49 protein-coding genes and 1 tRNA gene (1 of these 50 cut by a window edge) are annotated in these 57,201 nt (G+C 74.9%); 26 read left to right on the forward strand and 24 right to left on the reverse strand.

The genetic code is table 11. The features are described 5' to 3' along the window. The 5 genes in view from IEW03_RS11405 to IEW03_RS11425 are tightly spaced (at most 37 nt apart) and all read right to left on the reverse strand, a layout consistent with a single transcriptional unit that may run on beyond the window. Positions 1-1,318: the 5' portion of a DUF58 domain-containing protein gene (locus IEW03_RS11405; RefSeq protein ID WP_188523815.1), read on the reverse strand. It extends 89 nt beyond the left edge of the window; the window shows 1,318 of its 1,407 coding nt (coding positions 1-1,318); the start codon lies at positions 1,316-1,318; its stop codon lies off the left edge, out of view. Between the two features lie 37 nt (positions 1,319-1,355). After that, positions 1,356-2,447 carry an AAA family ATPase gene (locus tag IEW03_RS11410; protein WP_188523816.1) on the reverse strand — a complete coding sequence of 364 codons (1,092 nt, stop codon included), beginning with the start codon at positions 2,445-2,447 and terminating at the stop codon, positions 1,356-1,358. Beyond that, positions 2,444-3,694 carry a DUF4350 domain-containing protein gene (locus tag IEW03_RS11415; protein ID WP_229737931.1) on the reverse strand — a complete coding sequence of 417 codons (1,251 nt, stop codon included), beginning with the start codon at positions 3,692-3,694 and terminating at the stop codon, positions 2,444-2,446. The genes IEW03_RS11410 and IEW03_RS11415 overlap by 4 nt, the downstream gene beginning before the upstream one ends. Continuing rightward, the gene (locus IEW03_RS11420) at positions 3,691-4,443 is read right to left on the reverse strand and encodes a DUF4129 domain-containing protein (RefSeq protein ID WP_229737932.1); all 753 of its coding nucleotides are present in this window, start codon (positions 4,441-4,443) and stop codon (positions 3,691-3,693) included. The genes IEW03_RS11415 and IEW03_RS11420 overlap by 4 nt, the downstream gene beginning before the upstream one ends. Then, on the reverse strand, positions 4,440-5,660 hold the full coding sequence (locus IEW03_RS11425) for a DUF7847 domain-containing protein (RefSeq protein WP_188523817.1): 1,221 nt from the start codon (positions 5,658-5,660) through the stop codon (positions 4,440-4,442). Before IEW03_RS11425 ends, IEW03_RS11420 begins: the two co-directional genes overlap by 4 nt. Positions 5,661-5,829: 169 nt before the next feature. On the opposite strand from IEW03_RS11425, the gene mtrA reads away from it, so the two are divergent. From mtrA to secA, 8 genes are all read left to right on the forward strand, one after another. Then, positions 5,830-6,510, forward strand: coding sequence for an MtrAB system response regulator MtrA (gene mtrA / locus IEW03_RS11430; protein WP_188523818.1), 681 nt, complete (start codon positions 5,830-5,832; stop codon positions 6,508-6,510). Next, entirely contained in the window at positions 6,497-8,320 is a 1,824-nt protein-coding gene (gene mtrB, locus IEW03_RS11435; RefSeq protein ID WP_188523819.1) for an MtrAB system histidine kinase MtrB, read from the forward strand. The genes mtrA and mtrB overlap by 14 nt, the downstream gene beginning before the upstream one ends. Beyond that, positions 8,317-10,041 (forward strand): LpqB family beta-propeller domain-containing protein, encoded by a 1,725-nt coding sequence (locus IEW03_RS11440; RefSeq protein WP_188523820.1) that lies wholly within the window; start codon positions 8,317-8,319, stop codon positions 10,039-10,041. The genes mtrB and IEW03_RS11440 overlap by 4 nt, the downstream gene beginning before the upstream one ends. A 138-nt stretch (positions 10,042-10,179) precedes the next feature. After that, positions 10,180-11,007, forward strand: coding sequence for a ComF family protein (locus IEW03_RS11445; RefSeq protein WP_188523821.1), 828 nt, complete (start codon positions 10,180-10,182; stop codon positions 11,005-11,007). 176 nt (positions 11,008-11,183) lie between these two features. Then, positions 11,184-11,840: a ribosome hibernation-promoting factor, HPF/YfiA family gene (gene hpf, locus IEW03_RS11450; RefSeq protein ID WP_188523822.1), complete on the forward strand. Its 657-nt coding sequence runs from the start codon at positions 11,184-11,186 to the stop codon at positions 11,838-11,840. A 252-nt stretch (positions 11,841-12,092) separates the two neighbouring features. Continuing rightward, positions 12,093-13,325 carry a winged helix-turn-helix domain-containing protein gene (locus tag IEW03_RS11455; protein ID WP_188523823.1) on the forward strand — a complete coding sequence of 411 codons (1,233 nt, stop codon included), beginning with the start codon at positions 12,093-12,095 and terminating at the stop codon, positions 13,323-13,325. Positions 13,326-13,384: 59 nt separating this feature from the next. Continuing rightward, positions 13,385-14,968 carry a cation:proton antiporter domain-containing protein gene (locus tag IEW03_RS11460; RefSeq protein WP_188523824.1) on the forward strand — a complete coding sequence of 528 codons (1,584 nt, stop codon included), beginning with the start codon at positions 13,385-13,387 and terminating at the stop codon, positions 14,966-14,968. A gap of 187 nt (positions 14,969-15,155) precedes the next feature. After that, positions 15,156-18,182 (forward strand): preprotein translocase subunit SecA, encoded by a 3,027-nt coding sequence (gene secA / locus IEW03_RS11465; RefSeq protein WP_188523825.1) that lies wholly within the window; start codon positions 15,156-15,158, stop codon positions 18,180-18,182. 33 nt (positions 18,183-18,215) lie between these two features. Here the strand turns inward: secA and IEW03_RS20420 are convergent, their stop codons facing one another. Together IEW03_RS20420 and IEW03_RS11475 are read right to left on the reverse strand one after the other, a co-directional pair. Next, on the reverse strand, positions 18,216-18,923 hold the full coding sequence (locus IEW03_RS20420; RefSeq protein WP_229737933.1) for an Rv3235 family protein: 708 nt from the start codon (positions 18,921-18,923) through the stop codon (positions 18,216-18,218). Positions 18,924-18,999: 76 nt separating this feature from the next. Next, entirely contained in the window at positions 19,000-19,848 is an 849-nt protein-coding gene (locus IEW03_RS11475; protein WP_188523826.1) for a LysM peptidoglycan-binding domain-containing protein, read from the reverse strand. Between the two features lie 170 nt (positions 19,849-20,018). Between IEW03_RS11475 and IEW03_RS11480 the strand changes: the two genes are divergently transcribed. Next, positions 20,019-20,564: a hypothetical protein gene (locus tag IEW03_RS11480; protein WP_188523827.1), complete on the forward strand. Its 546-nt coding sequence runs from the start codon at positions 20,019-20,021 to the stop codon at positions 20,562-20,564. A gap of 6 nt (positions 20,565-20,570) precedes the next feature. Here the strand turns inward: IEW03_RS11480 and IEW03_RS11485 are convergent, their stop codons facing one another. Next, positions 20,571-20,780, reverse strand: a complete 210-nt coding sequence (locus tag IEW03_RS11485) for a helix-turn-helix domain-containing protein (protein WP_188523828.1) — start codon at positions 20,778-20,780, stop codon at positions 20,571-20,573. Positions 20,781-20,919: 139 nt separating this feature from the next. Here IEW03_RS11485 and IEW03_RS11490 point away from each other — a divergent pair, with 139 nt between their 5' ends. The 3 genes from IEW03_RS11490 to IEW03_RS11500 are packed head-to-tail and all read left to right on the forward strand — an operon-like array spanning position 20,920 to position 23,602. Further along, the gene (locus tag IEW03_RS11490; protein ID WP_188523829.1) at positions 20,920-21,573 is read left to right on the forward strand and encodes a CpaB family protein; all 654 of its coding nucleotides are present in this window, start codon (positions 20,920-20,922) and stop codon (positions 21,571-21,573) included. Further along, on the forward strand, positions 21,573-23,036 hold the full coding sequence (locus IEW03_RS11495; RefSeq protein ID WP_188523830.1) for a CpaE/TadZ family protein: 1,464 nt from the start codon (positions 21,573-21,575) through the stop codon (positions 23,034-23,036). The genes IEW03_RS11490 and IEW03_RS11495 overlap by 1 nt, the downstream gene beginning before the upstream one ends. A gap of 50 nt (positions 23,037-23,086) precedes the next feature. After that, positions 23,087-23,602, forward strand: a complete 516-nt coding sequence (locus IEW03_RS11500; RefSeq protein ID WP_188523831.1) for a DUF6912 family protein — start codon at positions 23,087-23,089, stop codon at positions 23,600-23,602. Between the two features lie 4 nt (positions 23,603-23,606). Here IEW03_RS11500 and hisN read toward each other — a convergent pair whose 3' ends face one another. The 5 genes from hisN to IEW03_RS11525 form a co-directional block, all read right to left on the reverse strand. Continuing rightward, on the reverse strand, positions 23,607-24,428 hold the full coding sequence (gene hisN / locus IEW03_RS11505) for a histidinol-phosphatase (RefSeq protein ID WP_188523832.1): 822 nt from the start codon (positions 24,426-24,428) through the stop codon (positions 23,607-23,609). A 52-nt stretch (positions 24,429-24,480) separates the two neighbouring features. After that, complete coding sequence (gene rsgA, locus IEW03_RS11510; protein ID WP_188523833.1) at positions 24,481-25,527, reverse strand: ribosome small subunit-dependent GTPase A; 1,047 nt, start codon at positions 25,525-25,527, stop codon at positions 24,481-24,483. Beyond that, positions 25,527-26,906 carry a 3-phosphoshikimate 1-carboxyvinyltransferase gene (aroA, locus tag IEW03_RS11515; RefSeq protein WP_188523834.1) on the reverse strand — a complete coding sequence of 460 codons (1,380 nt, stop codon included), beginning with the start codon at positions 26,904-26,906 and terminating at the stop codon, positions 25,527-25,529. The genes rsgA and aroA overlap by 1 nt, the downstream gene beginning before the upstream one ends. 74 nt (positions 26,907-26,980) lie before the next feature. After that, a complete protein-coding gene (locus IEW03_RS11520; protein WP_188523835.1) occupies positions 26,981-27,550 on the reverse strand; it encodes a DoxX family membrane protein in 570 nt (189 codons plus the stop codon). Positions 27,551-27,659: 109 nt separating this feature from the next. Next, positions 27,660-27,785 (reverse strand): type II secretion system protein, encoded by a 126-nt coding sequence (locus tag IEW03_RS11525; protein ID WP_188523836.1) that lies wholly within the window; start codon positions 27,783-27,785, stop codon positions 27,660-27,662. Positions 27,786-27,878: 93 nt separating this feature from the next. Here IEW03_RS11525 and IEW03_RS11530 point away from each other — a divergent pair, with 93 nt between their 5' ends. From IEW03_RS11530 to rsrA, 3 genes are all read left to right on the forward strand, one after another. Beyond that, a complete protein-coding gene (locus IEW03_RS11530; RefSeq protein WP_188523837.1) occupies positions 27,879-28,841 on the forward strand; it encodes a helix-turn-helix domain-containing protein in 963 nt (320 codons plus the stop codon). A gap of 308 nt (positions 28,842-29,149) precedes the next feature. Continuing rightward, on the forward strand, positions 29,150-29,857 hold the full coding sequence (locus tag IEW03_RS11535; RefSeq protein WP_308808210.1) for a sigma-70 family RNA polymerase sigma factor: 708 nt from the start codon (positions 29,150-29,152) through the stop codon (positions 29,855-29,857). Then, positions 29,854-30,129 (forward strand): mycothiol system anti-sigma-R factor, encoded by a 276-nt coding sequence (gene rsrA / locus IEW03_RS11540; RefSeq protein WP_188523838.1) that lies wholly within the window; start codon positions 29,854-29,856, stop codon positions 30,127-30,129. Before IEW03_RS11535 ends, rsrA begins: the two co-directional genes overlap by 4 nt. A 99-nt stretch (positions 30,130-30,228) precedes the next feature. Here rsrA and IEW03_RS20655 read toward each other — a convergent pair whose 3' ends face one another. Next, entirely contained in the window at positions 30,229-30,303 is a 75-nt protein-coding gene (locus tag IEW03_RS20655) for a 50S ribosomal protein bL37 (protein WP_099052597.1), read from the reverse strand. Positions 30,304-30,504: 201 nt separating this feature from the next. On the opposite strand from IEW03_RS20655, the gene IEW03_RS11545 reads away from it, so the two are divergent. Both IEW03_RS11545 and IEW03_RS11550 read left to right on the forward strand, forming a co-directional pair. Then, positions 30,505-31,305, forward strand: coding sequence for a DUF4097 family beta strand repeat-containing protein (locus IEW03_RS11545; RefSeq protein WP_188523839.1), 801 nt, complete (start codon positions 30,505-30,507; stop codon positions 31,303-31,305). A gap of 15 nt (positions 31,306-31,320) precedes the next feature. After that, a complete protein-coding gene (locus IEW03_RS11550; protein ID WP_229737934.1) occupies positions 31,321-31,854 on the forward strand; it encodes a mycothiol transferase in 534 nt (177 codons plus the stop codon). 4 nt (positions 31,855-31,858) lie between these two features. On the opposite strand, the gene IEW03_RS11555 is transcribed toward IEW03_RS11550, so the two are convergent. Both IEW03_RS11555 and IEW03_RS11560 read right to left on the reverse strand, forming a co-directional pair. Further along, positions 31,859-32,461 carry a GDSL-type esterase/lipase family protein gene (locus IEW03_RS11555; protein ID WP_188523840.1) on the reverse strand — a complete coding sequence of 201 codons (603 nt, stop codon included), beginning with the start codon at positions 32,459-32,461 and terminating at the stop codon, positions 31,859-31,861. A gap of 149 nt (positions 32,462-32,610) precedes the next feature. Next, on the reverse strand, positions 32,611-33,576 hold the full coding sequence (locus IEW03_RS11560) for an aldose 1-epimerase family protein (RefSeq protein ID WP_229737935.1): 966 nt from the start codon (positions 33,574-33,576) through the stop codon (positions 32,611-32,613). A 126-nt stretch (positions 33,577-33,702) separates the two neighbouring features. On the opposite strand from IEW03_RS11560, the gene IEW03_RS11565 reads away from it, so the two are divergent. Then, positions 33,703-34,698, forward strand: coding sequence for an aldo/keto reductase (locus tag IEW03_RS11565; RefSeq protein WP_188523980.1), 996 nt, complete (start codon positions 33,703-33,705; stop codon positions 34,696-34,698). A 91-nt stretch (positions 34,699-34,789) separates the two neighbouring features. Here the strand turns inward: IEW03_RS11565 and IEW03_RS11570 are convergent, their stop codons facing one another. The 3 genes from IEW03_RS11570 to IEW03_RS11580 all read right to left on the reverse strand — a co-directional run bounded on the left by IEW03_RS11570 (position 34,790) and on the right by IEW03_RS11580 (position 40,817). Further along, a complete protein-coding gene (locus tag IEW03_RS11570; protein WP_188523842.1) occupies positions 34,790-38,650 on the reverse strand; it encodes a multifunctional oxoglutarate decarboxylase/oxoglutarate dehydrogenase thiamine pyrophosphate-binding subunit/dihydrolipoyllysine-residue succinyltransferase subunit in 3,861 nt (1,286 codons plus the stop codon). A 306-nt stretch (positions 38,651-38,956) separates the two neighbouring features. Next, positions 38,957-40,051 (reverse strand): HAMP domain-containing sensor histidine kinase, encoded by a 1,095-nt coding sequence (locus IEW03_RS11575; RefSeq protein ID WP_188523843.1) that lies wholly within the window; start codon positions 40,049-40,051, stop codon positions 38,957-38,959. Between the two features lies 1 nt (position 40,052). Beyond that, the gene (locus tag IEW03_RS11580) at positions 40,053-40,817 is read right to left on the reverse strand and encodes a response regulator transcription factor (RefSeq protein ID WP_229737936.1); all 765 of its coding nucleotides are present in this window, start codon (positions 40,815-40,817) and stop codon (positions 40,053-40,055) included. A gap of 170 nt (positions 40,818-40,987) precedes the next feature. Here IEW03_RS11580 and IEW03_RS11585 point away from each other — a divergent pair, with 170 nt between their 5' ends. The 3 genes from IEW03_RS11585 to IEW03_RS11595 all read left to right on the forward strand — a co-directional run bounded on the left by IEW03_RS11585 (position 40,988) and on the right by IEW03_RS11595 (position 44,545). Continuing rightward, positions 40,988-42,340, forward strand: coding sequence for a hemolysin family protein (locus tag IEW03_RS11585; RefSeq protein WP_188523844.1), 1,353 nt, complete (start codon positions 40,988-40,990; stop codon positions 42,338-42,340). Next, on the forward strand, positions 42,337-43,401 hold the full coding sequence (locus IEW03_RS11590; protein ID WP_188523845.1) for a hemolysin family protein: 1,065 nt from the start codon (positions 42,337-42,339) through the stop codon (positions 43,399-43,401). The genes IEW03_RS11585 and IEW03_RS11590 overlap by 4 nt, the downstream gene beginning before the upstream one ends. Positions 43,402-43,651: 250 nt before the next feature. Further along, positions 43,652-44,545 carry a M15 family metallopeptidase gene (locus IEW03_RS11595; protein ID WP_188523846.1) on the forward strand — a complete coding sequence of 298 codons (894 nt, stop codon included), beginning with the start codon at positions 43,652-43,654 and terminating at the stop codon, positions 44,543-44,545. Between the two features lie 220 nt (positions 44,546-44,765). On the opposite strand, the gene IEW03_RS11600 is transcribed toward IEW03_RS11595, so the two are convergent. From IEW03_RS11600 to IEW03_RS11615, 4 genes are all read right to left on the reverse strand, one after another. Further along, positions 44,766-45,407 carry a CYTH domain-containing protein gene (locus tag IEW03_RS11600; RefSeq protein ID WP_188523847.1) on the reverse strand — a complete coding sequence of 214 codons (642 nt, stop codon included), beginning with the start codon at positions 45,405-45,407 and terminating at the stop codon, positions 44,766-44,768. Positions 45,408-45,474: 67 nt separating this feature from the next. Continuing rightward, the gene (locus tag IEW03_RS11605; RefSeq protein WP_188523982.1) at positions 45,475-46,638 is read right to left on the reverse strand and encodes a bifunctional 2-methylcitrate synthase/citrate synthase; all 1,164 of its coding nucleotides are present in this window, start codon (positions 46,636-46,638) and stop codon (positions 45,475-45,477) included. 62 nt (positions 46,639-46,700) lie between these two features. Beyond that, positions 46,701-47,612, reverse strand: a complete 912-nt coding sequence (gene prpB / locus IEW03_RS11610) for a methylisocitrate lyase (protein WP_188523848.1) — start codon at positions 47,610-47,612, stop codon at positions 46,701-46,703. Between the two features lie 8 nt (positions 47,613-47,620). Then, on the reverse strand, positions 47,621-49,138 hold the full coding sequence (locus IEW03_RS11615; protein ID WP_188523849.1) for an MmgE/PrpD family protein: 1,518 nt from the start codon (positions 49,136-49,138) through the stop codon (positions 47,621-47,623). Positions 49,139-49,517: 379 nt separating this feature from the next. Here IEW03_RS11615 and IEW03_RS11620 point away from each other — a divergent pair, with 379 nt between their 5' ends. Beyond that, positions 49,518-51,059, forward strand: coding sequence for an MFS transporter (locus tag IEW03_RS11620; protein ID WP_188523850.1), 1,542 nt, complete (start codon positions 49,518-49,520; stop codon positions 51,057-51,059). 153 nt (positions 51,060-51,212) lie between these two features. Here the strand turns inward: IEW03_RS11620 and IEW03_RS11625 are convergent. Continuing rightward, a tRNA-Arg gene (locus IEW03_RS11625) sits at positions 51,213-51,285 on the reverse strand. A 165-nt stretch (positions 51,286-51,450) separates the two neighbouring features. On the opposite strand from IEW03_RS11625, the gene argS reads away from it, so the two are divergent. The 4 genes from argS to thrC all read left to right on the forward strand — a co-directional run bounded on the left by argS (position 51,451) and on the right by thrC (position 57,180). Beyond that, positions 51,451-53,118 carry an arginine--tRNA ligase gene (gene argS / locus IEW03_RS11630; protein WP_188523851.1) on the forward strand — a complete coding sequence of 556 codons (1,668 nt, stop codon included), beginning with the start codon at positions 51,451-51,453 and terminating at the stop codon, positions 53,116-53,118. Then, positions 53,115-54,476, forward strand: coding sequence for a diaminopimelate decarboxylase (lysA, locus tag IEW03_RS11635; RefSeq protein WP_188523852.1), 1,362 nt, complete (start codon positions 53,115-53,117; stop codon positions 54,474-54,476). The genes argS and lysA overlap by 4 nt, the downstream gene beginning before the upstream one ends. A 200-nt stretch (positions 54,477-54,676) precedes the next feature. Next, positions 54,677-56,059, forward strand: a complete 1,383-nt coding sequence (locus IEW03_RS11640) for a homoserine dehydrogenase (RefSeq protein ID WP_371870621.1) — start codon at positions 54,677-54,679, stop codon at positions 56,057-56,059. 2 nt (positions 56,060-56,061) lie between these two features. Further along, positions 56,062-57,180 (forward strand): threonine synthase, encoded by a 1,119-nt coding sequence (gene thrC, locus IEW03_RS11645; RefSeq protein WP_188523853.1) that lies wholly within the window; start codon positions 56,062-56,064, stop codon positions 57,178-57,180. Positions 57,181-57,201: the final 21 nt, after the last annotated feature.

Consider the following 57,201-nt stretch of genomic DNA (forward strand, 5'->3'; position numbering starts at 1 on the left):
CGTGCTGGCGCAGCACCGCCGAGACGGCCGAGCGCTCGAGGTCGCCGCGGGCGGCCGCGGCGGCGTCGTAGACGGCGGCCGACGACGACCGGTCGGCCCGCAGCCGGGCGACCTCCGCGTCGGCCACCGACGCGACGACGACCTGGTGGGTTCCCGTGAGCTGCCCGACCACCGGCAGCAGGCCGGTCTCGACCGCGGCGGGGTCGAGCGTCGTGAGCAGCACGACCAGGGACCGTTGCGAGACCCGGGAGCGCACCTGCCCCACCAGCCCGGTCCAGTCGGTCTCGAGGAGCGCGGGCTCCACGACGGCCAGGCCGTCGGCGAGCGCGGGCAGCAGCCGTGGCCCCGACGCCCCCGCCACCCGGGTGCGCAGCGCGCGGTCGTAGGCGAGCACCTGGACGCGGTCGCCGGCCCGGTCGGCGAGCGCGGACAGCAGCAGCGCCGCCTCGACGCTCGCCTCCAGCCGCGTGCCGCCGAGCGTCGGCTCGGTCGTGTCGTCCGGCTCGGCCGCCTCCGTCGGGGCGTCCGGCGCGGGCTCGGGCCCGGTGCCGCCGATGCGGGCGGCGGAGGTGCGGCCGGTGTCCAGCACGACCACGACGCGGCGGTCGCGCTCCGGCCGCCAGGTGCGCACCACGACCTCGCTGCGTCGCGCGGTCGCCCGCCAGTCGATGGAGCGCACGTCGTCGCCCACCACGTACTCGCGCAGCGAGTCGAACTCGGTGCCCTCGCCGCGCACCTGCACGGCGGCGCGGCCGTCCATCTCCCGCAGCCGGGCGAGCCGGGAGGGCAGGTGGCGGCGGCTGGAGAACTCGGGCAGCACGCGGATCGTGCCCGGCACGGGCAGGGAGGCCTGGCGCCCCGCGAGGCCGAGGGGTCCGAGCGACCGGACCGTCACGGGCCCGGCGGTCCGGTCGCCCCGGCGGGTGGGCCGCAGCGGGGTGCGCACGCGCGCCGACTCGCCGGCGGCCAGCCGGACGTCGTGCCGCGCGGAGCGGGCCAGCACGGGGCCGCCCGCGGTGCGCGCCGGCGCGTCGGTCACGAGGGACGGCGGCCACGCGTCGCGCACGACGGCGCGCAGCCGGCGCCGGGACGTGTTGGTCAGCACCAGCTCCGAGCGGGTGAGCACGCCGAGCCGCACCGCGCGCGGCACCCGTCGCTGCAGCGCGACGTCGCGGGGGGACGCCGCCCACACGACGTCGACCACGCACGCCGCGGCGACGACGAGCGCCCACACGAGGACCGTCCCCGGCACGGGGAACAGCACGACGGGCACGACGCCGAGGGCCGCCAGGGCCACGGCCCGCCAGGTCAGCGCCATCGCACCGACCTCGCGGGCGATCCGGGTCCGGGCGCGGTCATCGGGGGACCGGCACCGAGGCGAGCACGGACGACAGCACGCTCTCGGCGGTGACGCCCTCCAGCTCCGCCTCGGGCCGCAGCTGCACGCGGTGGCGCAGGGTCGGGTGGGCGAGCGCCTTGACGTCGTCGGGCGTGACGTACGAGCGCCCGGACAGCCACGCCCACGCCCGGGACGTCGCGAGCAGGGCGGTGGCGCCGCGCGGCGACACCCCGAGCGACAGCGACGGCGACTGCCGGGTCGCGCGGCACACGTCGACGGCGTACCCGAGCACCTCGGGCGCGACCTGTACCTCCCGGACCTCGGCCCGGGCCCGGCCCAGCACCTCGGCGCCGGCGACGGCGCGCACGCCCGCGGCCGCGAGGTCGCGCGGGTCGAAGCCGGCGGCGTGACGGGCGAGCACCTCGATCTCGTGGTCCCGGTCCGGCACCGGCAGCACGACCTTGAGCAGGAACCGGTCGAGCTGGGCCTCCGGCAGCGGGTACGTGCCCTCGTGCTCCACCGGGTTCTGGGTCGCGATCACGACGAACGGGTCCGGCAGCGGGCGCGGGACGCCGTCGACGGACACCTGCCGCTCCTCCATCGCCTCCAGCAGGGAGGCCTGCGTCTTCGGCGGCGTCCGGTTGATCTCGTCGGCGAGCAGCAGGTTCGTGAAGACCGGGCCCTCGCGGAACGAGAACTCCGCGGTGCGGGCGTCGTAGACGAGCGAGCCCGTGACGTCGCCCGGCATGAGGTCGGGCGTGAACTGCACCCGCTTGGTGGACAGGTCCAGCGACGCGCCCAGGGCCCGCACCAGCAGCGTCTTGGCCACGCCGGGCACGCCCTCGAGCAGCACGTGCCCGGAGCACAGCAGCGCGATGAGCAGGCTCGTCACGGCGGAGTCCTGGCCGACCACCGCCTTGCCCACCTCCTGGCGCACGCCCGCGAGCGCGGTGCGCAGCTCGCGCGACGGCGACGCGGCGGCCGGCGCGCCGGCAGCGGCCTGCTCGGTCGGCGGCTCGCTGGGCTGCTCGCTGGGCTGCTCGCTGGGCTGCTCGCTCGCCGGTGCGGCCTCGGCGGCGGGCGTCGGGGTGTCGTCGGGGGTCGTCACGATCGGTGGACCTCGCTCTCCAGGATGTCGAGCCGGCGGGCGAGCGCGGTGAGCGCCTCGTCGTCGGCCGGTGGGGGACCGTACAGCAGGTCGACGACCTCCTGCGGCGGGCGGCCGGTGGCGCGCCCGACGGCGTCGGTGAGTGCGGTGGCGTCGGCGGACCGGGGCACGCCCAGGCGCCGCGCGACGCGCTCGGCGGCCGCGGCCCGCAGGCCGGCCGCCGCGTGCCCGCGGGACCGGGCGCGCCGGTACAGGCGCCCGCGCCCGCGGGTCGTCTCGGAGGCGCGCACGACGACGGGCAGCGTCTCGGGCACGACGGCGCCGAGCCGGCGGCCGCGCCACACGGCCGCGACGAGCGCGACCAGGAGCGCCCACAGCCCGACCGTGCCGGCCCAGGGCGGCAGCAGCGAGCCCGTCGGGGCCGAGGGGTCGTCGTCCTCGCGCGTGGTCGTGATGTCGAGCGGGTCCTGCACGAGCCACACCAGCCGCTCGTGGCCGCCCAGCAGGCCCAGGGCGAGGGCGGCGTTCCCGTCGTCCAGCACGGCGTCGTTGCGCAGGAACGACGGGTCGTCGACGAGCGTCACCGGGCGGACGTCGCCGGGCACGCCGCCGCCGTCGAGGGCGGGGCGTACCGCGACCTGGGCGAGCCCCGCGCCGTCGTCCCCGGGCCAGCAGAGCGTGACGTCCGAGGACGCGCCGGTCGCGGCGCGCAGCCCGCTCGCGAGGGTCAGGTCACCGGCGGCGCGCGCCACCGGCAGGTCGCACCGTGGGGCGACGGGGCCGACCGGGTCGCCGACGGGCGTGCGCGAGACGGCGCCCTCGGAGACGGTGCGCACCAGGTCGTCGCCGGCGCCCGCGAGGACCAGGTCGGCGCCGGCGGTGGCCAGGGCGTCGGCCTGCTCGGGCAGCATGTAGGGCGACGGGGTGACCAGCAGGGTCGTGCCCGGGCCGGCGGCGGCGACCGCGTCAGCCACGCGGGTGACGTGCTCGATCTCGACGCCCTGGTGCTCGAGCACCTGGGCGGTCGCCCGCGCGCCCGTGGGCTGGGCGTTGTCGGGGGCGTAGGCGGTCGTCGACGACGGGGGCCGCGAGATCGCGAGGACGGTGACGACCAGGGCGAGCACGGCGAGCACGAGCACCGCCCAGCGGGCCCGGTGCCAGCGGCGGGCGGTGCGGCTGCCCGCGGTGGTCCCGTCCCCGGTGACGACGGGCGCGACGACGGTGTCGTCCATGACGGGTGCGGTCACGGCGCCGACCCGCCCTCCGCGTCGCCGGTGCCACCGCCGGCCGCCGCACCGACGACGGGCCGCGGCGGACGCTGGGCGGAGACCTGCGCGTCGAGCTCGCGCATCGCGGCGTCGTCGCCCGGACCGGCGGGCAGCGTGCCGTAGCAGATGTCGTCGAACCGGCGGGCGCCGTCGTGCAGGCCCGCCGCCACCGACGGCAGCCGCGCGCCGGCCGCGGACGCCGCCTCCTGGGCCGTACGGCCGGGGCGCTCGTCCAGCACGACCCGCTCCTCGAGACCGCGCACGACGGCGCGGAACCGGTCGAGCACCGCGGCGGCCCAGTCGCCGCGGGCGGCCGCGGCGTCGGCGGCGGACCGCAGCTCGGCGGAGGTGCGCGAGTCGTCGTCGAGCACGGTGACCGAGCGGCGCGGGCGGCGCGAGAGCCGCACCGGACCCGCCACGCGCCAGGCCACCAGCGCGACCACCACGACGGCGAGCACCAGCAGGATCGCCAGCGGGAGCCGCCCGCCGTCGAACGCGGGCAACCCGTCGAACAGGTCACCGAACCAGGTCAGCAGGCGCTCCAGCAGCGACGGGGACTGCGCGTACTCCGGCCGCGACAGCTCCTCAAGCAGCCACTGGTGGGCGGTCTCGCGGTCCGGGTCCACCGGGACGTCGGTGAGCACGGCGCGGGCCACCTCGGGCAGGTACGAGGTCGCGGCCGAGAACAGGGCCGCGAGCGCGGGCCCGACCGCCGCCGGGGTGGTCACCGGGTGGTGCCCGACGGGCCGCCGGCCTGGGGCTGGGCCGCGGCCGTGGCGAGCTGGACGTCGAGACCCTCGCGGCGCATGCGCACGTCGATGTACAGGATGGCGACCACCGAGGACAGGAAGATCGTCGTGATGGCCGTCGAGATCACGGTCGCGAGCACCAGCGTCAGGACGGTGCCGAGCGTGGCAGCGCCCGTCCCGGACGTGCTGAGGAAGCCGGAACCGAGCTGGATCGGGTACGTGATGATGCTGGAGGCGACGTTGACGATGATCGACGCCAGCAGGTAGATGCCGAACAGGCGCCAGAACGAGCCGCGGGTGAGCCGCCAGGCCCGGGCGAGCGTCGTGCCGAGCCCTCGGCCCTCGAGCGCGAGCGCCGGGGCGACGAGGCCGAGGCGGACGCCGAACCACACGGCGCCGGCGATCAGGACCAGGATCATGAGCACCGTCAGCGCGACCGCCGCGCCGGTCGCCTGCTCGCCGAGGCCGACGATGACCAGGACGAGGACGAGCGTCCACACGGCCATCAGGACGATGACGCCCAGCGTGCGCAGCAGCGCCCAGCCGATGAGGACGCCGACGCGCGGGCGGACGCGGGACCAGACCTCGCGCACCGTGAGCTTGCGCCCGATGACCGACTGGCTGACCGACACCGTGAGGATGCCCTCGACGACCGGCGCGGCCAGCAGCACGGTCACCAGGGAGCCGAGAGACGTGGCGACGACCTGGGCGTACATCGTGTCGAAGCCGGCGAGCTCGGGCTCCTCCGCCGTCACCGAACCGAAGGTCGCCGCCAGGCTCGGCACCACCAGCTGCCCGACGAGCACCCCCAGCACCGTCGCGACCAGCAGGACGAGCGTGGCGACACCGAGCATCACGCCGGGGTTGTGCCGGATCGCGGAGAACGCGCCGTCGTAGATCTCGCCGAGCGTGAGCGGACGCAGCGGCACGATGCCGGGCTTGGCCGCCTGCGGGCCGTAGGGGGAGCCGTACGGGTTCGGGGCACCCGGCCCCGGCTGCCCGCCGCCGTACTGGCCCTGCCCGTGCTGGCCCCCGTGCTGGCCCTGGCCGTACTGGCCGCCGCCGTACTGACCCTGCCCGTGCTGGCCCGGCGGCGGGCCGGGAGGCGCGGCGTCCGGTCCGGGCTGGCCGTACCGGGGCGGCTGCGGTGCGTCGCCCCAGCCGGACGGCGGGGCGGGCTGGTCGGGGGTGGACATCGCGGCCTCCCGGGCTGCAGGGCGGTCGGTGGGCCCGGACACGGGACGTGGGCCGGGCGGCGGGGGCGGGACGCTGCGCGTCCGCCGGTGAGCACGACCCTAGTACGCGCGAACCCGCGGCGGCGCGACGTTTCCACCGGTGAGGGCTGCCGCCTGGCATCATGACCCCATGAAGTCCCGAATCCTCGTGGTCGACGACGACATCGCCCTGTCCGAGATGATCGGCATCGTCCTGCGTTCCGAGGGCTTCGAGCCGACGTTCTGCGCGAGCGGCGACGGCGCGCTCACGGCCTTCCACGACGAGCAGCCCGACCTCGTCCTGCTCGACCTCATGCTGCCGGGCAAGGACGGCATCGAGGTCGCCCGCGAGATCCGCGCCGAGTCGGGCGTCCCCATCATCATGCTCACCGCGAAGACGGACACGGTCGACGTCGTCCTCGGCCTGGAGTCCGGCGCCGACGACTACGTGACCAAGCCGTTCAAGCCCAAGGAGCTCGTGGCCCGCCTCCGGGCGCGCCTGCGCCGCACCGACGAGCCGGGCCCCGAGCGGCTGCGCGTCGGCGACGTCGAGATCGACGTCACGGGCCACAGCGTGGTCCGCGACGGCCACCGCATCAGCCTCACGCCGCTGGAGTTCGACCTGCTCGTCGCGCTCGCCCGCAAGCCCTGGCAGGTCTTCACCCGCGAGGTGCTGCTGGAGAAGGTGTGGGGCTACCGGCACAGCGCCGACACGCGGCTGGTCAACGTGCACGTGCAGCGGCTGCGGTCCAAGGTCGAGCGCGACCCCGAGAACCCGTCGGTCGTCCTGACGGTCCGGGGCGTGGGTTACAAGGCCGGTGCCCCCCGCTGACTCCGCCGTGCGCAGCGTCCGCCGGGCGTTGCGGCGGTGGCGGGACGCGCTCTCCACGACCGCGCGCTCGCTGGCACGGCGGTGGCGGTCCTCCCTCCAGCTACGGGTGGTGACGTCGGCGCTCGCGCTCGGCGTGGTGGCCCTGGCCCTCCTCGGCGTGTACCTGTCGTTCTCGATCCGCGACGGCCTGTTCGAGCAGCGGGTGGACCGCATCGAGCAGGAGAACGTCGCGATGACCGAGCAGGTGCGCACGACGTTCCAGTCCTCCCCGGCCACGACGACGGCGGACCTGCAGACGCTGCTCAGCACCATGATCCAGACGCTGTCCGCGGGTGCGTCGAGCGCCCAGGACTTCCTGCTGCTGAGCGCGCCGGACCTGCCCGTCCGCTCGCTCGACGTCGCGACCGAGCCCGGGCTGAACGACGTGGTCAGCCCGCAGCTGCGGGCGGCCACCGTGTCGTCCAGCGGGCAGGTGCTGCAGTCGGTCCGGCTCCCGGCCGAGTACACGGGCTCGGGGGTGGCGGAGCCCGGCGTGGTCGTCGGGTCCACGGTCGAGGTCCCGACCATCGGCACCTACGAGCTGTACGCGATCTACTCGCTGCAGGCCGAGCAGGAGACGCTGGCGTTCGTGCAGCGCACCCTGGCGGTGGGCGCCGTCGCCATCCTCGCCCTCGTCGGCGTCCTCACCTGGGTCGTGACGCTGCAGACGGTCGCGCCGGTGCGCCGGGCGGCGACGGTCGCGGCCCGGCTGGCCGACGGGCACCTGGACGAGCGGATGGCCGGCAGCCGGGGCCACGACGAGATGGCGACGCTCGCGCGCACGTTCAACGAGATGGCGGCGAACCTCGAGGACCAGATCGCGCGGATGGAGGAGCTCTCGGCCGCCCAGCGCCGGTTCGTCTCCGACGTCTCGCACGAGCTGCGCACCCCGCTGACGACGATCCGCATGGCGGGCGACGTCATCCACGCCTCCCGCGAGGACCTCGACCCCGCGGCGGAGCGGTCGGCGGAGCTGCTCGTCACGCAGCTCGACCGCTTCGAGTCGCTGCTGACCGACCTGCTGGAGATCAGCCGGTTCGACGCGGGCGCGGCCGTGCTCGACGTCGAGCCGCGCGACCTGCGCGACCTCGTGTCCGTCGTGGTCGAGACGGCGGCGCCGCTCGCGGCGTCCAAGGGCGTGTTCCTGTCGGTGTCCCTGCCCGAGGAGCCGGCCACCGCCGACGTCGACCCGCGCCGCGTGGAGCGGGTCGTGCGCAACCTCGTCGTCAACGCGCTGGAGCACGCCGAGGGCAAGCCGGTGGAGGTGACGGTCGCCACCGACCCGAAGGCGGTGGCGGTCGTGGTGCGCGACCACGGCATCGGGCTCACGCCCCAGCAGCTGCAGCGGGTCTTCGACCGGTTCTGGCGGGCGGACCCCGCGCGCACGCGCACCACCGGCGGGACCGGCCTGGGGCTGGCCATCTCGGTCGAGGACGCGCACCTGCACGCCGGCTGGCTCGAGGCGTGGGGCAAGCCCGGCGAGGGGGCGAGCTTCCGGCTCACGCTGCCGCGCCGCGCCGGGATCCGGCTCGAGCGGTCGCCGGTCCCGCTGACCGGGCCCTCGCGCGGCGTCACGTCGCTGCCCACCGGCCAGATCCCGGTGGTGAACCCGCCCACGGGACCGACGCCCACGGCGATCCCGGAGCTGGCGGCGGGCGACGCCGCCGACACCCCGGGCACGCCGGGCGACGCGGGTACGGTGGAGGCCGACGGCCCCGCGGACGCCGTGGACCCCGTGGACGGTGCCGTGCACGAGGAGGGGACCCGATGAGCTCCGGACGACGCGACCGGCGTGGTGGCACGACGGCCGCCGCCGCGCTGCTGGTGCTCCTCCTCGGCGTGGTGGCGTCCTGCGCCCGCATCCCCACCGACGGCGCGGTGCGGGACGGGACCGCCGAGCTCGAGCAGGCGAGCGAGATCGGGTACATCCCGGCGGGGCCCACGCCCGGGGCCGAGCCCGACGTGATCGTCCAGGGCTTCCTCAACAACGCGCAGGCGGGGCCGACGTCCGTCGCGTCGTTCGCCGCCGCCCAGGAGTACCTCACGCGCTCGGCCTGGACCGGCTGGGACCGGTACACGCGCGTCCTCGTGCTGGACGGGAGCCCGCAGCTCATCCCCGCCGACGTGGCCGACGACGCCACCACCACGACGGTCAGGGCGTCCGCCGTCGTGGTCGCGACCCTCGACGAGAACGGCGTGTACGCGGAGGAGCCCGAACCGCGCTCCATCGAGCTGCCGTTCACGCTGACCAGGCGCGCGGACGGCGAGTGGCGCATCTCCCAGCTCGACGACGGGCTGATGCTCTCCACCGCGTTCTTCAGCCAGGCCTTCCACCTCACCAGCCTGTACTTCCCGACGCCCGACCTCGCCTGGTGGGTCCCGGACGTGCGCTGGTTCCCCCGCCAGACCTGGCGCACGGACGCGACGAGCGCCATCCTCGCGGGCCCGCCCGAGTGGCTCGCGGACTCCACCACGACGGTCGTGCCCGAGGGCACGTCCCTCGCGATCGACGCCGTGACCGTGGGCGACGACGGCACGATCGACGTCAGCCTGACCTCCCCGATCACCCAGGCCACGACCGAGCAGCGCGCGCTCACGCTCGCGCAGCTCGAGGCCACGCTCGTCGAGGGCGGGGAGGCGCGGGACGTGCAGCTCTCCGCCCGCACCTCCCCGCTGGCGGTGCCCGAGGAGGTGGAGATCTCCACGCCGCAGACCGTCGGCGACGCCCTCGCCGTCACCGACGGCAAGGTGCAGCGGTTCGAGGGGGAGTCCCTCGGCGACCTCGACGACGCGCCGTCGCTCGCGGGCCTCGACCCGACGGCGCTCGCGGTGGGACCGGGCTCCGAGCCCGTCGTGGTGCGCGACGGCGACGACCGGATCGTGCGCCTGTCGGCGGCCGGCCCCGAGGCGGTGATGTCGGGCAAGGACCTCGTCGCGCCGTCGGTGGACCGGTACGCGGCCGTCTGGAGCGCGCGGGGCAACCGGATCTCCGTGGCGACCGCGTCCGGCGCGGTGCAGGAGATCGACGTCGACTGGCTGGACTCGCGGTCGGTGCGGTCGGTGCGGGTGTCGCCGGAGGGCGCGCGCGTCGCGGTCGTCAGCGCGGGCCCGAGCGGCCGGCTGGTGCACGTGGCCGGCATCCAGCGGGACGCGGACGGCGTCCCGACGGGGCTGTCCGCGCCCGTGCAGGTGGGCGCGTCCGTCGGGCAGGTGGACCTCGCGGTGTGGCAGGAGGAGGCGGTCCTCGCGCTGCTCGGCGCCGAGGAGGACGGCGACCGGGCGGTCTTCCTCGCCGGCGTCGGCGGGCAGCCCGGGACCGGCGGCCTCTCGCGGGCGCTGACCGGCATCGCGGGCCCGCAGTGGGTCACGGCGTCGGTCGGCTCGGGAGCCCTGCTGGTGCTCGACGGCGACGGCAGCCTGTTCTCGCGGCAGACGTCGTCGCTGTGGCCCCTCGTGACCGAGGACGTCGACCTCGTCGCCTACCCGGGCTGACCACCGCCGGCGCCGGCCGGCACCGGGCCGGCCGCGGGCGGGCCCCCGAGTCTGTCCGCAGGCGCCGTACGGGCGCCGTCGTCCCCAGGTGGCCCGCGGGCCAGGGGAAGGGGCCCGTGCGGCCGGCAGGCTCGGCACGTGCCTGCACCCTCCGAGCCGACCGCCCGCGGTCCCGCGCCCGCGCCACCGGTCCTCTGGGCGCGCGAGCTCGCGCGTCTCGTGGTGCCGGTGTCGTGCCCCGGGTGCGGCCGGCCGGACCTGCCGTGCTGCCCGGCGTGCGCCGCGCTGCTGCACGGGCCGCTGCTGCGCGCCGAGGCCACGGCGCCGCGCCTCGACCGGCTGGACGGCGTCGCGCCGCTGCCGGTCTGGGCGCTCGCCCGGTACGCGGACGAGGTGCGAGGGCTCGTCGTCGCCTGGAAGGACCACGGCCGCGTCGACCTGGACCGGGTGCTCGCGCCGGCCCTGGAACGCGCGGGCGGCCAGGTCGCGGGGGCCGTGGCCGACGCGGCCGCCGGACGCACCGTCCTCGTCGTGCCCGCGCCGTCGACCGCGTCCTCGCGCCGCGCCCGCGGCCGGGACCACCTCGCACCGCCCGCCCGGGCCGTGGTCCGCGGGCTGCGTGGCGCCGGGGTGGCGGCCCGTGCCGTGCCCGCGCTCCGGCGGCTGCGGGGCCCGGACCAGGTGGGCCTCGGGGCGCGTGCGCGGGGGCGCAACCTCGCGAACGCGGTCGTCGTGCGGGGGCGGGCACTGCCGACGGGCGGCGGCCCGCCGGCCTGCCTGCTGCTGGACGACGTCGTCACGACAGGTGCGACGCTGGCCGCCGGCGAGCGCGCGCTGGAGGCTGCCGGGGCGGACGTCGTAGCCGCCCTGGTCGTCGCGGCGACGCCGCCGCCGGGCCGGCGCCGCACCGGCACAGACCCTCCACCGCCAGCGGTGTACCGGGCGAGCGCGGACGGGTTAGCCTAGGGATCCGACGGCGGGTGGGGTGCCACCGGCGCACCGCTCGTCGGACCCCACGAGCGGGCCGGGCCCAGCGTCCGGCGACCGGGAGGTGGTGCCGAGACCGGCACCCCCAGAGGTGCCCAGACAGCACATCCGGGCCGCTCGGGTCGGGCGGCCTCACGACGAAGTGGAGCAACACGATGGAGATCGTCGTCGTCGGCAGGCACACGGAGGTGGCGGACAGGTTCCGCCGTCACGTGGAGGACAAGCTCACCAAGGTCACCCAGCTCGCGCCCCACGCTCGCCGCGTGGACGTGGAGGTCACCCGCGAGAACAACCCGCGGCTGTCCGAGGTGCGCGAGAAGGTGGAGCTCACCGTCCGGGACAAGGGCCCCGTCATCCGCGCCGAGGCGGCTGCGGACGACCGGTTCGGTGCCCTCGACATGGCGCTCGACAAGCTCTCCGAACGACTGCGGCGATCGCGCGACCGGCGCAAGGACCACCGCCGCCGCGCGAACGACGTCATGGCCGCCGTCGATGTCCGCCCCTACGAGGAGGTCGCGGCCGAGACCGCCGCGGCAGCCGAGCCCGCCGTCCTGACGGAGCCCGGCGACGCCGTCGAGCACCAGCTCGGGGACTCTCCGGTGGTGATCCGCCAGAAGCTCCACCGGGCCGAGCCGATGACGATCGACGACGCGGTCTACCAGATGGAGATGGTGGGCCACGACTTCTTCCTCTTCATCGACAAGGAGTCGGCCCGTCCGGCCGCCGTCTACCGGCGCAAGGGCTGGACGTACGGCGTGATCGAGCTGGACTCGCAGGTCGACGGGGTCGAGCCCGTCACCGAGCTCGTCTGACCCTCACAGGCCGCGCCGGCTCGTGTCGGCTCGCGGTCCGAGCTGGTCGGGACCTTCGTCGCGGGGACGCGTTCACGGGCGCCAGGGCGCCCTCCACTTCGGGAGGGATACGTCCCCGCGACGCAGGTCCCGACCAGCTCGTCTGCTGTCGGTCACCCGCGGTGCCGTGGACTTCTCGTCGCGGAGAATCGCTGATCGGCTCGTTCGCCGCGGCTCGTCCTGGCTGTCGGTGGGGGCGGGCAGGATGGCCGCGTGGACTCGATCTCGCTCGCCCAGGCCCGCCGGATCGCGCTGGCGGCACAAGGCCTCGACCGCCCACGCCCGGCCGCGGCGGGGCCGGTCACGATGCGCCGGCTGACGGCCGAGGTGAGCCGGCTCAACCTGCTGCAGATCGACTCGGTGAACGTGCTCGCCCGTGCGCACCTCGTCCCGCTGTACTCGCGGCTGGGGCCGTACGACGTCGGCCTGCTCGACCGGGCGTCGGGCAGCGCGCCGCGCAAGCTCGTCGAGACCTGGGCGCACGTGGCGTCGTTCGTGCCGGTCACCACCTACCCGCTGCTCGAGTGGCGCCGGCGCCGCTACCAGGACGAGGCGTGGGGCGCGATCGCGGGTGCGCCCCTGGCGCACGCCGCCGAGGTCGACCTGGTGCGCGGGATGGTCGCCGAGCGGGGGCCGGTGACCGCCCGCGAGATCCACGACGAGCTCGAGGCCGCCGGCCGCACCGCGCCCCGCTCGCGGGAGGAGTGGGGGTGGAACTGGACGGTCGCGAAGCGCTGCCTCGAGTTCCTCTTCTTCACCGGCGAGGTGATGTCGGCGCGGCGCAACTCCGCGTTCGAGCGCTGCTACGACCTGCCGGAGCGGGTGCTGCCGCCCGCCGTCCGCGCCGCCGGCCCCGTGCCCGACGACGAGGCGGTGCGGCGCCTGCTCGAGCTCGGCGCGCGGGCGCACGGCGTCGGCACGGCCCGCTGCTTCGCCGACTACTTCCGCCTGCGCGGGCCGGCCGTCAAGCGCGCGCTCGCCGAACTCGTGGAGGAGGGCACCCTGGAGCCGGTGGAGGTCGAGGGCTGGGCCGAGCGCACGTACCGGCACCGGGCCGCGCGGCTGCCGCGCCGGGCCACGGCGCGCACGCTGCTCAGCCCGTTCGACCCGCTGGTGTGGGAGCGTCGCCGCCTCGAGGCGCTGTTCGACGTCTACTACCGCATCGAGATCTACGTGCCCGCGCCCCAGCGCACCCTCGGGTACTACGTCCTGCCGTTCCTCGAGGGCGATGCCGTCACCGCGATGGTCGACCTCAAGGCCGACCGGCAGGCGGGTGTGCTGCGGGTGCAGGCGGCGCACGCCACCGCGCACGCGACCGCCGACACCGCGGCCGCGCTCGGCGCCGAGCTCGACGTGCTCGGCGGCTGGCTGGGCCTGGGCACCACCTCGGTCGCGCCGGCGGGCGACCTGGCGGCCGACCTCGCCGGAGCCGTGCGCGCCGCCTGACCTGCCGGGCGCGCCCGGGACTCGTAGGATCAGCGCGTCCCCGAGGGTCAGGAGCGACCATGGCCACGGCCGTGCTGTACCTCGCCGCCGCGCTGGTCGGGGGCTTCGCGGCGACGCTCGTCCGGCTGCCGCCGCTCGTGGGCTTCCTCGCCGCCGGGTTCGCCCTCGGCGCGGCCGGCGCGCCGGAGCTGCCGGAGCTGGAGCTGGTCGCCCAGCTCGGTGTCGCGCTGCTGTTGTTCGCCATCGGGCTCAAGCTCGACGTCCGCTCCCTGGTGCGGCCGGAGATCTGGCTGACCACGCTCGTGCACCTGGTGGTGAGCGTGGCGGTCGCCGTGGGCTTCCTCGGGCTGCTCGCCGTCGTCGGGATCGGGCTGCTCGCGGACGAGTCCGTGGGGTCGCTGGCCCTCGTCGGCCTCGCCCTGTCGTTCTCCTCGACGGTGTTCGTCGTGAAGGTGCTCGAGGACCGCTCGGACGCGACGGCGCTGTACGGGCGCATCGCCGTCGGCGTGCTGGTGGTGCAGGACGTCGTCGCGGTGGCGTTCCTCGCCGTCTCGACCGGGGAGCCGCCGAGCCCGTGGGCGTTCGCGCTGGTCGCGCTGGTCCCCGGCGCGTGGGTCCTGCGGCGGGTGTGGGACCGCGCGGGCCACGGCGAGCTGCAGGCCCTGTTCGGCGCGTTCGTGGCGCTGGTGCCCGGGTTCTGGCTCTTCGAGGTCGCCGGGCTGTCGGGCGACCTGGGCGCGCTGGTCATGGGCGCGCTGCTCGCCGGGCACCCGCACGCCACCGAGCTGTCGCGCTCGCTGCTGACGGTCAAGGACCTCGCGCTCGTCGCGTTCTTCCTGCAGATCGGCCTGCACGGCGTCCCGGCCGCCGTCGACGTCGTCCTCGCCGTGCTGCTCCTGCTGATGCTGCCGCTGCAGGTCGGGCTCTACGCCGGGCTGCTGTGGCTGATGCGCCTGCGCCGCCGCACGTCGTTCCTCGCGGGCCTCGCGCTCGGCAACTACTCGGAGTTCGGCATCATCGTGGTCGCCTTCGGCGTGACCGGCGGGCTGCTCGACGAGGAGTGGACGGTGATCGTCTCGCTCGCGGTCGCGGCGAGCTTCGTCGTGTCGGCCGTGGTCAACCGCCGCGGCGTCGAGATCGCCGGGTGGCTCACGCGGCTGCTGCCGGCCCGCGACGCCGCACGGCTGCACCCCGACGACCGGCCGGTCGACATCGGCGACGTGGACGCCGTCGTCCTCGGCCTGGGCCGGGTCGGCTCGGCCACCTACCGCCAGCTGCGCGACGCCCACGGCCTGGACGTGATGGGCGTCGAGCACGACCAGACGCGCGTGGCCACCCTGCGGGAGGACGGCATCGCGGTGGTCCGGGCCGACGCGACCGACTGGGAGTTCTGGGCGCGGGTCAAGCGGGCCGGGCACGTGCGGCTGGCGGTGCTCGCCATGCCGTTCCACAAGGCGAACCTCATCGCCCTCGCCCGGCTGCGCGCGGCCGGGTTCGACGGCCGGGTGGCCGCGATCGCGCGCTACGACGAGGACGCCGACGAGCTGCGCCGCCACGGGGCCCACGCGGTCTTCCACCTGTACGGTGCGGCCGGGGCGGAGCTCGCGGACCGGGCCGTGACGGAGCTGGCCGAGGGCCGCTGACCTGCGCGTCCCGCGCGGTCGGGGGCCCCCGGGTCGTTCGTCGGGCGCGAACCTGAGCACCGCGTCCAGGTGAGCGGCCTAGGATGTGCGGGTGTGACCCACGGTGCGGTCGTCAGACCGCCCGCCGCCAGATCCGCCACCGTCCGGTCCCGGTACCACCGGGGCGTCACCGACCCAGGAGTACTGCGTGCCTGCGATCCTCGAGAAGGTCCTGCGAATCGGCGAGGGCCGGATCCTCAAGAAGCTCACGAACCTGGCCCAGCAGGTGAACCGGCTCGAGGAGAGCTTCGCCGACCTCAGCGACACCGAGCTGCACGAGGAGACGGACCGCTTCAAGGAGCGGCTGGCCCACGGCACCAGCCTCGACGAGCTGCTCCCGGAGGCGTTCGCCGCCGTCCGCGAGGCCGCGCGGCGCACGCTCGGCCAGCGGCACTTCGACGTCCAGCTCATGGGCGGCGCGGCGCTGCACCTCGGCAACATCGCCGAGATGAAGACCGGTGAGGGCAAGACCCTGGTGGCCACCACGGCGGCGTACCTCAACGCCCTCGAGGGCAAGGGCGTGCACGTCATCACGACCAACGACTTCCTCGCGAAGTACCAGGGCGACCTCATGGGCCGCGTCTACCGGTTCCTCGGCATGACCACCGGCGTCATCGTCTCCGGCCAGGCCCCCGACGAGCGTCGCAGGCAGTACGCGGCCGACATCACGTACGGCACCAACAACGAGTTCGGCTTCGACTACCTGCGCGACAACATGGCGTGGTCGCCCGACGACCTCGTGCAGCGCGGCCACCACTTCGCCATCGTCGACGAGGTGGACTCGATCCTCATCGACGAGGCCCGCACGCCGCTCATCATCTCCGGCCCCTCGTCGGGCGACGCGAACCGCTGGTACACGGAGTTCGCGAAGGTGGTGCGGCGTCTCGAGGTCGAGCGGGACTACGAGGTCGACGAGAAGAAGAAGACGGTCGGCGTGCTCGAGCCCGGCATCGAGAAGGTCGAGGACTACCTCGGCATCGACAACCTCTACGAGTCGCTCAACACCCCGCTCATCGGCTTCCTCAACAACGCCATCAAGGCGAAGGAGCTGTTCAAGCGGGACAAGGACTACGTCGTCCTCAACGGCGAGGTCATGATCGTCGACGAGCACACCGGCCGTATCCTCGCCGGTCGCCGCTACAACGAGGGCATGCACCAGGCCATCGAGGCCAAGGAGGGCGTGCAGATCAAGGCCGAGAACCAGACGCTCGCCACGATCACGCTGCAGAACTACTTCCGCCTGTACGACAAGCTCGCCGGCATGACCGGTACGGCCGAGACCGAGGCAGCCGAGTTCCAGGGCACCTACAAGCTGGGCGTCGTCCCGATCCCGACGAACAAGCCGATGATCCGCATGGACCAGGCCGACCTCGTGTACAAGAACGAGGACGGCAAGTTCGGCGCGGTCGTCGACGACATCGTGGAGCGGCACGCGAAGGGCCAGCCGGTCCTCGTCGGCACCACGAGCGTCGAGAAGTCCGAGCTGCTCTCGGGGCTCCTGAAGAAGGCCGGCGTGCCGCACAGCGTGCTCAACGCCAAGGAGCACGAGAAGGAGGCGGCGGTCGTGGCCCAGGCGGGGCGCAAGGGCGCCGTCACCGTCGCGACCAACATGGCCGGCCGCGGTACCGACATCATGCTGGGCGGCAACGCCGAGTTCACCGCCGTGGCCGCGATGGCCGAGCGCGGGCTCGACGCCGCCGAGGACCCGGAGGCCTACGAGGCCGCCTGGCCCGAGGTGCTGGCCAAGGCCGAGGAGTCGGTCGCCGCCGAGCACGCGGAGGTCGTCGACCTCGGCGGGCTGTACGTGCTGGGCACGGAGCGTCACGAGTCGCGCCGCATCGACAACCAGCTCCGCGGCCGCTCCGGCCGTCAGGGCGACCCGGGCGAGTCCCGCTTCTACCTGTCCATGCAGGACGACCTGATGCGCCTGTTCAACTCGGGCATGGCGTCGTCGATGATGGACCGCGCCGGCTTCCCGGACGACATGCCGCTCGAGTCGAAGATGGTGACGCGCGGCATCCAGAGCGCGCAGTCGCAGGTCGAGGCGCGCAACTTCGAGATCCGCAAGAACGTGCTCAAGTACGACGACGTGCTGGCCCGCCAGCGCTCCGTCATCTACTCCGAGCGCAAGCGCGTGCTCGAGGGCGAGGACCTCGCCGAGCAGGTGCAGCACTTCCTCACCGACGTCGTCACCGCCTACGTCGACGGCGCGACCGGCCAGGGCAACCCGGAGTCCTGGGACCTCGACGGGCTCTGGACGGCGCTGAAGTCGGTGTACCCGGTGACGATCACGCCCGACGACGTGGTCGAGGAGGCCGGCGGCGTCGGTCGCCTGAGCCACGAGATGATCCTCGCGGAGCTGCTGTCCGACGCACGCGTGGCCTACGAGGCCCGGGAGGAGTCCCTCGGCGAGACCGCGATGCGCCAGCTCGAGCGCCGCGTCGTGCTGTCGGTGCTCGACCGCAAGTGGCGCGAGCACCTCTACGAGATGGACTACCTCAAGGAGGGCATCGGCCTGCGCGCGATGGCGCAGCGCGACCCGCTCGTGGAGTACCAGCGGGAGGGCTTCCAGCTCTTCCAGGCCATGACCGAGGCCATCAAGGAGGAGTCGGTCGGCTTCCTGTTCAACCTGGAGGTCCAGGTCCAGCAGGGCGGCGCGCCCGGCGGCGGCCCGGCGATCTCCACCGCGGGCGCGGCAGCGGCGGCGCAGTCGGCCGCCGGCCAGGTGGTGGGCGGGTCGGCCCGGGCGGGCACGGCCCCCGCCGCGGTCGGGGGCGCGGTGCCCGCCGACGCGGCGCCCGTCGCGGACGCGCCGGCCGCGCCCGAGGTCCCCGCCGCGTTCGGCGGTACGACCGCGGACGCGCCGCAGGAGCCCCGCACCGCCGAGGCGGAGCCCGAGGCCGCCGGCGCGCCGGTCGAGCAGGACGAGCCGGTCCTGGTCGCCAAGGGGCTGGAGACGCCCCGGCCGCCGCAGAACCTGCAGTACTCGGCGCCGAGCGAGGACGGGTCGACGACGGTCGCCGGCGGCGACTCGCGCCGCGCCCGCCGGGCCCTGCACGGCGAGGCCGCCTCCGTCGAGAGCGACGGCCGGACGTTCCCGGGCACCCCGCGCAACGCGCAGTGCCCGTGCGGGTCCGGCAAGAAGTACAAGGTCTGCCACGGCATCAACGAGTGACCTCCCGGGCCCGCCCCCGACGGGCGGGCCCGGTCAGCCGATCTCGAGGACGGCGACGCGCCACGTGCCGCGCCGTGCCTCGAGCCGCACGGCGGCCGCACGGACCCGGCCGTCGTCGTCGAGGACGACGGTGGCCTCCGCGACGTCCTCACCGAGGCGGACCAGGCGCACCCGGCGCACCAGCACCGGGCGGTTCCCCGCACCCTCGGCGACCGTGCCGCCCGCGGCGTGCTCGCGCAGGAGCCTGGCCCGCTCGACCAGCTGGTCGCGGACCTGCGGCGTGACCCACCGCGCCAGCTGGGCGGCCGGGCGCTCGCCCCGCAGCACCTCGACCGCGGCGCGCACCACCGCACAGCACTGTGCGGTGGGGTCCGGCAGCGGCGCGGGAGGCTGCTCGCGCAACGGGCGCTCGAGCTCGTCCTCGAGCTCCACCGTGCGGCGGGCGGACGGCGCGCCGACGCGGACCTTGCGCACCCCGGGCCGCGTCGCCGCGCGCGGGTAGCCGGCCGGTCCCTGCCGGCGCGGTGCCCCGGTCACCCGGGGCGGGCGCGGCGCGTCGACCGCGGGTGCCGTCGCCGCGGTGGGCGCGTCCGGCCGAGGCGTCGGCCGAGCGTCCGGCGCGGTGCCGGCAGGCCGGCCGGTCGTCGACGAGGACGGGGCCGGGGCCGCGGACGGCGGCAGGGTCGACGGGACGGTCGACGGGGAGGTCGCGGTCGTGGTCGGGGTGACGGTCGTGGTCATGAGGGCCTCCGGGGAGTGCGGCGTCGTCGGGCACCGGGTGGGGCAGCGGGGTGGCGGCCGGAAGAGTTCCGGCAGGTCAGCCGGGCGTGCGCAGCACCTGGCCGGGCAGGATGAGGTCGGGGTCGGCGCCGAGGACGTCGCGGTTCGCGTCGTGCCAGCGGGTCATCTCGCGCAGCACGTCGGCGTCCGAGGGGGAGCCGCCGAGCTGCGCTGCCGCGATGTCCCAGAGGGTGTCGCCGCGCACCACGACGCGGGTCCCGTCGTCCGGCGGGGTGCCGCGCGCCGCGGAGAGGACGTCGTGGGACACGGTGGAGGGGCGGTCCGGCGATGCGTCGGGCCGCGCGTCGGCGTCGGGGGTGCCGTCGAGAGGCGCGGTGTCGGCGTCGGTCACGGCCGTGACGGCTCCGTCGACGTGGGTGCCGGGGCCGGCGGGGGCCGCGGGCGTCGCGGGCTGCGGGGCGTCGTCGGACGCGGGCTGCCACCCGAGGTCGAGGACGACCGAGGCCGGCGCCGAGTCGGGGCTCGTCTCCCCGCCGTCCGCCGCGAGCGCCGCCGTGGGGGCGAGCGCGAGCCCCGTGCCGACCCCGATGCCGACCGCGGACCGTGCGAGCCTGCGCACGAGGGCGGGCGCCACGCGGTCGAGCAGCGCCTCGCCGGCCCGCCACCGGTGGCCCAGCCGGGCCGCCGCCACGTAGAGGAGCCCGACCAGCGCGCTCAGGGCGAGCCAGGTCGCCGCGACGGACCCGACGGCGAGCACCGCCAGCTCGACCGCCCGGTCGACGGGGATCGTGGGCACGGCCTCGAGCCGGGCGGGGAGCAGGGGCCAGGCGCGGTGCCCCAGCGCCGCGGCGACCGCGGCCGCCGCCAGGAGGACGAGCGCCAGTCGGGCGGTGCCGTGCTCGCGGTGTCCCGTCGTGCTGGACATCAGGTCTCCTTCGTCCCGCTGCCGATCCCGAATCATCTCCGATGATGTCGGTTGATAGCAGTTGATGTGTTCTGGTGCTGGATATTGAAGCGGACTGGTGCCGGGTTGTCTACCCGGGCATGCTGTGGGCGTCCGCCGACCGGCGGGGCCGAGCGAGAGATGAGGGCCGCATGGGTGCCGCACCGACCCGGTGGGAGCTGCTCTTCGCCGACCTGGAGGCCCGGTTCGCCGCCGAGGAGGCCGCCGAGCGCGAGGGCACCGTCGCCGACCTCACCCGCGCCGAGCAGGCCTCGATCGGGCTCACGGAGCGGCTGCGGGCGGTCGTGGGCGGCGGGGTCCGGCTCGACCTCGCGGACGGCGAGGGGATCGAGGGCCGGCTGCTGCGGGTCGCCGACGGCTGGCTCCTGCTGGAGGGCCACGGGGCTCGCGGCCGCGTCCAGCACCTGGTGCCGCGCGCCGCGCTCACCGGGGTGGTCGGCCTGGGGCGTCAGGCGGTGCCGTCCGGCGCCCGCACCGACCGGCTCGGCCTGGGGCACGTGCTGCGCGGGCTGCAGCGGGACCGGGCGCGGGTGCTCGTCCGCACGACCGGGGGAGCGTCGACCGGGCGGATCGGCCGGGTGGGGTCGGACCACCTCGACGTCGAGGAGATCGACCGTGCGCGACCCGTCGTGCGGACGGTGCCGTTCGGGGCCGTGCTGCGCGTCAGCGAGGCGTGAGGGCCCTCAGAGGTCGCCCGAGGCGATCCGGTCCCGGGTGCGCGCGTACTGGTGCTCGATGTACTCCTCGAGCTTGCTCGCCTCGACCCGCCACACCTTCTTGGGCCCGACCTGGATCGCCGGCAGCTCGCCCGAGCGCACCAGGGAGTAGGCCTGGGTGCTCGAGATGTTGAGCATCTCCTGCACGTCGGCGAGAGACAGGAACCGGCTGGTCATACCGAGATTCTGGCACAGGCGTCGTCCGTGTTGACCGTCGTTGTCCACAGCGGTGGTCGGAAGCACTCTGCGGATCACGGATGATAGTTGTCCGGCGCGACGACGCGCCGCGTCAGCACCGATCCTCCGGAGGACGTCCGTGAGCACCGACCACCTGCCCGCACCGGCCGCCCCGCGCCTGCGTCGCCCCACGTGGCGCGACCCGCGCCTCGTCGTCGGCGTCGTCATCGTCGCCGCCTCGGTGGCGCTGGGGTCGTGGGCCGTCTCCAGCGCGGGACAGACCGTCGCGGTCTACGCCGCCGACGGCACCCTCACCCCCGGCGAGCCGCTCCAGGCCGACCAGCTGCGCACGGTGGACGTGCGGCTCGGCTCCGGCACCGAGCTCTACCTGAGGGCCGACGAGCCGCTCCCCGAGGACCTCGTCGCCCTGCGCGTCGTCGACGAGGGCGAGCTCGTCGCGCGGACGGCGCTCGGCACCGGGGCGGACGTCGACGTCCGGTCCGTCGCCGTCCCCGTCGACCGCGGCGTCTCCGAGCGGATCCGGCCGGGCGCCGTCGTGGACCTCTGGTCGGTGCCCGAGGCGGCGGCCGGCGGCCAGGAGGCCGGCGAGCCCACCTCCGTCGTGAGCGGCGTCGTCGTCGAGCAGGTCGACACCTCGGACGGCGGCCTGGTCGTGGCCGACGGGGCCACGCTGCACGTGCTCGTGCCGTCCGACGAGCTGCCCGCCGTGCTGCGGGCCCTGGCGTCGCCGGGCAGCGTCACGGTGGTGCCCCAGGCGGGGGCCGGAGCCTGATGGCCGCGAGCCTGACCGTGCTGAGCGCGGTGCGCGGGCCCGCCGAGACCGACGTCGTGCTCGCCCTGGGCGCGCCCGGGTCCGGCATCACCGTCACCCGTCGCTGCGGCGACGTCGCGGAGCTGCTGGCCGCGTCCGCCGCCGGGGCCGGCGCCGTCGCCGTCGTCTCGGCGGACCTGCCCGGCCTCGACCGCGACACCGTCGGCCGCCTGCACGCCGACGGCGTCCGCGTGGTCGTGCTGGGCGACGCCGCGTCGCCGGCCGACCGGCTGCGGGCGGTCGGCGTGGACGTCGTCGTCGAACGCTTCGACGAGGCCCACCTGGTCGCCGCGGTACGCGAGGCGGCCACCGTCGTCGTGACGGGCGGGCCCGGGCGGTCCGCCGTGGCCGAGCCGGAGGCGGGGATGCTCCTCGGGCGCGGCGGGCGCGACGCCGGACCGGCCGCGGACGACGGCCCGGCCCCCGGCTCCGCCGCCGACGACGACTCTGACGACGGCACGGTGCCGGGCGGGCGCCACGGCCGCGTCGTGGCGGTGTGGGGCCCCGTGGGCGCGCCCGGCCGCACCACGACGGCGGTCGAGCTCGCGGCGGCCCTCGCCGGGCTCGGGGCACGGTCCGCCCGGCGCGGCCGTCGCCGGCACGGGGCGGGGCGCGGGCCCGGTCACGGTGCTGATCAGGGGTCGGGTCACGAGGCCGGGCCCGCCCTCCTCGTGGACGCCGACACGTACGGGTCGTCGGTCGCGGCACGGCTCGGGCTCCTCGACGACGCCCCCGGGCTCGCGGCGGCGGCACGCGCCGCGAGCCAGGGCACCCTCGACCTGCCCACGCTGGCCCGGCACAGCCCGGTCGTCGCGGGCTCGATGCGGGTGCTCACCGGCATCACGCGCGCCGCCCGCTGGCCGGAGCTGTCCGCCTCCGCGCTGGAGGTCGTGTTCGAGCGCGCTCGTGAGCTGGCGGACTGGACCGTGGTCGACTGCGGGCCGCTGCTCGAGGCCGACGAGCTGCTGATGTACGACACCCACGCTCCGCAGCGGAACGCGGCCACGCTCGCCGCGCTGGAGGCCGCCGACGTCGTGGTCGTCGTCGGCGCGGCCGACCCGGTCGGCATCCAGCGCCTCGTGCGGGGCCTGGAGGACCTCGCCGAGGTGCCGGTCCCGGTCGCCGCACCGCGTGTCGTCGTCGCCAACCGGGTGCGCGCGTCGGCCGTCGGGCCGCAGCCCGAGGCCGCGGTGCGCGACGCCCTCGCCCGGTACGCGGGCGTCGACGACCTGTCCGTCGTGCCGGACGACCCGACGTCGCTCGACGCCGCCGTCCTGGTGGGCCGCACCCTCGCGGAGCACGCCCCGGGCTCGCCCGCGCGCGAGGCGGTCGCAGCCCTCGCCGACCGGGTGCGCGGCCTCGCGCGCGAGCCCGGGTCCGCGGGAGCCGGCTCCGCGCGGGCCGCCGCCACCGTCGGCGGCTGACGGCGCGCCGCCGTGCGGCCGTCGGCGCCGTCGCACGGCAGACTGTGCCCATGCGCATCTACGTGCCAGCCACCCTCGACGAGCTCACCGGTGCCGCCGTCACCGCGGGGGGAGCGCGGTGGGACCTCCCGGCCCGCGTCGTGCACGCCGTCACCCCGGCCCTCGCGGCGGCCTACCCCGAGGACGACGACGAGGGGCACGAGTACGCGGCGTTCCTCGCGGCCGCCGACGACTCGCTCGCGCTCGTCGCCGCACGACCCGCCGCGGTGCCGCTGCGGGCCGTGGTCTCGCTGGACGTGCCGGACGGCGTCGTGACCCCGGCCCGGGCCGAGCCCGGCGCCGACACGGCCGAGAGCGCCGTCGAGGCCGCCGCGGTGCCCGGCGTCGAGATCGTGGCCGTCCACGTGGACGAGCCCGAGGCGGCGGCCGACGTGCGCGCGGTGCTCACCGCCGCGGACGGCCCCGACGACCAGGACGACGCGCTCGACGCCGCGCTGGAGCGGGTCACCGACCGGGACCTGCTCTGGTACGACCCCACCGAGATCGGCGAGATCCCGCGCCCCTGAGGGGTCAGCCGAGGTAGACCAGGGTGGCGTCGTGCAGGTGGCCGTTGGTCGCGAGCGCGTTGCCGCCCCACGGGCCCTTCTCGCCGTCGAGCGAGGTGAACCGGCCGCCGGCCTCGGTGACGATGGGCGCGAGCGCCGCCATGTCGTACACCTCGAGCTCGGGCTCGGCCGCGAGGTCGGCGGCGCCCTCGGCGACGAGCATGTAGGACCAGAAGTCCCCGTACCCGCGGGTGCGCGCGCACTGCCGGGTGAGGTCGAGGAAGCCGTTGAGCTTGTCCCGCTCCTCCCACCCGGACAGCGACGAGTACGAGAACGAGGCGTCCGACAGCGACGACACCCCGGACACCGACATCCGGCTGGCCGAGGCGAGCGACTTCCCGGTCCACGCGCCCGAGCCCTTCGCGGCCCACCAGCGCCGGCCCAGCGCGGGCGCCGAGACGAGGCCCATGACGACGTCCTCGCCGTCGGCGAGCGCGATCAGCGTGGCCCACACGGGGACGCCGCGCACGAAGTTCTTGGTGCCGTCGATCGGGTCGATGATCCAGCGCCGCGCCCCGCTGCCCGCCGAGCCGTACTCCTCGCCGACGATGGCGTCGCGGGTGCGCGCCCGGTGCAGCTGGGCGCGGATGAACTCCTCCGCGGACCGGTCGGCGTCGGAGACCGGCGTGTCGTCGGGCTTGCGCTCCACGTGCAGGTCGACCGCACGGAACCGGGACATGGTGATGGCGTCCACCTGGTCGGCGATGACGTGGGCCAGGCGCAGGTCGTCCTCGTACGTGCGCGCGGGTCCGCTGGTGGGGCTGGGAGTCGGCTGGGTATGGGACACGCCTCACACGCTAGCGGTCCCCGGCCGCGAGCGGTGACCAGGCGCGCGGGGGTCAGTCCGAGGCGCTGCGTGCCGTGAGCAGGCGCCGGAACGACGCCAGCCGGGCCGACCGCGCCGCGCGGGCGTCGTCGTCGGGCGCGTCGTCCACCCAGTCGTCGAGCGCGCAGTCCGGCGAGTCGGCGAGGTGCGTGCACCCGCGGGGGCAGGCGGCGGCCACGGCGCCCAGGTCCTCGAACGCGGCGAGCAGGTGGGCCGTCTCCACGTGCGCGAGCCCGAACGAGCGCACCCCGGGGGTATCGATGACCCAGCCGTCGTGCTCCGTGTCGTCGGCCGCCGGGCCCACGGGCAGCCGCAGCGCGACCGCCGACGTCGAGGTGTGCCGGCCGCGGCCGGTGACATCGTTGACGATGCCGGTCGCCCGCCGCGCCTCGGGCACCAGCGCGTTGATCAGCGTGGACTTGCCGACCCCGGAGTGGCCGACGAGCACCGACGAGCGGCCGAGCAGGCGCTCGCGCACGGTTTCGACGGACGCCGGGTCGTCGCTACGGGTGACGACGACGTCGACGCCGATCGGCTCGTACAGCGCGCGCAGGTCGTCGGCCGGGGCGAGGTCGGCCTTGGTGAGGCACAGCAGCACGTCCATGCGTGCGTCGTACGCGGCGACGACGCAGCGGTCGATCATGCCGGTGCGGGGCTCGGGCTGGGCGAGGGCGGTCACGACGACGAGCTGGTCGGCGTTCGCGACGACGATCCGCTCGTAGGGGTCCGTGTCGTCGGCGGTGCGGCGCAGCACCGAGGTGCGTTCCTGGATGCGCACGATCCGCCCCAGCGTGCCGGCGTCGCCCGTGGTGTCGCCGACGACGTCCACCCGGTCGCCGACGACGACGCGGGTGCGGGTCAGCTCCCGGGCCTTCATCGCGACGACCGTGCGCTCGTGGGGGGAGCCGTCGTCGACGACGAGCTGGTAGCGGCCCCGGTCGACGCCCACGACCTGGCCCGTGACCGCGTCCGCGTGCTCGGGCCGCTGCTTGGTGCGCGGCCGCGAGCCGCGCTTCGACGGGCGGGCGAACCGGGCGTGCTCGTCGCGGGCCCGCGCCATCAGGCCGCTGCCCCCGGGCCGCCGGCGACGCCGAGCATGCGCTCCCACATGGCGTCGAACCCCGGGAGGGTCTTCGCGGTGGTCGCGACGTCCTCGACCCGGACGCCCGGCACCCGCAGGCCGAGGAGCGCGCCCGAGGTGGCCATGCGGTGGTCGGCGTAGGTGCGGAAGACGGAGCCGTGCAGCGGCTGCGGCGTGATGACGAGGCCGTCGCGCGTCTCCTCGCACCGGCCGCCCATGCGGGTGATCTCGGTGGCCAGCGCGGCCAGCCGGTCGGTCTCGTGGCCGCGCAGGTGCGCGATGCCGCGCAGCCGGGTGGGGGAGTCCGCGAGCGCCGCGAGGGCGGCGAAGGTCGGGGCGAGCTCGCCCGCCGCGCGCAGGTCGACGTCGACCCCGTGGATCTCCCCGGAGCCGGTCACGACCAGGACGTCGCCGTCGGCGCCGGGCTCGGTCGTCGTCACGGCGCCCATGCGCTCCAGCAGCTGCGGGACGAGGGCGCCCGGCTGGGTGGTCGACGCCGGCCAGCCGGGCACGCGCACGGTGCCGCCGGCGACGAGCGCGGCCGCGAGGAACGGCGCCGCGTTCGACAGGTCCGGCTCGACGCGGACGTCCCGCGCGGCGACGGGCCCCGGCGCGACCTGCCAGATGCCGCTGCGCGAGTCGTCGACCCGGACGCCCGCGTCGCGCAGGGTGGCGACCGTCATCTCGATGTGCGGGACGCTGGGCAGGGTGCTGCCCACGTGGCGCAGGGTCAGCCCGCGCTCGTACCGGGCGGCGGCCAGCAGCAGGCCCGAGACGAACTGCGACGACGCGGAGGCGTCGACGTCCACGGCGCCACCGCCGACGCGGCCGGTGCCGTGCACCGTGAACGGCAGGTGGGTGGGCAGCCGGCCGGCGGGGGCCTGGCCGTCGTCGGTCACCCTGATGCCGAGGGTGTGCAGCGCCGCGAGCACCGGGCCCATGGGGCGCACGCGTGCCTGGGGGTCGCCGTCGAAGTGCACCGGGCCGTCGGCGAGCGCGGCGACCGGCGGCAGGAAGCGCATGACCGTCCCCGCCAGGCCGGTGTCGACCCGGGTGCCCCCGCGCAGCGGGCCGGGCGTGACGTGCAGGGTGGCGGGGTCGTCGCCCTCGGTGACGGCGACGCCGAGGTCGCGCAGCGACGCGATCATGAGGTCGGCGTCGCGGGAGCGCAGGGCGCCGCGCAGCGTCCCGGGGCCGTCGGCGAGGGCGGCCAGCACGAGCAGGCGGTTGGTCAGCGACTTGCTGCCCGGGACCTCGACCGTCGCGTCCAGCGCCCCGGTGGCGACGGGGGCGGGCCAGGCGTCACCGACCCCCGGGTCGGCGGCGGGCTGCGGGTGCGGCGGGACGGCTGCGCTCATGCCCCCGAGGCTAGTTCACGGCCCGTGGTCGGCGACGGCGGGTCTCGTCGTCGCTCGCCCGGTCGCCCTGTCGATCAGTCGGCGACGCGGTGCAGCTCGCGCTCGGCGGCGGCCCTGGCATGCTCGAGCTGGTGGGTGGCGGCGCCCTTGGCGTGCTTCAGCTCGCGCGCCCCGCGGCCCTTGGCGTGCTCGAGCTCGCGCGACGCCTTCGCGCGCGCGGCCTGCACGCGGTAGGTGAGGCCGGGGCGGCCCTCGAGGTCGATGCCGGCGACGACCGCCGCCCCGACCTTGCCGAGGTCCTTGACGAAGGCGGCGGTCTTGAGGCTGCGTTCGGCCCCGCGGCTGGTGAACGGCTGGTGCGCGACGGCCAGCGGGGCGGTGAGCGCGGCGAGGGCCAGCGCCGCCGAGCGGGGGGTGCGGCCGACGGCGAGGAGCAGGCCGGCGACGGCGGTCGCCGCGCCGTGGACCCGCACGAGGAGCGACAGCTGGGTGTCGCTCAGGGGCTCGGTGCCCACGGTGTCGGTGACCAGGGCCGCGCCGTCGCGCGCGGCCTCGACGTGCTCGGCCGGGTGGAGCGCGGCCTGCACGCCGTCGTACACGAACGGGGCGGCCAGCAGGGGCCTGGCGATACGACGCAGCAGCATGGACCCACTGTGGCAGAGGGCCGCGAGCGTCGCGCGGGGACTCGCGGTGGGCGCCAGCGTTCGCTCCGCGTACCGCGGACCGGTCATTCCGGCCGGTCACTCCCACCAGTCACTCCCACCAGTCACGGTGGGAGCGCGGGGGAGTGCGCGTGCCGAGCCCGTCCTGTCGGACGACGCGGGGGAGCGCGACGAGCGAGACGACGGTGAGGATCGCGAGGACGACGAGGAGTTCCATGGCAGTAATGATTCGCGCATGGCACTTCTGCCACGAGTGGCAGAAGTGCCATGTAGCGTCGACATCCTGCCGAGTCCGTGCGACGCTGGTCGCATGATCCAGAAGGTGGCGGCCGTCGTCGTCCCGGGCGCGGCGCCGTTCGAGCTCGGGGTGGCCTACGAGGTCTTCGGCATCGACCGCCGGGACACGGGCGGGCCGTCGTTCGACTTCACGCTCTGCACGCCGCGGCCCGGCCCCGTGCCCACCAAGGGCGGGTTCCCGGTGGTGGTCGACGCGGGTCTCGAGGCGACCGACGACGCCGACGTCGTCGTGGTCGTCGCCTACGGGATCGAGGACGACGACGGCGCCCCGCCGCACGAGCTGCTCGACGCGCTGCGGCGCGCGCACGCGCGCGGCGCCTGGCTGTTCGCCATCTGCTCCGGCGCGTTCGCGCTCGCGCACGCCGGCCTGCTCGACGGCCGGCGCTGCACGACGCACTGGATGTACACCGACCGGCTGGCCGAGCTCGCCCCCGCCGCCGACGTGGACGCCGGGGTGCTGTTCGCGCAGGACGGCCGGATCCTCACCAGCGCGGGCACGGGGGCCGGCATCGACGCGGCCCTGCACCTGGTGCGCACCGAGCTGGGCGCCGACGCGGCCCGCCACGTCGCCCGCCGCATGGTGGTGCCGCCCCAGCGCGAGGGCGGACAGGCCCAGTTCGTCGTCGACCCGCTGCCGCGCGAGGGCGAGTCGCTCGCGGGGCTGCTCGCGTGGATGCGCGAGCACCTGGCGGCCGAGCACACGGTGTCCCGGCTCGCGCGGCGGGCGGCGATGTCCGAGCGCACCATCGCGCGCCGGTTCCGGCAGGAGACCGGCACGACGCCGGCGGCCTGGCTCGCCCGGCAGCGCGTGGCGCGCGCTCAGGAGCTGCTCGAGAGCACCGAGGCGCCCGTCGACGAGATCGCGCACCTCGTCGGCTTCGGCACGGCGGCCGTGCTGCGGCACCATTTCGCCCGGCACCTCGGCACCAGCCCGCTGGCCTACCGGCGGCGGTTCTCCTGCGCCGAGGCGAGCTGACCGGCCGCCGACCGGCACCAGGCGGGCCCCCGGCCGGCCGGGCGTCCGCCGGGAATTCCGGGCGTCCCGTCGCGGTTGCACACCCCGTGGAGCCCAGCACCCCGGCAGCGACCGCCGTCCTGCCCGAACAGACCCGCACCGACGGTCGTGCCGACGCGCGCGCTGGCGAGGTGCGGCTCTTCGGCGTCCCGGCGCTCGCGGCGCACGCGACCGACGTCCCCGCGGCCGAGACGCTGCTCGGCCCCGCAGCACCGCACACCTCGTGGATCGGAGGACCAGCCTCGGTGGCTCGACTAGGCTCGACGGTGATGACCCAGAACCTGGACCCGACGGGCGCGCCAGCCCCGGACGGTTCCCACGGGACCATGCACGACCAGGCGGACGACACGGCAGCCGTGGAGATCCCCGAGGACACCGAGCGCGCCCCGGAGGAAGAGACGGCGAACGCGCGCGCGGCCCGCTTCGAGCGTGACGCCCTGCAGTATCTCGACCAGCTCTACTCGGCGGCGCTGCGGATGACGCGCAACCCCGCCGACGCCGAGGACCTGGTCCAGGAGACGTTCGCGAAGGCGTTCGCCGCGTTCCACCAGTACAAGCCCGGCACCAACCTCAAGGCGTGGCTGTACCGGATCCTCACCAACACGTTCATCAACAACTACCGCAAGAAGCAGCGCGAGCCCAAGCAGTCCCAGGCCGAGGATATCGAGGACTGGCAGATCGCACGGGCGGCGTCGCACACGTCGCAGGGGCTGCGCTCGGCCGAGGCCGAGGCGCTCGACCGCCTGCCCGACTCCGACGTCAAGCGCGCGCTGCAAGAGCTCCCCGAGGACCGGCGCATGGTCGTGTACTACGCCGACGTCGAGGGGTTCCCCTACAAGGAGATCGCCGAGATCATGGGTACGCCGATCGGGACGGTGATGTCCCGGCTGCATCGTGGTCGTCGCCAGCTGCGCGAGCTGCTCGCCGACTACGCCACGAAGCGTGGGCTGGTCGCTGCCCGTGGAGGAACGTCATGACCGATCCGATCACCCCGATCCCGCACGAGCAGGCCGAGGGGGAGACCGAGTGCGAGCACGCGCTCGTGCATCTCAACGAGTACCTCGACTCGGAGATGACCCCCGAGGACGAGCGGCGCATGCGCGCGCACGTGGCGCACTGCTCGCCGTGCCTGGCGGAGCTGAGCGTCGAGGAGCTCGTGAAGCAGCTCGTGCGGCGCTCGTGCGCCGAGCGGGCGCCCGACGCGCTGCGGGTGCGCATCCACGAGCAGCTCACGATCCTGAGCCGCTGAGCCGGCGCCTGCCCCCCGAGACGACGAAGGGACGGACCGCACCCTGTGCGGTCCGTCCCTTCGTCGTCTCGCCGAGAGCTGGTCTCGGCGAGGGCAGCGTCAGGCGTTGGGACGCTTGCCGTGGTTCGCGGCGTTGCCCTTGCGGCTACGGCGCTTGCGACCGCGCTTGCTCATGATGGTCTCCTCACGATGTGGACGGGGGTCGCCCCCATCTTCCCACACGGCACCTCGCGCACGGTCCCGCCCGGAGATCCGGGATCTCCCCGATCCTCCGGCGGGACGGTTTCTGGCAGGGTGGGACACGAGGCCCGGCGGCAGGTCCGGGCGCCGCGGCCCGAGGCCGCGCCAGATCGCACAGTTCGCACGAGGAGCCGCATGAGCACGGAGTCGTGGGCGGTCGCCGCCCCGCAGACGATCGAGGTCGAGGGAGTCGCCGGGGTGGACCTGCGCCTGCAGGGCGGGCGCGCCGAGGTGGTCGCCGACCCGGCGGCCACCGGTGCCCGGGTCGAGGTGCTCGAGCTCTCCGAGAAGCCGCTGCAGGTGTCGCGCGACGGCGACCGGCTGCGCATCGGGTACGAGAGCTCGTGGTTCGACTCGGTCGTGGCGCGCGTCAAGAGCCCGCGGCAAGGCGAGCGGGCCGTAGTGCGGGTCGTCGTGCCGCCGGACGTGGCCGTCGACGCCGGCACCGTCGACGCGGACGTCGAGGTCTCCGGCAGCCGGCGGGTCGCCGTGCGCACCGCCACCGGCGCGGTCCGGACGTCGGGCACCACGGGCCCGATGTCGGTCAAGACGGTCTCGGGCGACGTCGCCGCGTCCGACCACACGGGGGACCTCAGCGCGTCGGTGGTGTCCGGGCGCGTGTCCCTCGCCGGGACGCTCGGCCGGGTGTCGCTCACCACCGTGTCGGGCGCGGTCACCGTGTCCGCCCTCTCGGCGAGCCCCATGATCACCGCCCGGACCGTGTCCGGTGCCCTCGACGTCCGGCTGCCGGCCGGCACGCCCGTGAACGTCAAGGTGCGCGGCGCGTCGGGCCAGGTCGTGCTCGACGGGTCCGTGCTGCCCAGCAGCGGCGCGACCCTCGTCGTGGACCACACGGAGCCGCCGGCCGAGGGCGCGGCCGCCGCCTACCTCTCCGCCACCGTCACCAACGCCCACGTGACCATCGACCGTCGCTGACCGGGAGGAGCCCTCGTGCCCGCCGCCACACCGCACGTCACCCTGCTGACCGACGCCTTCGACCGTGTCGCCGGGGAGGCCCGGCGCGTGCTCGACGGGGCCACGCCGGAGCTGCTGGCCTACCGGCCGGACCCGGACGCGAACTCCGTCGCGTGGCTCCTGTGGCACCTGGCGCGCGTGCAGGACGACCACGTCGCCGACGTCGCGGGCACGCCCCAGCGCTGGACGGCGGGCGGGTGGGCCGACCGCTTCGCGCTCCCGCTCGACCCGTCGGACACGGGGTACGGGCACACGCCCGACGAGGTCGCCCTGGTCCGCCCGGGGGCGGACCTGCTGCGCGGGTACGTCGACGACGTCCACGCGGCCAGCCTGGCGTTCGTGGCGACGCTGTCCGGCGACGACCTCGAGCGCGTCGTCGACACCGCGTGGGACCCACCGGTCACCCTCGGCGTCCGTCTCGTGAGCGTGGTGGCCGACGACCTGCAGCACGTCGGGCAGGCCTCCTACGTCCGCGGCCTGGCGGAGCGGGCCGGCGTGGCCGTGGGCTGACCCGTCACTCGTCGGACGGCAGCCCCAGCCAGGCGTGCCACCCGGTGTGCAGCACCAGCCACGCCATGAGCCCGTACCCGGCCTGGCCCGGGTAGGTGTTGCCGTTCGTCGCGAGGTCCGCCAGCCACTGCTCGTGCTGCGCCAGCGGCGTGTACGTGTCCACGTAGGGCACGCGGCGGCGGGCGGCGACGTCGGCGAAGGCGGCGGAGAGCTCGGCGATCCGGGTGCCGTCCTCCTCGCGCCCGGGCGGCGGCCCGACGACGAACGACGGGATCCGGCTCGTCTCGGCGACGTCGAGCACGTTCGCCAGGTTCAGCCGCGACCGCGCGACGGACAGGCCCGAGTCGACGTCGTGCCGGCCCAGCGCGACCACGAGGCGGTTGTCGCAGGTGGCCTCCGGGCCGAACCGGCTCTCCGTCTCCGCCTGCCAGCGGGCGCCGAGCGCCGACGTCGTCTCGCCGGGCACGGCGAGGGTGAACGCCATCGCCGGCTGCTCGAACCGGGTGCGCGCCATGACGCGGCCCGTCCAGCCGAGCGCCCTGGCGTCGCCGACCCCCACGCTGAGCTCGTCACCGACGACGCAGATGCGCACCTCCGGCTGGGTCACCGATCCCTCACCGTCCCTATCCTCGTCCGCCGCCCGCGGTCCGCGGCCGTTGCGCGGCCATTGTGGGGCCACGGCGGCCCGCCGCCGCGTCTCCCACGCCGGGCCGTCGGGAGGTGTCGTCCCGGCGCCCGGCGGGTGCCCAGGGCCGCTCAGAGGATCGTCGCACCCCAGCGCACGGTGTGCTCGTCGCCCGGGGCAAGCCGGACGAGGTCGTCGCCCGTGTTGAACGCGTCGGCCACGCAGCTCATCGGCTCGGCGGCCAGGCCGAACCGCTCGTGGCCGGCGATGTGGTCGGCCGAGCAGACCTGCCAGCAGTCCATCGTCTCGTCCATCCACACGGCCACGGTGCGCCCGTCGGGGCAGCCGAGCCGTGCCCACGCGAGGCCGCCGGCGTCCCGCGTCGCGCCGACCCAGGCGTCGTCGAGGTCCAGGCCGGCCATGCTGCGGGTCTCCCGCAGGTCGTAGGGGCCCGCGACGGGCTCGGTGCCCGTGGGCAGCAGCCGGTCGTCGACGGTGACGTGCGTCGTGGCGTCGAGGCTGACGGTGCAGTCGTCCAGGGCGGCGCCGCCCGTCGACAGCCACGGGTGGAAGCCGATCCCGTACGGCGCGGTGCCCGCGCCCACGTTGCGGGTGCGCACCACGACCTCCAGGCCGGCGGCCGAGAGGCGGTAAGTGACGCGGGATACCAGCTGGAACGGCCATCCCTTCTGCGCCGGCAGCGCGAGCTCGAGCGTCACGGCGTCGTCGGCCACCTCCACGGCCTCCCACCGGTACCAGCAGGCCAGGCCGTGCAGGGCGGTCCCGCGGTCGGGCTCGCTCACCGCGACCTGGTGCCGGGTGCCGTCCGCGGTGTAGACGCCGTCGCGCAGGCGGTTCGGCCAGGGCAGCAGCACGGCGGCGTTGAAGACCGGCGCGGCCTCGTCCTCGCGGAACGGCACGAAGACGTCACGACCGTCCACGGAGTACTCGCGCACCATCGCGCCGACCTCGGCGATCGTGGCTCGGTGTCCGCCGGAGGCGATACGGTGCTGGGCGCCCGACGGCGGGGGCGTTCCGGGCGCGGTCGACGGGACGTGGCCGGGGCCGGCCGGGGTGGAGGTGGCGTCGGTGTTCACGCTCACACCGTAGTCGGGACGCCGGATGGTCGTGCGCGACGTAGCGTAAGGGGGCCATGCATGGGGGGCCCGTACCGGGACCATGGAGCACACGGTGCGGTGGATCGCACCATGAACGGAGGAACGATGGAGAAGCAGGTGCTCGGCCGCACCGGCCGGCTGGTGTCGGTGGTCGGCCTGGGAACCTGGCAACTGGGTGCCGACTGGGGGTCGGTCACGGACGACCAGGCCCGCGCGGTCCTGGATGCCTCGCTCGAGTCCGGCGTCACGTTCTTCGACACTGCTGACGTGTACGGCGACGGCCGCAGCGAACAGGCCGTCGGCGCCTTCCGCGCCGACCACGCGAACGCCGGGATCACGGTCGCGACGAAGATGGGCCGCCGGATGGACCAGGTGCCCGAGAACTACGTGCTCGAGAACTTCCGCAAGTGGACCGACCGCTCGCGGCGCAACCTCGGCATGGAGACGCTCGACCTCGTGCAGCTGCACTGCCCGCCCACCGCCGTCTATTCCTCCGACGAGGTCTACGACGCGCTCGACACCCTCGTGGAGGAGGGAGTCACCGCCGCGTACGGCGTCTCGGTCGAGACCGTGGACGAGGCGCTGACGGCGATCGCACGGCCGGGCGTGGCCACGGTGCAGATCATCCTCAACGCGTTCCGGCTCAAGCCGCTGGACGAGGTCCTGCCGGCCGCGTCCGAGGCGGGCGTGGGCATCATCGCCCGCGTGCCGCTCGCGTCCGGCCTGCTGTCCGGCCGGTACACGCACGAGACGACCTTCGCCGACGACGACCACCGGACGTTCAACCGCAAGGGCGAGGCGTTCGACGTCGGCGAGACCTTCTCCGGCGTCCCGTTCGACGTCGGCGTCGACGCCGCCGCGCGGTTCACGGAGCTGGCCGGGACGGCCCTCAACCAGGAGCTCACGCCCGCGCAGGCCGCGATCGCGTGGGTGTGGCAGCGTGCCGGCGTGTCCACCGTCATCCCGGGCGCGCGGTCGCCGGAGCAGGCCCGCCTCAACGCCGCCGCGGGCTCGGCCCAGGTGCTCGGGCCGCTGTTCACCTCCGGGGTGCGGGAGATCTACGACGACTCGATCAAGGAGCACGTCCAGGACAAGTGGTGAGGTCCGGCTCGCCGCCGGGCCGCCGCAGAAAGCCGGGAGGCCACCGCACCATGGTGCGGTGGCCTCCCGGCTTTCTGCGTCCCGGCGAGGGTCAGCGGTCGAAGGCCTGCGCGACCAGGACCTCCTGCTGCTCCTTGTGCCGCTTGGCGGTGCCGGCCGCGGTGGACGCGGACGCGGGCCGGGCGACGACGCGCACGCGCGGCAGGTCCTCCGGCAGGGCGAGGTGCAGGAACGACCAGGCGCCCTGGTTCTCCGGCTCGTCCTGGACCCAGACGACGTCGGCGCCGGCGTACTTCGCGAGCTCGGCGCGGACCTGCTCCTCCGGGAACGGGTAGAGCTGCTCGAGGCGCAGGATGGCGGTCCGCTCGTCCTGCCGCTTGCGGCGCTCGGCCAGCAGGTCGTAGTAGACGCGCCCGGTGCACAGGAGCACGCGGTCCACGGCGGCCACCTCGACCTCCGCGTCGGGCAGCACCGGCTCGAACGTGCCGGTGGTGAAGTCGTCGACGCTCGACGCCGCGGCCTTGAGGCGCAGCAGCTGCTTCGGCGTGAAGACGATCAGCGGGTGGCGCGGGCGGTCGTACGCCTGCCGGCGCAGCAGGTGGAAGTACGACGCCGGGGTGGACGGCTGGGCCACCGTCATGTTGTCCTCGGCCGCCATCTGCAGGAACCGCTCGATCCGTGCGGACGAGTGGTCCGGGCCCTGGCCCTCGTACCCGTGCGGCAGCAGCATGACCAGCGACGAGTTCTGGCCCCACTTCTGCTCGGCCGACGAGATGAACTCGTCGATGACGGTCTGGGCGCCGTTGACGAAGTCGCCGAACTGCGCCTCCCACAGCACCAGGGCGTCCGGACGCTCCACCGAGTAGCCGTACTCGAAGCCGAGGGCCGCGTACTCGCTCAGCGACGAGTCGTACACCCAGAACTTCGCCTGGTCGCCCGCCAGGTACAGCAGCGGGGTCCACTCGGCGCCGGTGTTGCGGTCGTGCAGGACGGCGTGGCGCTGCACGAAGGTGCCGCGGCGCGAGTCCTGCCCGGCGAGTCGCACCGGGGTGCCCTCCATGAGCAGCGACCCGAAGGCCACGAGCTCGCCGAAGCCCCAGTCGATGCCCCCCTCCTTCGACATCAGCTGGCGCTTCTCCAGCATCTGCGCGAGCTTGGGGTGCACGGTGAAGCCCTCCGGCGGCGCGACCTGCACGTCGCCGATGCGCTCGAGCACCGAGTGGGGGATGGCCGTCTGCCAGCCCACCATGTCGCCGGCGCCCGCGCGCTGCGACTCGGGCCGCTCCAGGCCGAGGATCTCGTCGTCGCCGTCGGGCGTGGTGTTCGCGCCCGCGGACTTGGTCTCGGTGAAGACCCGCTCGAGCTGCGACTGGTAGTCCTGCAGCGCCTGCTCGGCCTCCTCGACCGTGATGTCGCCGCGCGCCACGAGGTTCTTCGTGTACAGCTTGCGCACCGACTGCTTGGCCTCGATGAGGTTGTACATCAGCGGCTGCGTCATCGAGGGGTCGTCGCCCTCGTTGTGGCCGCGTCGGCGGTAGCAGACCATGTCGATGATGACGTCGCGGTCGAACTGCTCGCGGTACGCGAACGCCAGCTCGGCGACGCGCACGCAGGCCTCCGGGTCGTCGCCGTTCACGTGGAAGACGGGGACCTGGTAGCCCTTGGCGACGTCCGTCGCGTAGGTGGTGGAGCGCGACGACGACGGGCCGGTGGTGAAGCCGACCTGGTTGTTGATGATCACGTGGATCGTGCCGCCGGTACGGTACCCGCGCAGCTGCGCGAGGTTCAGCACCTCGGGGACGACGCCCTGGCCCGCGAACGCCGCGTCGCCGTGGATGAGGATCGGCAGGACGGAGAAGCCGTCGCCGCCCAGGTCGATGCGGTCCTGCTTGGCGCGCACGATGCCCTCGAGCACCGGGTCGACCGCCTCGAGGTGCGACGGGTTCGCGGCCAGGTAGACCTTGGTCGTGGCGCCGGTCTCGGCGGTGAACACGCCCTCGGTGCCGAGGTGGTACTTGACGTCGCCGGAGCCCTGGACGCTCTTCGGGTCGAGCTGGCCCTCGAACTCCTTGAAGATCTGGCCGTAGCTCTTGCCGGCGATGTTCGCGAGCACGTTGAGACGGCCCCGGTGGGCCATGCCGATGCCGACCTCGTCGAGGCCGCCCTCGGCGGCCCTGCTGAGGATCGCGTCGAGCAGCGGGATGACGGCCTCGCCGCCCTCGAGGGAGAACCGCTTCTGGCCGACGAACTTCGTCTGCAGGAACGTCTCGAAGGCCTCGGCCGAGTTCAGGCGGCGCAGGATGCGCAGCTGGTCCTCGCGCGGCGTGCGGGCGTAGCCCGCCTCCAGGCGGTCCTGCAGCCACTTGCGCTGCGCCGGGTCGGCGATGTGCATGTACTCGATGCCGATCGAGCGGCAGTACGAGTCGCGGAGCAGGCCGAGGATGTCGCGCAGCGTGTCCTTCGACTTGCCGCCGAAGCCACCGGTGGGGAACCGGCGGTCCAGGTCCCACAGCGTGAGGCCGTGGTTCTGGATGTCCAGGTCCGGGTGCTTGCGCTGGCGGTAGGCCAGGGGGTCGGTCTCGGCCATGAGGTGGCCGCGCGACCGGTAGGAGTGGACGAGCTCGGCGATCTTGGCCGGCTTCGCGGCCTCGACCTCGGCGTCGGTCGTGTTGTCGCGGACCCAGCGGACGGGCTCGTACGGCACGCGCAGCGCCGCGAACACCCGGTCGTAGAAGCCGTCGAGGCCGAGCAGCTTGTTGGCGAGGATCTTGAGGAACTCGCCCGACTGCGCGCCCTGGATGATGCGGTGGTCGTAGGTCGAGGTGACCGTCATGACCTTCGAGATGCCCATGCGGGCGAGCTGCTCCTCGGACGCCCCGGCGAACTCGGCCGGGTAGTCCATGGCGCCGACGCCGATGATCGTGCCCTGGCCGGCCATCAGCCGCGGCACGGAGTGCACGGTGCCGATGCCACCCGGGTTGGTCAGCGAGATCGTGGTGCCGGCGAAGTCGTCCATGCCGAGCTTGCCGCCGCGCGCCTTGCGCACGAGCTCCTCGTAGGCCGCCCAGAAGCCGGCGAAGTCGAGTTCCTCGGCCTTCTTGACGCTGGGGACCAGCAGCTGGCGGGTGCCGTCGGGCTTGGCCAGGTCGATCGCCAGGCCGAAGCCCACGTGCGCCGGCTGCACCACGTGCGGCTTGCCGTCGACGACCTCGTAGTGGGCGTTCATCACCGGCATGTCGGACAGCGCCTCGACGAGGGCGAACCCGATGAGGTGGGTGAAGGAGATCTTGCCGCCGCGGCCGCGCGCCAGGTGGTTGTTGATGACGATCCGGTTGTCCACCATGAGCTTGGCGGGCACCGCGCGCACCGACGTGGCGGTGGGGACCTGGATCGAGGCCTCCATGTTCGTCACGACGCGGGCCGCCGGACCGCGCAGCTTCTGCACGTCGTCGGTGGCCTCGTCCTCGGCGCTCTTCGGCGACGTCTTCGCGACCTCCGCGTAGGGAGCGGTCGACGGCAGCGCCTCGGCGACGGGCGGGGCGACGTCGGGGTCGGCGGGCACGGGGGTCGCGGCCGCGCGCTGACCGGACTCGGCCGCCGCGGTGCCGCCGGCCCGCGGAGCGGGCGCGGCCTCGGCGGGCTCGGTGGCGGGGGCCGGCCGCTCCGCCGCGGGCGGTGCCGCGGGGGCGGGCTGCTCGGCCGCGGGGGCCGGCTGCGCCGCTGGCGCGGGGGCCGGCTGCGCCGCTGGCGCGGGGGCCGGCGCGGCGGAGGCCTGGTCGGCGGCGCCGTTCGACTCGCCCGGGGTGTAGTCGGCGAAGAAGTCCCACCACGCGGGGTCTACCGCGTTCTTGTCCTTGAGGTACTGCTCGTAGAGCTCGTCCACGAGCCATTCATTGGCTCCGAACGCGCTCGCCACGCTGATCGACTCTGACCCGTCCTTCGGGGACACCACGCGCGGATCGCCCACTTTCACACAGTTGCTTCGTTCGTTCGGAAGAGCCCCGGACGTGCCGGTGCGTGTCCCCAGCCTATGCCCTCGGCGGTCGGGGGCCCGGGCGCCGGACCCGCGGGATCGGGCCGATCCGGGCGCCCGGCGAGGCCACTTCGACCGTCCGGTAATGCGCCGGGCAACGACACACCCGGTCGGCCCGTGGATTGCGTCGGGCCCCGTCATGGATGGGCCATCCGGTCGGAATTCGCACCGGCAAGAGTGTGAGCAATCTCACTGTCGTTTCACCCGCCGGCGTCGGGCGTGGCGTCAGCCTTCCGTGTCGGTCGTGACCCCGGGCGCCGGGCGCGCGTGCACCGGCAGGGTCACCCGCATCGTGGCGCCGCGGTCGGTGTCGGCCACCTGGACGCGGCCGCCGTGCAGGTCCACCGCCCAGCGGACGATCGCCAGCCCGATCCCGGTCCCGCCCGTCGTGCTCGGCTGGCGGGACGCGCCCGTGGCCCGCGTGAACCGCTCGAAGACGCGGTCGCGGTCCTCGGGGGCGATGCCCGGCCCCTCGTCGCTCACCTCGAGGACGATCTCGTCGTCCACCGGGTAGGCGTCGAGGCGCACCGTGCCGCCGTGGGGGGAGTGGCGGATGGCGTTCTGCAGGAGGTTGGTGATGACCTGGCGCAGCCGCTCGATGTCGGCCTCGAGCGTGAGGTCGGGCGGGGTCACGTCGACGACGTAGCTGAGGCCCTTGGCGGCGTCCACCATCGACATGGCCCGGGCCGTCTCCTCGAGGAAGTCGCCCACGGAGAACTCGTCGAGGACGAGCGCCGAGGCGCCCGCCTCCACGCGCGACAGGTCGAGCAGGTAGGTGACCAGCCGGGTGAGGCGCTCGGTCTGCTCGAGCGACAGCTCGAGCGCGGCCGGGGTCGGCTCGGTGACGCCGTCGACCATGTTCTCGAGCTGCGCCTGCAACGCCGCCACCGGCGTGCGCAGCTCGTGCGAGACGTTGGCGATCAGCTCGCGGCGCACCCGGTCCGAGGCGTCCAGGTCGGCGGCCATGACGTTGAAGGCCTCCGCGAGCTGGCCCACCTCGTCCCGGCTGGTCGCGCGCACCCGGATCGAGTAGTCGCCCGCTGCCATCGCCTGCACCGCCGCGGTCATGTCCCGCAGGGGGGACGTCATCCCGCGCGCGAGGATCTGCGTGATCACCAGCGACAGGAACACCGCCAGCGGCAGCGTGCGCGTGGGGCCGAGCTGGTTCTGCAGCCCGATCCACGTCACCAGGACGGCGAAGATCACCGTCGCGACGACCAGCACCCCCAGCTTGGTCTTGAGGGAGCGCAGCGGGTCCAGGGGCCGGACGTCGGGGATCCGGTGGTGGTGCGTGGAGCCGCGCGTCGGCCCGGTCGGCACGTCAGCTCGCCGGCGGCTCGAAGGCGTAGCCGACGCCGTGCACCGTCCGGATGAGGTCGGGCCCGAGCTTGCGGCGCAGCGCCTTGATGTGGGAGTCCACCGTGCGCGTCCCGCTCGCGTCGGCCCAGTCCCAGACCTCGGCGAGCAGCTTCTCGCGGGTCTGGACCGTCTTGGGCGAGCTCGCGAGCATGACCAGGAGCTCGAACTCCGTCGGGGTCAGGTGCACCTCCTCGCCGCCCCGGTGCACGCGCCGCTGCGCGCGGTCGATGGACACGTCGCCCATCACCATCGGCGGGTCGGCGGGCACGGTCACCGCGGCCTGGCTGGCGCGCTCGACGCGGCGCAGCAGCGCCTTGACCCGGGCGACGAGCTCGCGCATGGAGAACGGCTTCGTCATGTAGTCGTCCGCACCGACGCCGAGACCCACCAGCATGTCGGTCTCGTCGTCCCGCGCGGTGAGCATGAGGATCGGGATGGGGTGGTCGGCCTGGATGCGGCGGGTCACCTCGAGCCCGTCGATGCCCGGCAGCATCACGTCGAGGACGATCGCGTCGGGGCGCAGGCGGGTCGCGGCGTCGACGCCGGCGAGGCCGTCGCGCGCCACCTCGACGCGCCAGCCCTCGGCGGACAGGCGCTGCGCGATGGCGGCGGCGATCGCCGGCTCGTCCTCGACGACGAGCACGGTGGCGTTGGGCTGGCCTGGGCTCGGCGTCCCGCCCGCGGCGGGGCCGCCTCCCGGGGGGCTCGGAGGAGTCGGGGTGGTCATGGCTTCCATCTTGCACTCCCGGGCTGTGAACGCGCTGTGTACACGCTGTCCGTGCGCGTCGGCCGCGAATCTGCGGCGACGGGGCCGGGCGCGCCGGATAACATCGGAGCCACGATGGACGATCCTCGACATTCCAGACCGGACACCCTCCTCGGCTCGCGAGGTCGATCGTGCTAGGCGACGTGCTCATGGTCGCGCTCGGCGTGCTGCTCACCGCCGGGACGGCCGTCTTCGTGGCGAGCGAGTTCTCCCTGGTCACCCTCGACCCCGCCGTCGTGGGCGGCGACGACGAGGAGGGCGACAGTCCGCCGCCCGGCCACGGCCCGTCCGCCGCGCGTCCTGGCGACCGCAGGGACCGCGCCGTCCGCGCCGGGCTGAAGCACCTGTCGACCGAGCTGAGCTCCGCACAGGTCGGCATCACCGTGACGACGATCCTGCTGGGCTACACCGCCCAGCCGGCGCTCCTGTCGCTCTTCTCCGCCGCGTTCGCCGGCACCGCCCTGGGGGCGGGGGTCGCGAGCGTGCTGGCCGGCGTGCTCGCCCTGCTCGTGGTCAACGCCTTCTCCATGCTCTTCGGCGAGCTCATCCCCAAGAACTTCGCGCTGTCGGCCCCGCACGCCACCGCGCGCGCGGCGGTGCCGGTCCAGCGCGTCTTCACCACGCTCTTCCGTCCCCTGATCTCCGTGCTCAACGGCTCCGCCAACACGCTGCTGCGCCGCATGGGCGTCGAGCCGCGCGAGGAGCTCTCGGGCGCCCGCTCGGCGTCGGAGCTCGTGTCGCTCGTGCGCCGCTCGGCGCAGGAGGGCACCCTCGAGCAGTCGGTCGCGACCCTCCTGGCGAACTCGCTCGAGCTCGACGAGCTCTCGGCACGGGACGTCATGACCGACCGGCTGCGCATGTCCGTCGTCGAGCGGGACACCACCGCGGCCGACGTCGTGGCGCTCGCACGGCGCACCGGGCACTCGCGCTTCCCCGTGATCGGCGACGACCGTGACGACGTGGTGGGCCTCGTGCACCTGCGCCGCGCGGTCGGCGTGCCGCACGACCGGCGCGCCGAGGTGCCGGCGGCCGCCCTCATGGTCGACGCCCCGCGCGTGCCCGAGACGGTCCGGCTGGGGCCGCTGCTCGTCGAGCTGCGCGGGCTGGGCCTGCAGATGGCCGTCGTCGTCGACGAGTACGGCGGCACGTCGGGCATCGTGACGCTCGAGGACGTCGTGGAGGAGCTGGTCGGCGACGTCGCCGACGAGCACGACCCGCGCCGCGCCGGGGTCGTGCGCGGCACCGACGGCTCCTGGGTGGTCCCGGGCGTGCTGCGCCCGGACGAGCTCGCCGAGCGCACCGGCCTGGACGTGCCGGAGGCGCCCGCGTACGAGACGCTCGGCGGCCTGGTCATGGCCCTCCTGGGCCGGGTGCCGGTCGTGGGGGACGAGGTCCAGGTGGACGACGTGCGGCTCCGGGTCGAGGCCATGGACTCGCGCCGGGTGGAGCGCGTGCGCGTGCTCGGGACCCAGGTGGCGCGATGAGCAACGGCACCGCCCTCCTCGTCGGCCTGCTCCTGCTGGTCGGCAACGCGTTCTTCGTCGGCGCCGAGTTCGCCGTCATCTCCGCCCGCCGCTCATCGATGGAGCCGCGCGCCGAGGCGGGCGACCGCCGCGCGCGGACGGCGCTGTGGGCGATGGAGCACGTGTCCCTCATGCTGGCGTGCGCGCAGCTCGGGGTCACCGTGTGCTCGACCGGCCTGGGGATCGTCGCCGAGCCGGCCCTGGCGCACCTCCTCGAGGGCCCGTTCGCGGCCCTCGGCATCCCCGAGTCCCTGGTGCACCCGGTGGCGCTCGTCATCGCGCTCGCGGTCGTGGTGTACCTGCACGTCGTGCTCGGCGAGATGGTCCCGAAGAACCTCGCGGTGGCCGGCCCGGAGACGGCGGCGCTGTGGTTCGCCCCGCCGCTGGTGCTCATCGCCCGCGCCGTGCGTCCCGTCATCGTGGCGCTGAACTGGGTCGCGAACCACGCCGTGCGCCTCGCCGGGGTCGAGCCGAAGGACGAGGTCGCCTCGGCGTTCACCGCCGAGGAGGTGCAGTCGATCGTCGAGCACTCGCAGGCGGAGGGCGTGCTGCACGACGAGCAGGGGCTGCTCACCGGCGCGATCGAGTTCTCGTCCCGCACCGCGGGCGACGTGATGGTGCCCCGGGACGAGCTGGTCGCCGTCGCGCACGGCACCACGCCGGACGACATCGAGCACCTCGTGGCCCGGACGGGGTTCAGCCGGTTCCCCGTCCGCTCCGACGGCGACCCCGACAACGGCTCCGACGGCGGCGCCGCGTTCGACGGGTATCTCCACCTCAAGGACGTGCTCTACGCGTCGAACGGCGACCGCTTCGACCCGGTCCCGGACTGGCGGGTGCGGGCGCTCGCGTCCGTGCGCCCCGACGACGAGGTGGAGGACGCGCTGCGGGCCATGCAGCGCTCGGGCGCCCACCTGGCCCGCGTCGAGGGCGCTGACGGGGTGCTCGGCGTGGTGTTCCTCGAGGACATCCTCGAGGAGCTCGTCGGCGAGGTGCGGGACGCGATGCAGCGCCGCCGGTAGGCGCGCCACGGCGCGTGCCGGCCACAGCCGCCCCGCCGCCGGACGACGAGCGGGCGCCGTCGGGCGGGCACCGGGCGCGTGACCGGCGTCCGGACCGGGCTTGGCCGTGGCGCCGGACACCGTTATGGTTCCGTGACGGGCCGGTCAAGCGGTCGTGTGCGGGGGCACGCGACGCGGGACGGCCCGTGAATCTGAGGATCGGGGAGACCGAGCGACCGGGCGGGTCGTGAGGCAGGTGCACGGAGGTGTGGTGGACGCGACGTCGCAGGGTGACGAACCCGCGCTCCGTTCGCGACGGGCCATCCGTGAGGCAGAGCTCGCCAAGGCCGGCAAGAAGCCCCGTCGCCGCAGCACCCCCACCTCGCCCACCGCGTCCGCCCCGTCCTCGACGGGCGCCACGGCGCGCGCCCGCTCGGCCGCGCGCCACGCCGCCCCCGCCCCGCACGCCTGGGTGACGCGGGTCGCCGTCCTCGGCTCGCTCGCCGCCGCGACGATCGCCGTCCCGCTCGCCACCGACACCGTGGGTGCCGACCGCTCGCCGTTCGACCTGGACACCGTGCCGACCGGGCCGTCGACGCTCGCGCTCCTGAAGTCCGGCGTCGACACCCCCAAGACCTCCGCGGCGATCGCGGCCGCGCCGCGCGACGTCCGCGTCGAGACCACGTCCGCCAGTCGCACCGCCGAACGCAGCCCGTTGCCCGACTGCGACGCCGGCGCGTCGATCGACGGCGGCAACGGCACCCTCGCGGACCACTCGCTGTGCGACCTGTGGCAGCCGGGGGAGCGGCTGCGCGCCGACGCCGCCGTGGCGCTCAGCGCGCTCAACGAGGGCTTCCGTGCGCGGTTCGGCCGCGACCTGTGCCTGGTCGACACCTACCGGACCCTGTCCTCGCAGTACGCCGTGAAGGCGAGCCGCGGCTATCTCGCGGCGGTCCCCGGGGCGTCCATGCACGGATGGGGCCTGGCGATCGACCTGTGCAGCCAGGAGTACAGCTCGAGCGAGGTGTACGGCTGGCTCTGGGAGAACGGCGCCGCCTACGGCTGGGAGAACCCGCCGTGGGCGCAGCGCGGCGGCTCCGGCAACTACGAGCCCTGGCACTTCGAGTACCGGCCGGGCGTCGAAGAGGTCTCCTACTGGCACTGAGCGCCGGTGCCCGCTTCTCCTGCTGCTTGCGACCGAGGGGCAGCCGGGTTCCTCCGCGCGGTCGCGTTCACGCGCCCCAGGGGGCGCTCCACTTCGGGAGGGATACGACCGCGCGGAGAAACCCGGCCGCCCCTCTCGGTGTATCCGTCGCGCTCGTCGCCGTGGGGGACGCAGGCACCGTCGCGGGGCACGGTCGCCCGGTCGACGGCCCGGGTCGAACTCAGGTCGTGAGCGTCGTGTTGCCGCCGAAGTCGTCGCGGAAACGCGGCCCCTGCGCGGCGAGCTCCTGCGCGTAGGACGCCGACCAGCCGCGGTACGGGTCGACGGCGAGCGACTCGTTCGAGAAGCGCCGGTCGTCGGTCAGCTCCGTGACGCAGAAGTCCGGGATCTGCAGGTCGGTGACCGGGCCGGAGCGCTCGCACTCCGCGACGACGAGCGGGTGGTTGGTGCCGCCGAAGACGTCGACCGACCAGCCGTCCGCACCCAGCCAGACCGCGTACCGCGTCTTGAGCACCTGCGCGCCGCCGCGCCGCACCAGCTCGACGCCGACCAGGGGATCGATCTGGCGCTCGGCCTCGTAGCGGGTGCCGCCGGCAGAGGGGCCCTTGACCGTCACGGCCGCGAAGTCGACCTGGCGGCGGTAGAGCTCCAGCACGTCGCGCGCGTCGCTGTCGCCCGCCACCCGCGCCTCGACGCCCGTCGCCTGCACGCGCACCCGCAGGGCGTACCCGCCGTCGGACAGGAAGTACGACTGCACGATGAGGGCGGGGGCGTCGCGCAGCGGGTCGGGCAGGTCCCGCACGAGGAAGCGGCGCTCGAACTCGAAGTCGGAGTACGCGGCGTCGGTGGAGTCAACGGTCATGCGACGAGCGTATCGAGGCCCGTGGTCCGACCGTCACCGCTCGTCGCCTCCCCCCGCCGCCCCCTCGTCAGCCGGTGTGCCCGGCCGGCGGCACCTCGCGACGCGCCGGGCCGACGTACTCGGACAGCGGGCGGATGAGGGAGTTCGCCGCCTGCTGCTCGGCCACGTGCGCCGTCCAGCCGGTGACGCGGGCCGCGACGAACAGCGGGGTGAACGTCGGGGTGTCGAAGCCCATGAGGTGGTAGGCGGGCCCGGACGGGTAGTCGAGGTTGGGGTAGATGCCCTTGCGCTCGACGAACTCGGCCTCGAGCGCGGCGTAGAGGTCCCCGAGGTCCGGCCGGTCGTAGTGGGCGACGAGGGTGTCGAGGGCGGCCTTCATCGTGGGCACGCGGGAGTCGCCGTGCTTGTACACCCGGTGGCCGAAGCCCATGATCTTGCGCTTGGCGGCCAGCGCGTCGTCGAGCCAGGCCGCGACGCGGTCGGCGCTGCCGATCTCCGCGAGCGTGTCCATCACGGCCTCGTTGGCGCCGCCGTGCAGCGGGCCCTTGAGCGCGGCGACGGCGCCCACGACGGCCGAGTGCACGTCCGCCAGCGTGGACGTGATGACGCGCGCCGTGAAGGTCGAGGCGTTGAAGGAGTGCTCGGCGTACAGGATCATCGAGCGGTTGAACGCGTCGGCGACGACCGGCTCCGGCTCGGTGCCGAACGTCATCCACAGGAAGTTCGCGGAGAAGTCGAGGTCGTCGCGCGGCTCCACGAGCTCGAGCCCGCGCCGGCGCCGCTGCCCGTAGGCGACGACGGCAGGCAGCGCCGCGAACAGCCGCACGCTGCGCGCGACGGTCTCCTCCGGACCGGCCGCGGCGTCCAGGGCGGTGAGACCCGCGACCTCGCGCGCCCCGATGACGCTCACCGCGGTGCGCACCTCGTCCATGGGGTGCGCCGACGTGGGCAGCAGGTCGATCGCGGCCCGGACGTCGTCGGCCAGCGCGCGGTGCGCGCGCTCGGTGGCGCGCAGGTCGGCGAGCTCGGCGGCCGTGGGCAGGTCGTCGTGCCACAGCAGCCACGCGACGGCCTCGAACGGCTGGGTCGCGGCGAGGTCCTGCACCGGGTACCCGCGGTACAGCAGGGAGTTGGTCTCGGGGTCGACCTTCGAGATCGCCGTGACGTCGGCGACGACGCCGGCGAGCCCCTTGCGGACCTCGGGCTGCGTGGCGTCCTCGGGCTGGGTCATCGTCATCGTGCTCCTTCGCGTCGATGGGGTGGGGGTGCCGGGTGGGTGGGGACGGCCTGCGCCTACCCGTGGTGCTGGTCGTCGAGGGAGAAGTCGTACACCCCGGCATCGAAGGCCCCGTAGCCGGCGTAGTCCACCAGCTCGTACAGCCGCGCCCGGGTCTGCATGGCCGGCACCTGGGACGCGAGGGAGCCCTCGGCCCGCAGCGCGTCGAGGCCGCGCTCGGCGGCGCCCATCGCCAGCCGCAGCATCGACACCGGGTAGATGACGAGCGCGACGCCGGCGTCGGCCAGCTGCCGGGCCGTGAACAGCTCGCTCTTGCCGAACTCCGTCATGTTGGCCAGGACCGGCACGTCCAGCGCGCTCGCGACGGCCTCGAACTCGGCGAGGTCGGCCATCGCCTCCGGGAAGATCGCGTCGGCCCCGGCGTCCACGAGCGCCTTCGCGCGGTCGATCGCGGCGCCGAGCCCCGCGACGGCGCGGATGTCGGTGCGGGCCATGATCAGCAGGTTCTCGTCGCGACGTGCGGCGGCCGCGGCACGCACGCGCTGCAGCGCCGTGGCGTCGTCGACGACCTGCTTGCCGTCGAGGTGGCCGCACCGCTTGGGGTTGACCTGGTCCTCGACGTGCAGGCCGGCGACGCCGGCGTCCTCGAGCGCCTGCACGGTGCGCGCCATGTTCATCGCCTCGCCGAAGCCCGTGTCGGCGTCCACGAGCGTCGGCAGGTCGGTCATCCGGGCGATCTGCCCGGCCCGGGTGGCGACCTCGGTCAGCGTCGTCAGCCCGACGTCGGGGAGCCCCAGGTCGGCCGCGACGACCGCGCCGGAGACGTAGACGCCGTCGAACCCCTTGTCCTGGACGAGCCGCGCGGCCAGCGGGTTGAACGCGCCCGGCAGCTGCAGCAGCCGGCCGGAGCGCAGCTGCTCGCGGAACGCGGCCCGCTTGGCCGCCGGGGTCGTCGTCGAGTAGAGCATGAGGCTCCTCAGAAGATCCCGGCGGGTACCGGGTGCGCGGTCAGGGGGTCCGCGAGCGGCGTCACCGTGAGGCCGCGCAGCTCGCGGGGGGCGAGCTCCGGCAGGCGCTGCGCCAGGTCGAGGAACCGCTCGGTCTCCGACGGCGCGAGCACGCCGTCCGCCAGCGCGCGGAACTTCGCGACGTACTGCTCGCGGGCGAACGGGCGCGCGCCCAGCGGGTGGGCGTCCGCGACGGCGATCTCCTCGACGACGCGCGTGCCGTCGGCGAGCTCGATCTCCACGCGCCCGCCGAACGACTTCTCCTCGGGGTCGCTCGAGTGGTAGCGGCGGGTCCACTCGGGGTCCTCGGCCGTCGTGACCTTGCGCCACAGCTCGACCGTGTCGGGGCGGCCCGCACGCTCGGGCGCGTAGCTGGCGACGTGGTCCCAGGCGCCGTCCTGCAGCGCGACCGTGAAGATGTACGGGATCGAGTGGTCGAGCGTCTCGCGGCTCGCCGTCGGGTCGTACTTCTGCGGGTCGCCCGAGCCGGAACCGATGACGTGGTGCGTGTGGTGGCTGGTGTGCAGCACCACCGACGTCACGCGAGCCGGGTCCCGCAGCTCGGGCCGCTCGGTGCCGAGGCGCCGCGCCAGGTCGATCCACGCCTGGGCCTGGTACTCGGCCGAGTGCGCCTTGGTGTACGTGTCGAGGATCGCGGTGCGGGCCTCGCCGAGGCCGGGGAGCGGCACCGTGTAGCGCGCGTCGGGGCCGTCGAGCAGCCACGCGATCACCCCGTCGGAGCCCTCGTAGATCGGGCTGGGGGAGGTCTGGCCCCGCAGCGCGCGGTCGACGGCCTCGACCGCCATCTTCCCGGCGAACGCGGGGGCGTGGGCCTTCCACGTGGAGATCTCGCCCTTGCGCGACTGCCGGGTGGCGGTCGTGGTGTGCAGCGCCTGGCCGACGGCCTGGTAGATCGTCTCCGGGGCCAGGCCGAGCAGGGTGCCGATGCCGGCGGCGGCGGACGGCCCGAGGTGCGCCACGTGGTCGATCTTGTGCGCGTGCAGGCTGATGCCCTTGACGAGGTCCACCTGGATCTCGTAGCCGGTGACGATCCCGCGCAGCAGGTCGGCGCCGCTGCGGCCCAGGTGCTGCGCGACGGCGAGCACCGGCGGGATGTTGTCGCCGGGGTGCGAGTACTCCGCGGCGAGGAAGGTGTCGTGGTAGTCCAGCTCGCGGACCGCGACGCCGTTGGCCCACGCGGCCCACTCGGGGCTGGTGCGCACCGGGCTGCCGACCACCGTCGCGCCGGCGCCGCCGCGCGAGATGGGGTGCGCCTCCGCCTGCGCGCGGGCCGCGAGGATCGGCGCGCGGCCCAGCGACGCCGTCGCGACCGCCGCGTTGTCGATGACGCGGTTGATCACCATGTCGGTGACCTCGGCGGTCGGCTCGAGCTGCTCGGCGGCGACCTCGGCGATCTTCCAGGCGAGCTGCTCGTCGCGGGGGAGGTCCTCGTCGGGGCGGAAGACGCGGACGGTGTGGTCGATCATGGCGAGGGCTGTCCTTCGGCGAGGTGGCGGGCGTCGTCGCCCGTCGTCCGGGCTGCCCCTGGAACGTAACCCCCGCGGCGCGAACGGTCCAGCGAGCCCCTGCCCGTGACGCGGGCCCGGGACGTGCCTGTGGCCGGACTCACGATGCGGCCCCCGAGCGGCCGTATCGGCGCAGGTGGCACGCCCTGCGGCTCGTGTCAGGAAGACGTCTCGTCCGGGCGGCGAAGTTGGATGCCGGGTCAACGATCCGTAATGTGGCCGCCCATGTTCGGGCTTGGCGCCCGCCGTCGGGCGAGCGCCGGTCACCCTGTCACGGGCCGCAGCGCCCAGGTGCCGCCTGGTGCCACCTGGCGCCGACCTGCCGGCCACGGAAGGAAACATGACCGCCGTACTCCCCGACCCCCAGTCCGCAGACCGCCCCGCAGACCGCCCCGCCGCGCGCCCCGCCGCGCGCCGCGCGGCTCCAGGCCGACGTCGCCGGCTGCGGGTCTCCGACGTCACCGTCGTCGACGGCCCGATGCTCAAGAAGACCATCGGCGGCACCGTCGTCGGCAACTTCATGGAGTGGTACGACGTCGGCGTCTACGGCTACCTGGCCGTCGTCATGGGCGCGGTGTTCCTGCCCACGGCGTCCTCCGGCGTCCAGATCCTGTTCTCGCTCGGCGTCTTCGCCTCCACCTACGTGGCGCGCCCGCTGGGCGGGATCATCTGCGGCCGCATCGGCGACCGGATCGGCCGGCAGAAGGTGCTGTCCTTCACGCTCATCATGATGGCGGCCTCCACGTTCCTCATCGGCCTGCTGCCGACGTACGACACGATCGGCGCCGTCGCGCCGCTGCTGCTGGTGCTGCTCAAGCTCCTGCAGGGCTTCTCCACCGGCGGCGAGTACGCCGGTGTCACGACCTTCGTCGTCGAGCACGCCCCCGACCGGCGCCGCGGCTGGGCCGCGTCGTTCCTCGACTTCGGCACCTACGTCGGGTTCGCCGCCGGCGCGGTCGTCGTGACGGTGCTGCAGGTGACGCTCGGGGAGCAGGCGGTGCTCGACGGCGCCTGGCGGATCCCGTTCCTCGTCGCCGGGCCGATCGGTGCCTTCGCCGTGTGGTTCCGCCTGAAGATCGAGGAGACCCCCGCGTTCCAGGCGCAGCAGGCGGCCACCGAGCAGGACGGCGGTGCCGCGGCGGCGCAGGCTGCAGCGGCCGCGCCCACCCTGCGGTCCCTGTGGAAGCCGCTGGCCGTGGCCATGGTCCTCGTGGCCGTCGCGAACACGGCGTCCTACGTCCTCACCAGCTACATGCCGACCTATCTCACCGACACGCTGGGCTACGACGCGGTCGACGGGACGCTGCTGACGGTGCCGGTGCTCGTGCTCCTCGCGGGGATGATCCTCGTCGCCGGCCCGATCAGCGACCGTGTCGGCCGTCGCCCGCTGATGTGGTTCGGCACGGGCTCCATGCTGGTGCTGTCGGTGCCCGCGTTCGCGCTGCTGGCCGCGGGCCACGTCTGGTCGACCCTGCTGGGCCTGTCCCTCATGGCGGTCCCGGTGGCGTCCCTGGTCGGCGTGCAGGCCGCGACGCTGCCGGCGATGTTCCCGACGGCCGTCCGCTACCGGTCCATGGGACTCGCCTACAACGTCGCGCTCGCCGTCTTCGGGGGCACGACCCCGCTGATCGTCGAGGCGCTGACGCAGGCCACGGGCTCGTCGCTGGCCCCGGCGTACTACGTCATGGCCTTCGCCGTGGTCGGCGCGGTGACGGTGTTCTTCCTGCGCGAGAGCGCCGGCCAGCCGCTGCCCGGGGCGATGCCGGCCGTCGACACGGACGCGGAGGCCGCGGAGCTCGTCGCGACCCAGGACGAGAACCCGAACCTCGACGTCGAGACCCTCCCGCTGCACCGCGAGCCGGCAGCCTCCGGCGCGCACTGACGCCCGGGCTCCCCGGCCCCAGCCCCCTTCGAGAACGTCCTCACGGACGAAAGTCGGCCTCTTTTCGTCCGCGAGGACGTTCTCGAAGGGGAGAGGGCCGGCCGGGCACGACGAAGGCCGCCGACCTCGAGGTCGGCGGCCTTCGTCGTACGGTGCGCCTGAAGGGATTCGAACCCCCGACCTTCTGCTCCGGAGGCAGACGCTCTATCCACTGAGCTACAGGCGCGGGCGCCGACACGTCTCGCCACAGGGCGATGCCGTCGGCACGGTGCACGAGACTACCAGCACCGCGGAGGCGCCGGGCACACCCGGGCACCCGGGCGGGCGCACGGGCCGGCGCACGGGCAGACAGCCGCACGGGCGCACGCGCCACCCTTTGTAGAATCGCCCGGTGACCCCCGACGAGCTCTCGCAAGCACTCAGCGCTGCCCTCGCCGCGGCCGTGGCCGACGGCACCCTCGCCCTGCCCGCCGACGCCGTCCCGGCGACGGTGCACGTGGAGCGACCCCGCCAGCGCGAGCACGGCGACTGGGCCACGAACGTGGCGCTGCAGCTCGCCAAGAAGGCGGGCGCCCCGCCGAGGGCGATCGCGGAGGACCTCGCCGCGCGCATCCAGGCGACCCCGGGGGTCAAGTCGGCCGACGTCGCGGGTCCGGGCTTCCTCAACATCACGCTCGACGCGGCCGCCGCCGGCGAGCTCGCCCGCACGGTCGTGACGGCCGGCGCCGACTACGGCCGCACGGACACGCTGGCCGGCCAGGTGCACGACCTGGAGTTCATCTCGGCGAACCCGACCGGACCGCTGCACATCGGCCACACCCGCTGGGCCGCGCTGGGCGACGCCCTGGCGCGCATCATGCGCGCCGCCGGCGCGGACGTCACCGCCGAGTACTACATCAACGACGCCGGCGCGCAGATGGACAAGTTCGGCCTGTCCGTCCTCGCCCGGGCCAAGGGCGAGGACGTGCCCGAGGGCGGGTACCCCGGCGAGTACGTCGCCGAGCGCGCCGCCGAGGTTCTCGAGCAGCGTCCCGACCTCCTCGACCTGCCCGAGGACGAGGCCGCGACGGTCGCCCGGGAGCTCGGCTACCAGGCGCAGCTCGCCGCGATCCGCCGCACGCTCGAGGTGTTCGGCGTGCACTTCGACGTGTGGTTCTCCGAGCGCACCCTGCACGAGGCGGGCGCCGTGGACCAGGCGGTCGCGCGCCTGCGCGAGCAGGGCCACGTCTTCGACGTCGACGGCGCCGTGTGGCTCCGCACCACCGACTTCGGCGACGACAAGGACCGGGTGATGATCCGGGCCAACGGCGAGCCCACGTACTTCGCCGCGGACGCCGCCTACTACCTGTCGAAGAAGGACCGCGGCTTCCCGGGCAAGATCTACCTGCTGGGCGCCGACCACCACGGGTACATCAACCGGCTCAAGGCGATCGCGGCGTGCGCGGGCGACGACCCGGAGCAGAACATCGAGGTGCTCATCGGGCAGCTCGTGAACATCGCGGGCCAGCGGATGGGCAAGCGCCGCGGCAACGCCCTGTACATGGACGAGCTCATCGAGTGGCTCGGCTCGGACGCGCTGCGCTACTCGCTGGCGCGGTTCCCCGCCGACACGCCGCTGTCGCTGTCCGGCGAGGAGATGCTCAAGCAGAGCAACGACAACCCGGTCTTCTACGTGCAGTACGCGCACTCGCGCACCTGCGCCGTCGACCGCAACGCCGCCGACCGGGCCGTCTCGCGGACCCGCGAGGACGGCGCGGACGCCTTCGACCCCGCCCTGCTCACGCACGAGACCGAGGCGGCGCTGGTCGGCCGGCTCACGGAGTTCCCGCGGATCGTGGGCCAGGCGGCCGAGCTGCGCGAGCCGCACCGCGTCGCGCGGTACCTCGAGTCCCTCGCCGCCGACTACCACAAGTGGTACTCCGAGTGCCGCGTGACGCCGTACCCCGACGAGGAGGTCACCGACACGCACCGGACGCGGCTGTGGCTCAACGACGCCGTGCGCCAGGTGCTCGCGAACGGCCTCGACCTGCTGGGTGTCAGCGCCCCGGAGCGGATGTGACCGGCGTCCTCGGCGTGCCGTGGTCGCACGGCGTGGTGCGCCGCGCCGACGGTGCCGTCGAGGTGGGCGGCGTCGACGTCCGCGACCTCGCGGCGGAGCACGGCACCCCGGCGTACGTGCTGGACGAGGCGGACTTCCGCGCCCGCGCACGTGGCTACCGCACGGCGTTCGCGACGGCGTTCGCCGAGGTGGGCACGGGCGTCGACGTCTACTACGCCGGCAAGGCGCTGCTCACCGTCGCCGTGGCGCGGTGGGCGCGCGAGGAGGGGCTGCGGGTCGACACCGCGTCCGGGGGCGAGCTGGCCGTCGCGCTGCGGGCGGGCGTGCCGGGCGCGGAGATCGGGCTGCACGGCAACAACAAGTCGGACGCCGAGATCGCCGCCGCGCTCGACGCCGGCGTGGGCCGGATCATCGTCGACTCGCTCGTCGAGGTGGACCGGGTCGCGGCGCTCGCGGCCGCGCGGGGCGTCGTCGCGCCGGTCATGGTGCGCGTCACGACGGGGGTCCACGCGGGCGGGCACGAGTACATCTCGACCGCGCACGAGGACCAGAAGTTCGGGCTCTCGGTCAGCGCCGGCCCGACCGGTGGGGACTCGCCGGCGATGCAGGCCCTGCTGGCCGTCGTCGCACGCCCCGAGCTGCACCTGCTCGGGATCCACTCCCACATCGGCTCGCAGATCCTCGACCCGGCGGGCTTCGAGGCGGCCGCCCGCGTGGTGCTGCGCCTGCGGGCCGGCCTGGCGGACCGCACCGGCGTCCTGGTGGACGAGGTGGACCTCGGCGGCGGGTACGGGATCGCGTACCTGCCCGGCGAGGTCCCGCTCGAGGAGGACCGCATCGCGAAGGACGTCGCGAGCGCGGTCGCCGCGATCTGCGCCGAGCACGGCACGCCGCTGCCGCGGATCTCGATCGAGCCCGGGCGCGCGGTCGTCGGGCCGGCCGGTCTCACGCTCTACACGGTCGGCACGGTCAAGCCGGTCGTGCTGGACGACGGGCGCGTGCGCACGTACGTGTCCGTCGACGGCGGGATGAGCGACAACATCCGCCCGGCGCTGTACGGCGCGGACTATCACGCCGAGCTCGTCGGACGGTCGTCGGACGCCGAGCCGGTGCTCGCGCGCGTCGTGGGCAAGCACTGCGAGAGCGGCGACGTCGTCGTGCACGAGGTGATGCTCCCGGGCGACGTCCGTGCGGGCGACCTGCTGGCGGTCGCCGCCACGGGGGCGTACGGGCGCTCGATGGCGTCCAACTACAACCTCCTCACGCGGCCGCCGGTGGTCGCGGTCTCGGGCGGCGCCTCCCGCGTGCTCGTGCGCCGCGAGACCACCGACGACCTGCTCGCGCTCGACCTCGGCTGAGGCGGAGGCGCAGCGCAGGGTGAGGGCCGAGGAACGAGGCACTCGCCCGCAGCGGAACCGCAGACTCAGCCGAAGGACCAGCACCGGCTGACGCCCGGCCGGACGCCCGCCGGGCCGGGGCGTGGACGGCTCGTCCCCGGGCGGCGCGCCGCGGCTATCCTGACCACCGTCCCCGCTGTCCCGATCCTGAAGGTGGCCCCGTGCCTGCAGCGCCCGACCCCGGGCTCGCCCCCGTCCCCCCGGTCGTCCCTCCCCGGCGCGCCCCCGGCACGCTGCGCGTCGCGCTGCTCGGCTACGGCGTGGTCGGTTCCGAGGTCGCGCGGGCCCTGGTGGAGCACGCCGACGACCTCGCTGCGCGGGCGGGCGCGAGGCTCGAGCTGGTCGGTGTCGCGGTGCGCGACGCGTCGCGCCCCCGCGAGGGGGTGGGCACCGTCGTGCCGGCCGACCTGCTGACCGAGGACGCGCAGGGCCTGGTCGACCGCGCCGACCTCGTGGTCGAGGTCATGGGCGGCATCGAGCCGCCCCGCAGCCTCATCCGCCGCGCGATCGCGAGCGGCGCGAGCGTCGTGACCGCCAACAAGGCCCTGCTCGCGGCGCACGGGCCCGAGCTGTTCGAGGCCGCCGACGCCGCGGGTGTCGACCTGTCGTTCGAGGCCGCCGTGGCGGGCGCCATCCCGATCGTCCGGCCGGTGCGCGAGTCGCTGGCGGGCGACCACGTGCGCCGCGTGCTCGGCATCGTCAACGGCACCACCAACTACGTGCTCGACCAGATGGCCACGTACGGCGTCGAGCTCGAGGACGCCGTCAAGGAGGCGCAGGGTCTCGGGTACGCGGAGGCGGACCCCACGGCCGACGTCGAGGGGTTCGACGCGGCCGCCAAGGCCGCGATCCTCGCCTCGCTCGCGTTCCACACCCGCGTCTCGATCGACCAGGTCGCGCGCGAGGGCATCACCGGTGTGACGTCGGCGGACGTCACCGCCGCGGCCCAGACCGGGTACGTCATCAAGCTGCTGGCCATCGCCGAGCAGACCGCCGAGGGCGTCTCGGCGCGGGTGCACCCCGCCCTCGTCCCCGCGGAGCACCCGCTGGCCGCCGTGCGCGGGGCGTTCAACGCCGTCTTCGTCGAGGCCGACGGCGCGGGCCCGCTCATGTTCTACGGCCAGGGCGCGGGCGGTCGTCCCACCGCGTCCGCCGTGCTCGGCGACCTCGTCTCCGCCGCCCGCGACCGCCTCGCGGGCGGCAAGGGCGCGTACGAGTCGGCCTACGCCTCGCTGCCCGTGCTGCCGGCGGACGCGGCCGTCACCCGCTACCAGGTGCGTCTCGTCGTCGCCGACCGCCCGGGCGTGCTGGCGCAGGTCGCCGGCGTCCTCGCGGACCACGGCGTCTCGATCGACACCGTGCGGCAGGCCGTCGACGAGGTGCCGGCCCCGTTCACGCCCGGCGACGGGTCCGCGGGCTCCGCCCACCTGCTGCTGACCACGCACGCGGCCCGCGAGGCGTCGCTCGCGTCCACGGTCGAGGCCCTGCGCGGGATCGAGCCGGTGCACCAGATCACGTCCGTCCTGCGAGTCGAGGGAGTCTGACCATGCCGACGGAACAGCCGACGGGACAGCGCGCCGCCCACCAGTGGCGCGGCGTCATCACCGAGTACGCGGACCGCCTGCCCGCCCACGTGCGCGAGCGCGTCGTGACGCTGGGGGAGGGCGGGACGCCCCTCGTGGCGGCGCCGGCGCTGTCCGAGCGCACGGGCGCCGACGTGCACGTCAAGGTCGAGGGCATGAACCCGACCGGGTCCTTCAAGGACCGCGGCATGACGACGGCGATCTCGGCGGCCGCGGGGCGCGGCGCGAAGGCCGTGGTCTGCGCGTCCACGGGCAACACCTCGGCGTCCGCCGCGGCGTACGCCACGCGCGCCGGCATGACCTGCGCCGTGCTCGTGCCGGACGGCAAGATCGCGATGGGCAAGCTCAGCCAGGCGATCGCGCACGGCGCCCGCCTGCTGCAGGTGGACGGCAACTTCGACGACTGCCTCGTGGCGGCGCGCAAGCTCGCCGACGTCTACCCGGTCGAGCTCGTGAACTCGGTCAACCCCGACCGCATCGAGGGCCAGAAGACGGCGGCGTTCGAGATCGTCGACGTGCTCGGCGACGCCCCCGACATCCACTGCCTCCCGGTCGGCAACGCCGGCAACATCACCGCGTACTGGAAGGGCTACCGCGAGTACGCGGGCCTCGACGACGCGTCGCTGCCCGCCGTCGCCACCCGCACGCCGCAGATGTGGGGCTTCCAGGCCGCCGGGGCCGCCCCGATCGTCAAGGGCCACCCGGTCGACGAGCCGGACACCATCGCGACCGCCATCCGGATCGGCAACCCGGCGTCCTGGGAGCAGGCCACCCACGCCCGCGACACCTCCGGCGGCGTCATCGAGGCGGTCTCCGACGAGCAGATCCTCGCCGCGCACCGGATCCTGTCCGCCGAGGTCGGCGTGTTCGTCGAGCCGGCGTCGGCCGCGGGCGTCGCCGGGCTGCTGGCCCGCGCCGAGCGGGGCCTCGTGCCCGCGGGGGCGCGCGTGGTGGTCACGGTCACCGGCCACGGGCTCAAGGACCCGCAGTGGGCGCTGCGCACCCCGGAGGGCGGCGACGTGGAGCCCACCCGGGTGAGCGCCGACGTCGTATCCATCGCCGACGCGCTCGGGCTCGACTGAGCGGCACCGGCCGCAGGCGAC

The organism is Isoptericola cucumis (genome assembly GCF_014635665.1).
Taxonomy (GTDB): Bacteria; Actinomycetota; Actinomycetes; order Actinomycetales; family Cellulomonadaceae; genus Isoptericola; species Isoptericola cucumis.

Excerpts from the sequence above, each read along its gene's own strand:
- IEW03_RS11425 (WP_188523817.1), bottom strand. The coding sequence starts at position 5,660 with ATGTCCACCCCCGACCAGCCCGCCCCGCCGTCCGGCTGGGGCGACGCA.
- mtrA (WP_188523818.1), top strand. The coding sequence starts at position 5,830 with ATGAAGTCCCGAATCCTCGTGGTCGACGACGACATCGCCCTGTCCGAG.
- IEW03_RS11440 (WP_188523820.1), top strand. The coding sequence starts at position 8,317 with ATGAGCTCCGGACGACGCGACCGGCGTGGTGGCACGACGGCCGCCGCC.
- hpf (WP_188523822.1), top strand. The coding sequence starts at position 11,184 with ATGGAGATCGTCGTCGTCGGCAGGCACACGGAGGTGGCGGACAGGTTC.
- IEW03_RS11460 (WP_188523824.1), top strand. The coding sequence starts at position 13,385 with ATGGCCACGGCCGTGCTGTACCTCGCCGCCGCGCTGGTCGGGGGCTTC.
- IEW03_RS20420 (WP_229737933.1), bottom strand. The coding sequence starts at position 18,923 with ATGACCACGACCGTCACCCCGACCACGACCGCGACCTCCCCGTCGACC.
- IEW03_RS11475 (WP_188523826.1), bottom strand. The coding sequence starts at position 19,848 with ATGTCCAGCACGACGGGACACCGCGAGCACGGCACCGCCCGACTGGCG.
- IEW03_RS11480 (WP_188523827.1), top strand. The coding sequence starts at position 20,019 with ATGGGTGCCGCACCGACCCGGTGGGAGCTGCTCTTCGCCGACCTGGAG.
- IEW03_RS11485 (WP_188523828.1), bottom strand. The coding sequence starts at position 20,780 with ATGACCAGCCGGTTCCTGTCTCTCGCCGACGTGCAGGAGATGCTCAAC.
- IEW03_RS11495 (WP_188523830.1), top strand. The coding sequence starts at position 21,573 with ATGGCCGCGAGCCTGACCGTGCTGAGCGCGGTGCGCGGGCCCGCCGAG.
- IEW03_RS11500 (WP_188523831.1), top strand. The coding sequence starts at position 23,087 with ATGCGCATCTACGTGCCAGCCACCCTCGACGAGCTCACCGGTGCCGCC.
- rsgA (WP_188523833.1), bottom strand. The coding sequence starts at position 25,527 with ATGGCGCGGGCCCGCGACGAGCACGCCCGGTTCGCCCGCCCGTCGAAG.
- aroA (WP_188523834.1), bottom strand. The coding sequence starts at position 26,906 with ATGAGCGCAGCCGTCCCGCCGCACCCGCAGCCCGCCGCCGACCCGGGG.
- IEW03_RS11520 (WP_188523835.1), bottom strand. The coding sequence starts at position 27,550 with ATGCTGCTGCGTCGTATCGCCAGGCCCCTGCTGGCCGCCCCGTTCGTG.
- IEW03_RS11525 (WP_188523836.1), bottom strand. The coding sequence starts at position 27,785 with ATGGAACTCCTCGTCGTCCTCGCGATCCTCACCGTCGTCTCGCTCGTC.
- IEW03_RS11530 (WP_188523837.1), top strand. The coding sequence starts at position 27,879 with ATGATCCAGAAGGTGGCGGCCGTCGTCGTCCCGGGCGCGGCGCCGTTC.
- IEW03_RS11535 (WP_308808210.1), top strand. The coding sequence starts at position 29,150 with ATGACCCAGAACCTGGACCCGACGGGCGCGCCAGCCCCGGACGGTTCC.
- rsrA (WP_188523838.1), top strand. The coding sequence starts at position 29,854 with ATGACCGATCCGATCACCCCGATCCCGCACGAGCAGGCCGAGGGGGAG.
- IEW03_RS11545 (WP_188523839.1), top strand. The coding sequence starts at position 30,505 with ATGAGCACGGAGTCGTGGGCGGTCGCCGCCCCGCAGACGATCGAGGTC.
- IEW03_RS11565 (WP_188523980.1), top strand. The coding sequence starts at position 33,703 with ATGGAGAAGCAGGTGCTCGGCCGCACCGGCCGGCTGGTGTCGGTGGTC.
- IEW03_RS11580 (WP_229737936.1), bottom strand. The coding sequence starts at position 40,817 with ATGACCACCCCGACTCCTCCGAGCCCCCCGGGAGGCGGCCCCGCCGCG.
- IEW03_RS11590 (WP_188523845.1), top strand. The coding sequence starts at position 42,337 with ATGAGCAACGGCACCGCCCTCCTCGTCGGCCTGCTCCTGCTGGTCGGC.
- IEW03_RS11600 (WP_188523847.1), bottom strand. The coding sequence starts at position 45,407 with ATGACCGTTGACTCCACCGACGCCGCGTACTCCGACTTCGAGTTCGAG.
- IEW03_RS11605 (WP_188523982.1), bottom strand. The coding sequence starts at position 46,638 with ATGACCCAGCCCGAGGACGCCACGCAGCCCGAGGTCCGCAAGGGGCTC.
- prpB (WP_188523848.1), bottom strand. The coding sequence starts at position 47,612 with ATGCTCTACTCGACGACGACCCCGGCGGCCAAGCGGGCCGCGTTCCGC.
- IEW03_RS11615 (WP_188523849.1), bottom strand. The coding sequence starts at position 49,138 with ATGATCGACCACACCGTCCGCGTCTTCCGCCCCGACGAGGACCTCCCC.
- IEW03_RS11620 (WP_188523850.1), top strand. The coding sequence starts at position 49,518 with ATGACCGCCGTACTCCCCGACCCCCAGTCCGCAGACCGCCCCGCAGAC.
- thrC (WP_188523853.1), top strand. The coding sequence starts at position 56,062 with ATGCCGACGGAACAGCCGACGGGACAGCGCGCCGCCCACCAGTGGCGC.